This is a genomic window from Geodermatophilus sp. SYSU D01180, from assembly GCF_054050415.1.
In genome coordinates this window covers 57,672-114,385 of the sequence record NZ_JBJGZH010000015.1, presented here as the reverse complement: position 1 = coordinate 114,385, position 56,714 = coordinate 57,672, and the positions used below count along the sequence as shown (strand labels likewise).

At 74.9% G+C, this 56,714-nt stretch carries 54 protein-coding genes and 2 tRNA genes (2 of these 56 cut by a window edge); 28 read left to right on the top strand and 28 right to left on the bottom strand.

The window, feature by feature from the left end:
* On the bottom strand, positions 1-43 hold the 5' portion of the coding sequence (locus tag ACI8AA_RS15095; RefSeq protein ID WP_457045218.1) for a MerR family transcriptional regulator. Its footprint begins 698 nt before the window's first position; the window shows 43 of its 741 coding nt (coding positions 1-43); it begins with the start codon at positions 41-43; its stop codon lies beyond the left edge, outside the window.
* Positions 44-106: 63 nt separating this feature from the next.
* Here ACI8AA_RS15095 and ACI8AA_RS15090 point away from each other — a divergent pair, with 63 nt between their 5' ends.
* Complete coding sequence (locus tag ACI8AA_RS15090) at positions 107-574, top strand: DUF6194 family protein (protein ID WP_457045217.1); 468 nt, start codon at positions 107-109, stop codon at positions 572-574.
* A gap of 62 nt (positions 575-636) precedes the next feature.
* Here the strand turns inward: ACI8AA_RS15090 and ACI8AA_RS15085 are convergent.
* From ACI8AA_RS15085 to ACI8AA_RS15075, 3 genes are all read right to left on the bottom strand, one after another.
* A tRNA-Arg gene (locus ACI8AA_RS15085) sits at positions 637-709 on the bottom strand.
* A gap of 21 nt (positions 710-730) precedes the next feature.
* Positions 731-819, bottom strand: a tRNA-Ser gene (locus tag ACI8AA_RS15080).
* 95 nt (positions 820-914) lie between these two features.
* Complete coding sequence (locus tag ACI8AA_RS15075; RefSeq protein WP_457045216.1) at positions 915-2,117, bottom strand: MFS transporter; 1,203 nt, start codon at positions 2,115-2,117, stop codon at positions 915-917.
* A gap of 94 nt (positions 2,118-2,211) precedes the next feature.
* On the opposite strand from ACI8AA_RS15075, the gene ACI8AA_RS15070 reads away from it, so the two are divergent.
* Positions 2,212-2,745, top strand: a complete 534-nt coding sequence (locus tag ACI8AA_RS15070) for a CGNR zinc finger domain-containing protein (RefSeq protein ID WP_457045215.1) — start codon at positions 2,212-2,214, stop codon at positions 2,743-2,745.
* Between the two features lie 74 nt (positions 2,746-2,819).
* Complete coding sequence (locus ACI8AA_RS15065; RefSeq protein WP_457045214.1) at positions 2,820-4,262, top strand: phosphatase PAP2 family protein; 1,443 nt, start codon at positions 2,820-2,822, stop codon at positions 4,260-4,262.
* Positions 4,263-4,352: 90 nt separating this feature from the next.
* Here the strand turns inward: ACI8AA_RS15065 and ACI8AA_RS15060 are convergent, their stop codons facing one another.
* Positions 4,353-4,994, bottom strand: a complete 642-nt coding sequence (locus tag ACI8AA_RS15060) for a hypothetical protein (RefSeq protein ID WP_457045213.1) — start codon at positions 4,992-4,994, stop codon at positions 4,353-4,355.
* 142 nt (positions 4,995-5,136) lie between these two features.
* On the opposite strand from ACI8AA_RS15060, the gene ACI8AA_RS15055 reads away from it, so the two are divergent.
* From ACI8AA_RS15055 to ACI8AA_RS15035, 5 genes are all read left to right on the top strand, one after another.
* A complete protein-coding gene (locus ACI8AA_RS15055; RefSeq protein ID WP_457045212.1) occupies positions 5,137-5,682 on the top strand; it encodes a DoxX family protein in 546 nt (181 codons plus the stop codon).
* Positions 5,679-6,731 carry a PHP domain-containing protein gene (locus ACI8AA_RS15050; protein ID WP_457045222.1) on the top strand — a complete coding sequence of 351 codons (1,053 nt, stop codon included), beginning with the start codon at positions 5,679-5,681 and terminating at the stop codon, positions 6,729-6,731. The genes ACI8AA_RS15055 and ACI8AA_RS15050 overlap by 4 nt, the downstream gene beginning before the upstream one ends.
* 55 nt (positions 6,732-6,786) lie before the next feature.
* Positions 6,787-7,647 carry a glucose-1-phosphate thymidylyltransferase RfbA gene (gene rfbA / locus ACI8AA_RS15045; protein ID WP_457045211.1) on the top strand — a complete coding sequence of 287 codons (861 nt, stop codon included), beginning with the start codon at positions 6,787-6,789 and terminating at the stop codon, positions 7,645-7,647.
* 121 nt (positions 7,648-7,768) lie between these two features.
* Complete coding sequence (locus ACI8AA_RS15040; RefSeq protein WP_457045210.1) at positions 7,769-9,103, top strand: hypothetical protein; 1,335 nt, start codon at positions 7,769-7,771, stop codon at positions 9,101-9,103.
* 199 nt (positions 9,104-9,302) lie between these two features.
* Positions 9,303-9,845, top strand: a complete 543-nt coding sequence (locus tag ACI8AA_RS15035; RefSeq protein WP_457045209.1) for a sugar transferase — start codon at positions 9,303-9,305, stop codon at positions 9,843-9,845.
* 10 nt (positions 9,846-9,855) lie between these two features.
* Here ACI8AA_RS15035 and ACI8AA_RS15030 read toward each other — a convergent pair whose 3' ends face one another.
* A complete protein-coding gene (locus ACI8AA_RS15030; protein WP_457045208.1) occupies positions 9,856-10,128 on the bottom strand; it encodes a hypothetical protein in 273 nt (90 codons plus the stop codon).
* Positions 10,129-10,358: 230 nt separating this feature from the next.
* On the opposite strand from ACI8AA_RS15030, the gene ACI8AA_RS15025 reads away from it, so the two are divergent.
* Positions 10,359-11,117, top strand: coding sequence for a methyltransferase domain-containing protein (locus tag ACI8AA_RS15025; protein WP_457045207.1), 759 nt, complete (start codon positions 10,359-10,361; stop codon positions 11,115-11,117).
* 16 nt (positions 11,118-11,133) lie between these two features.
* Here the strand turns inward: ACI8AA_RS15025 and ACI8AA_RS15020 are convergent, their stop codons facing one another.
* From ACI8AA_RS15020 to ACI8AA_RS15000, 5 genes are all read right to left on the bottom strand, one after another.
* A complete protein-coding gene (locus ACI8AA_RS15020; protein ID WP_457045206.1) occupies positions 11,134-11,349 on the bottom strand; it encodes a hypothetical protein in 216 nt (71 codons plus the stop codon).
* Positions 11,350-11,492: 143 nt separating this feature from the next.
* On the bottom strand, positions 11,493-12,977 hold the full coding sequence (locus ACI8AA_RS15015; protein WP_457045205.1) for a glycosyl hydrolase family 28-related protein: 1,485 nt from the start codon (positions 12,975-12,977) through the stop codon (positions 11,493-11,495).
* 239 nt (positions 12,978-13,216) lie between these two features.
* On the bottom strand, positions 13,217-14,266 hold the full coding sequence (locus ACI8AA_RS15010) for a glycosyltransferase (protein ID WP_457045204.1): 1,050 nt from the start codon (positions 14,264-14,266) through the stop codon (positions 13,217-13,219).
* 88 nt (positions 14,267-14,354) lie between these two features.
* Positions 14,355-15,530 (bottom strand): OmpA family protein, encoded by a 1,176-nt coding sequence (locus ACI8AA_RS15005; protein WP_457045203.1) that lies wholly within the window; start codon positions 15,528-15,530, stop codon positions 14,355-14,357.
* A gap of 16 nt (positions 15,531-15,546) precedes the next feature.
* Positions 15,547-16,077: a YdcF family protein gene (locus ACI8AA_RS15000; protein WP_457045202.1), complete on the bottom strand. Its 531-nt coding sequence runs from the start codon at positions 16,075-16,077 to the stop codon at positions 15,547-15,549.
* A 323-nt stretch (positions 16,078-16,400) separates the two neighbouring features.
* On the opposite strand from ACI8AA_RS15000, the gene ACI8AA_RS14995 reads away from it, so the two are divergent.
* Genes ACI8AA_RS14995 through ACI8AA_RS14975 form a run of 5 tightly spaced genes read left to right on the top strand, consistent with a single transcriptional unit; the run spans position 16,401 to position 22,591 of the window.
* Positions 16,401-17,897 carry a Wzz/FepE/Etk N-terminal domain-containing protein gene (locus ACI8AA_RS14995; RefSeq protein ID WP_457045201.1) on the top strand — a complete coding sequence of 499 codons (1,497 nt, stop codon included), beginning with the start codon at positions 16,401-16,403 and terminating at the stop codon, positions 17,895-17,897.
* Entirely contained in the window at positions 17,894-19,246 is a 1,353-nt protein-coding gene (locus tag ACI8AA_RS14990; RefSeq protein ID WP_457045200.1) for a lipopolysaccharide biosynthesis protein, read from the top strand. The genes ACI8AA_RS14995 and ACI8AA_RS14990 overlap by 4 nt, the downstream gene beginning before the upstream one ends.
* The gene (locus ACI8AA_RS14985) at positions 19,243-20,124 is read left to right on the top strand and encodes a glycosyltransferase family 2 protein (protein WP_457045199.1); all 882 of its coding nucleotides are present in this window, start codon (positions 19,243-19,245) and stop codon (positions 20,122-20,124) included. The genes ACI8AA_RS14990 and ACI8AA_RS14985 overlap by 4 nt, the downstream gene beginning before the upstream one ends.
* Positions 20,121-21,473, top strand: coding sequence for an O-antigen polymerase (locus tag ACI8AA_RS14980; RefSeq protein ID WP_457045198.1), 1,353 nt, complete (start codon positions 20,121-20,123; stop codon positions 21,471-21,473). Before ACI8AA_RS14985 ends, ACI8AA_RS14980 begins: the two co-directional genes overlap by 4 nt.
* A gap of 50 nt (positions 21,474-21,523) precedes the next feature.
* Positions 21,524-22,591, top strand: coding sequence for a glycosyltransferase (locus ACI8AA_RS14975; protein WP_457045197.1), 1,068 nt, complete (start codon positions 21,524-21,526; stop codon positions 22,589-22,591).
* Positions 22,592-22,598: 7 nt separating this feature from the next.
* Here ACI8AA_RS14975 and ACI8AA_RS14970 read toward each other — a convergent pair whose 3' ends face one another.
* Positions 22,599-23,603, bottom strand: a complete 1,005-nt coding sequence (locus ACI8AA_RS14970; protein ID WP_457045196.1) for a GNAT family N-acetyltransferase — start codon at positions 23,601-23,603, stop codon at positions 22,599-22,601.
* Positions 23,604-24,041: 438 nt separating this feature from the next.
* Here ACI8AA_RS14970 and ACI8AA_RS14965 point away from each other — a divergent pair, with 438 nt between their 5' ends.
* The 4 genes from ACI8AA_RS14965 to ACI8AA_RS14950 all read left to right on the top strand — a co-directional run bounded on the left by ACI8AA_RS14965 (position 24,042) and on the right by ACI8AA_RS14950 (position 29,189).
* Complete coding sequence (locus ACI8AA_RS14965) at positions 24,042-25,463, top strand: polysaccharide biosynthesis tyrosine autokinase (RefSeq protein WP_457045195.1); 1,422 nt, start codon at positions 24,042-24,044, stop codon at positions 25,461-25,463.
* A 110-nt stretch (positions 25,464-25,573) separates the two neighbouring features.
* On the top strand, positions 25,574-27,415 hold the full coding sequence (locus ACI8AA_RS14960) for a polysaccharide biosynthesis protein (protein WP_457045194.1): 1,842 nt from the start codon (positions 25,574-25,576) through the stop codon (positions 27,413-27,415).
* The gene (locus ACI8AA_RS14955) at positions 27,412-28,569 is read left to right on the top strand and encodes a DegT/DnrJ/EryC1/StrS family aminotransferase (protein WP_457045193.1); all 1,158 of its coding nucleotides are present in this window, start codon (positions 27,412-27,414) and stop codon (positions 28,567-28,569) included. The genes ACI8AA_RS14960 and ACI8AA_RS14955 overlap by 4 nt, the downstream gene beginning before the upstream one ends.
* Entirely contained in the window at positions 28,566-29,189 is a 624-nt protein-coding gene (locus tag ACI8AA_RS14950) for a sugar transferase (protein ID WP_457045192.1), read from the top strand. Before ACI8AA_RS14955 ends, ACI8AA_RS14950 begins: the two co-directional genes overlap by 4 nt.
* A gap of 54 nt (positions 29,190-29,243) precedes the next feature.
* Here the strand turns inward: ACI8AA_RS14950 and ACI8AA_RS14945 are convergent, their stop codons facing one another.
* From ACI8AA_RS14945 to ACI8AA_RS14935, 3 genes are all read right to left on the bottom strand, one after another.
* Positions 29,244-30,851, bottom strand: coding sequence for an FAD/NAD(P)-binding protein (locus ACI8AA_RS14945; protein ID WP_457045191.1), 1,608 nt, complete (start codon positions 30,849-30,851; stop codon positions 29,244-29,246).
* Complete coding sequence (locus tag ACI8AA_RS14940; protein ID WP_457045190.1) at positions 30,848-31,555, bottom strand: acetyltransferase; 708 nt, start codon at positions 31,553-31,555, stop codon at positions 30,848-30,850. The genes ACI8AA_RS14945 and ACI8AA_RS14940 overlap by 4 nt, the downstream gene beginning before the upstream one ends.
* A 208-nt stretch (positions 31,556-31,763) precedes the next feature.
* A complete protein-coding gene (locus tag ACI8AA_RS14935) occupies positions 31,764-32,312 on the bottom strand; it encodes a phosphatase PAP2 family protein (protein WP_457045189.1) in 549 nt (182 codons plus the stop codon).
* 150 nt (positions 32,313-32,462) lie between these two features.
* On the opposite strand from ACI8AA_RS14935, the gene ACI8AA_RS14930 reads away from it, so the two are divergent.
* Positions 32,463-32,609: a hypothetical protein gene (locus tag ACI8AA_RS14930; protein ID WP_457045188.1), complete on the top strand. Its 147-nt coding sequence runs from the start codon at positions 32,463-32,465 to the stop codon at positions 32,607-32,609.
* 6 nt (positions 32,610-32,615) lie between these two features.
* On the opposite strand, the gene ACI8AA_RS14925 is transcribed toward ACI8AA_RS14930, so the two are convergent.
* The 3 genes from ACI8AA_RS14925 to ACI8AA_RS14915 form a co-directional block, all read right to left on the bottom strand.
* Positions 32,616-33,485 carry a hypothetical protein gene (locus tag ACI8AA_RS14925; RefSeq protein ID WP_457045187.1) on the bottom strand — a complete coding sequence of 290 codons (870 nt, stop codon included), beginning with the start codon at positions 33,483-33,485 and terminating at the stop codon, positions 32,616-32,618.
* Between the two features lie 43 nt (positions 33,486-33,528).
* A complete protein-coding gene (galE, locus tag ACI8AA_RS14920; RefSeq protein ID WP_457045186.1) occupies positions 33,529-34,551 on the bottom strand; it encodes a UDP-glucose 4-epimerase GalE in 1,023 nt (340 codons plus the stop codon).
* Between the two features lie 75 nt (positions 34,552-34,626).
* A complete protein-coding gene (locus tag ACI8AA_RS14915; protein ID WP_457045185.1) occupies positions 34,627-35,970 on the bottom strand; it encodes a UDP-glucose dehydrogenase family protein in 1,344 nt (447 codons plus the stop codon).
* Between the two features lie 107 nt (positions 35,971-36,077).
* On the opposite strand from ACI8AA_RS14915, the gene cysC reads away from it, so the two are divergent.
* Positions 36,078-37,115, top strand: coding sequence for an adenylyl-sulfate kinase (cysC, locus tag ACI8AA_RS14910; RefSeq protein ID WP_457045184.1), 1,038 nt, complete (start codon positions 36,078-36,080; stop codon positions 37,113-37,115).
* Here the strand turns inward: cysC and ACI8AA_RS14905 are convergent.
* The 3 genes from ACI8AA_RS14905 to ACI8AA_RS14895 all read right to left on the bottom strand — a co-directional run bounded on the left by ACI8AA_RS14905 (position 37,096) and on the right by ACI8AA_RS14895 (position 40,597).
* Entirely contained in the window at positions 37,096-37,941 is an 846-nt protein-coding gene (locus tag ACI8AA_RS14905; RefSeq protein ID WP_457045183.1) for an SDR family oxidoreductase, read from the bottom strand. The two genes, cysC and ACI8AA_RS14905, sit on opposite strands and share 20 nt — an antisense overlap.
* Positions 37,938-38,933, bottom strand: a complete 996-nt coding sequence (gene rfbB / locus ACI8AA_RS14900; protein ID WP_457045182.1) for a dTDP-glucose 4,6-dehydratase — start codon at positions 38,931-38,933, stop codon at positions 37,938-37,940. Before rfbB ends, ACI8AA_RS14905 begins: the two co-directional genes overlap by 4 nt.
* A gap of 125 nt (positions 38,934-39,058) precedes the next feature.
* Positions 39,059-40,597, bottom strand: a complete 1,539-nt coding sequence (locus ACI8AA_RS14895; protein WP_457045181.1) for a sugar transferase — start codon at positions 40,595-40,597, stop codon at positions 39,059-39,061.
* 304 nt (positions 40,598-40,901) lie between these two features.
* On the opposite strand from ACI8AA_RS14895, the gene ACI8AA_RS14890 reads away from it, so the two are divergent.
* On the top strand, positions 40,902-41,096 hold the full coding sequence (locus tag ACI8AA_RS14890; RefSeq protein WP_457045180.1) for a hypothetical protein: 195 nt from the start codon (positions 40,902-40,904) through the stop codon (positions 41,094-41,096).
* Between the two features lie 358 nt (positions 41,097-41,454).
* Positions 41,455-42,537, top strand: a complete 1,083-nt coding sequence (locus ACI8AA_RS14885; protein ID WP_457045179.1) for an LCP family protein — start codon at positions 41,455-41,457, stop codon at positions 42,535-42,537.
* A 67-nt stretch (positions 42,538-42,604) separates the two neighbouring features.
* Here ACI8AA_RS14885 and ACI8AA_RS14880 read toward each other — a convergent pair whose 3' ends face one another.
* From ACI8AA_RS14880 to ACI8AA_RS14870, 3 genes are all read right to left on the bottom strand, one after another.
* Complete coding sequence (locus tag ACI8AA_RS14880) at positions 42,605-42,988, bottom strand: hypothetical protein (RefSeq protein ID WP_457045178.1); 384 nt, start codon at positions 42,986-42,988, stop codon at positions 42,605-42,607.
* A 47-nt stretch (positions 42,989-43,035) separates the two neighbouring features.
* Entirely contained in the window at positions 43,036-44,361 is a 1,326-nt protein-coding gene (locus ACI8AA_RS14875) for a sugar transferase (RefSeq protein ID WP_457045177.1), read from the bottom strand.
* Positions 44,362-44,679: 318 nt separating this feature from the next.
* Entirely contained in the window at positions 44,680-46,185 is a 1,506-nt protein-coding gene (locus ACI8AA_RS14870; RefSeq protein ID WP_457045176.1) for a sugar transferase, read from the bottom strand.
* Between the two features lie 357 nt (positions 46,186-46,542).
* Here ACI8AA_RS14870 and ACI8AA_RS14865 point away from each other — a divergent pair, with 357 nt between their 5' ends.
* On the top strand, positions 46,543-47,592 hold the full coding sequence (locus ACI8AA_RS14865; RefSeq protein ID WP_457045175.1) for a glycosyltransferase: 1,050 nt from the start codon (positions 46,543-46,545) through the stop codon (positions 47,590-47,592).
* Between the two features lie 62 nt (positions 47,593-47,654).
* Positions 47,655-48,758 carry a glycosyltransferase family 4 protein gene (locus ACI8AA_RS14860; RefSeq protein ID WP_457045174.1) on the top strand — a complete coding sequence of 368 codons (1,104 nt, stop codon included), beginning with the start codon at positions 47,655-47,657 and terminating at the stop codon, positions 48,756-48,758.
* On the opposite strand, the gene ACI8AA_RS14855 is transcribed toward ACI8AA_RS14860, so the two are convergent.
* Positions 48,745-49,836 (bottom strand): glycosyltransferase, encoded by a 1,092-nt coding sequence (locus ACI8AA_RS14855; protein ID WP_457045173.1) that lies wholly within the window; start codon positions 49,834-49,836, stop codon positions 48,745-48,747. The two genes, ACI8AA_RS14860 and ACI8AA_RS14855, sit on opposite strands and share 14 nt — an antisense overlap.
* 174 nt (positions 49,837-50,010) lie before the next feature.
* On the opposite strand from ACI8AA_RS14855, the gene ACI8AA_RS14850 reads away from it, so the two are divergent.
* The 3 genes from ACI8AA_RS14850 (at position 50,011) to ACI8AA_RS14840 (ending at position 52,918) form a co-directional block, all read left to right on the top strand.
* On the top strand, positions 50,011-50,862 hold the full coding sequence (locus tag ACI8AA_RS14850) for a glycosyltransferase family 2 protein (RefSeq protein WP_457045172.1): 852 nt from the start codon (positions 50,011-50,013) through the stop codon (positions 50,860-50,862).
* A 266-nt stretch (positions 50,863-51,128) separates the two neighbouring features.
* Entirely contained in the window at positions 51,129-51,971 is an 843-nt protein-coding gene (locus ACI8AA_RS14845) for a polysaccharide deacetylase family protein (RefSeq protein ID WP_457045171.1), read from the top strand.
* A complete protein-coding gene (locus ACI8AA_RS14840; RefSeq protein ID WP_457045170.1) occupies positions 51,968-52,918 on the top strand; it encodes a glycosyltransferase family 2 protein in 951 nt (316 codons plus the stop codon). The genes ACI8AA_RS14845 and ACI8AA_RS14840 overlap by 4 nt, the downstream gene beginning before the upstream one ends.
* Positions 52,919-52,940: 22 nt before the next feature.
* On the opposite strand, the gene ACI8AA_RS14835 is transcribed toward ACI8AA_RS14840, so the two are convergent.
* The 3 genes from ACI8AA_RS14835 to ACI8AA_RS14825 are packed head-to-tail and all read right to left on the bottom strand — an operon-like array spanning position 52,941 to position 56,314.
* Positions 52,941-53,642, bottom strand: a complete 702-nt coding sequence (locus tag ACI8AA_RS14835) for a methyltransferase domain-containing protein (protein WP_457045169.1) — start codon at positions 53,640-53,642, stop codon at positions 52,941-52,943.
* Between the two features lie 60 nt (positions 53,643-53,702).
* Entirely contained in the window at positions 53,703-55,040 is a 1,338-nt protein-coding gene (locus ACI8AA_RS14830) for a glycosyltransferase family 2 protein (protein ID WP_457045168.1), read from the bottom strand.
* 41 nt (positions 55,041-55,081) lie between these two features.
* The gene (locus ACI8AA_RS14825) at positions 55,082-56,314 is read right to left on the bottom strand and encodes a glycosyltransferase (protein ID WP_457045167.1); all 1,233 of its coding nucleotides are present in this window, start codon (positions 56,312-56,314) and stop codon (positions 55,082-55,084) included.
* A 17-nt stretch (positions 56,315-56,331) separates the two neighbouring features.
* On the opposite strand from ACI8AA_RS14825, the gene ACI8AA_RS14820 reads away from it, so the two are divergent.
* A protein-coding gene (locus tag ACI8AA_RS14820) for a glycosyltransferase (protein ID WP_457045166.1) crosses the window boundary here: on the top strand, positions 56,332-56,714 show its 5' end (the start). 1,789 nt of this gene lie beyond the right edge of the window; only the first 383 of its 2,172 coding nucleotides appear in the window; the start codon lies at positions 56,332-56,334; its stop codon lies beyond the right edge, outside the window.

Below are 56,714 nucleotides of genomic sequence, written 5' to 3'. Positions count from 1 at the left end.
GCGCGACGTCGACCGTGCGCAGGCCCGACTGGAGACCCCGCACCGGCACCTCCCCGCCTTCCCGGGCCTGACCCTCCACGAGCACGTGAATGCCACGCTCGAAGGCGTGGACGTCGACGAGATCATCGGGCACGTCACCGCACTGGGCGGCGTCCTGGTGCTGCGGCCGGGGCCCGGCGACGGCTCGCCGGAGGCGGCCTGGGGCGACGTCTTCCTCTACTGGGCGCCCGACGGCGTCGTGCCGCGGACCCAGCCGTTCGCGACCGTCGTGACGAGGGACCAGCCCGGCGACCGGTCCTCGCGGCTGGACCGGCCCGGGACGTTCCGCGTGAACGTCGGCGTGGGGCGGGAGGAGTTCACCGCGCTCGTCGGGCGGGCGCCGCGGGAGCCGGCCGGCGACGACGACCCCGCACCGGACGAGGCCGACACCGTGCTGGCGCACCCGGTCTACGGCGACCTGGGCTGGGTCTGCGTGGTCGACCCGGGGCCGCGGACGGCGGCGACGGTGCGCGACCTGCTGACCCGGGCGCACGCGCGGGCCCGGGCGCGGTCGGAGCGGCGCGCACGGGCGTGAGGAACACCACGGCCCCGCTCCTGCGTGAGGAGCGGGGCCGTGGCGGTGTCTCAACCAAGACGTGCACCCGAAGGGATTCGAACCCCTAACCTTCTGATCCGTAGTCAGATGCTCTATCCGTTGAGCTACGGGTGCGTGCTGTGCAGTTGTCGTGCGCGGAGGCTCCGGGATTTGAACCCGGGATGGGGATTAACCCAAACCGCATTAGCAGTGCGGCGCCATAGACCGGACTAGGCGAAGCCTCCCGGGGTCCGAGTCCCCCCGGAACCACCGGAGAAGAGACTACCAGCGGCCTCCGCGGCCCTCCCAGCCCGGGGGGTCCGGACCGGGAGGGCGGGGCTCAGACGGCCACCCGCTCCCGCGCGGACGACGCCGCGCGGCGGCCCGGCAGCAGGGTCACCAGCACCGCGACGGCGGCGCCGGCCACCGCCAGCACCAGGCTGCCGCTCACCCCGTGCGGGCCGTCGATCAGCGCCCCGCCGAGCGCCGCGCCGACCGCCGAGGCACCGGTGGCCATCGTGGACAGCCAGGTGAAGGCCTCCGTGGTGGCGTGCGCCGGGGCCAGCGCGCCGACCAGCGAGTTCTGCACGGTGAGCGTCGGCGCGATCGCCGTGCCGCCGAGGAACAGCAGCGCGCCGAGCACCCACGGGCTGGACGCGGCGGCCAGCGGCGCCAGGCCGATCGTGACGCCGAGCAGCAGCCACCGGTACTGGCGCGGCAGCGAGGCGCTCACCACCCGGGCGCCGAACCACAGGCCGCCGGCGACCGAGCCCAGCGACCACAGCGCCAGCAGCAGCCCGGACATCCCGGGCGAGCCGGCGGCGTCGGCGAACGCCGGGATGGCCACCTCGAGCGCGCCGAAGCCGAGCATCAGGGCCGAGCCGCTGACCAGCACCCGCGGCATGCCGGGGGCGAGCACGGTGGCGAAGGGGCTGGTGCGCTGGGTGGCCGGCACGGGCACCCAGCCGCGCAGCGCCCCCGACGCCGCGATGCCCAACGCGCCGGCCACCGCGAGCAGGCCGGCGACGCCGAGCGCCCACGCGGGGCCGGTGAGGACGGCGAGCGTCGCGACCAGCGTGGGGCCCGCGACGAAGACCAGCTCGGTGGCGGTGGCGTCGAGGGCGAAGGCGGTGCCGCGCACCCGCGGGTCGACCCGCGACCACAGCGCCCGCACGGTGCCCGACACCAGCGGCGTCGCGGCACCGGCCGCGCCCGACGCGGCGACGACGACCGCGATCGGCGCGCCGCCGAGGACGACGGCCACCAGCACGGCGAGCAGCAGGGGGTAGGCGCCGGCCTGGGCGAGCAGGACCGGGCGCGGGGTGCGCCGGTCGGCGAGCCGGCCGAGCACCGGCGCCATGGCGGCCATCGCGAGGCCGTAGGTCGCCGACGCGAGGCCGGCGGCGGCGTAGGACCCGGTCTGCTGCTGCACCATGAGCAGCAGCGCCAGCGGGACCATCGCCGAGGGCAGCCGGCCGGCGAAGCCGGCGAGCAGCAGCACGGGGGCGGACGGCAGGCGCCAGACGGACAGGTACGAACGCACGACGGAACTCACTTCGGAAGATCGCGAAAGCGGAACAGTAGGGGGTCAAGGCTCGTTGACCCCCTACGACGATAGCAGGGCGGTAGGGAGTCACATGGACTACGACACCTACGGGTCGAATGCCGTGGAACTGGCCATCGACCTGGCCAACACCGACCGCGCGGCGGACCCGGACTGGGCGGTGGCCTTCCTGCGCGCCCACGACGAGTGGTTCACCCCCGAGACGGCGCTGGAGCTCTCCCCCGCCGAGACCCGCCGCGCCGGCGCGACCGCCGAGCTGGTCCGCGCGGTCGCTGTCGCCGGGACGCAGGACGACGTCATCGCCCGGCTCAACGAGCTGCTCGCCCTGGCCCGGCCGCACCCCTATGCCACCGACCACGACGGCGAGCTGCACCTGCACTACGCGCGCCCCGACGCCTCCGCGCTCGAGCAGCTGACGACGACCGTGGCGATGGGGCTGTCCCAGGTGGTGGCCCAGCACGGGTGGCAGCGGCTCGGCGTCTGCTCGGCCGAGGGCTGCGACGACGTCTACGTGGACACCTCGCGCAACGCCAGCCGCCGGTACTGCTCGAACACCTGCGCCAGCCGCTCGACCGTCGCCGCCTACCGGGCCCGCCGGAAGGCCTGAGCCCCCGGTGCGGCGTCCCGCCGCGGGTCCGCGAGCGGTGGGGGCAGAGGGGTCCGTCAACTAGCGTCCCGCGGGTGACCCCGCTGCGGCTGCGCCACTGGGACGCCCGGCTGCACGCCGCCGTCGGCGCGCTGCCCGCGAGCCCGGCCGACCGCTGGCTGCGGCGGCTGTCCCGGGCGGCCGACCACGGCAAGCTCTGGCTCGCGATCGCCCTGGTCCTCGGGCTGCGCCGCGGGTCGCTGCGACGGGGCGCGGTGCGGGGCGCGGGCTCGCTGGCGGTGGCCAGCAGCGTGGTCAACGCCGTCCTCAAGCGGCTGTTCGGCCGGGTGCGGCCCGACCTCGCGAACCTGGCCTCCCACCGGAAGCTGCGCCGCGCCCCGGACACGTTCTCGTTCCCGAGCGGCCACTCGTCGTCGGCGGCCGCCTTCGCCACCGGGGTGGCCATGGAGAACCCGCTGGCCGGGGCTGCGCTGGCCCCGCTCGCGGTGGCGGTCGGCTACTCGCGGGTGCACGTGGGCGTGCACTACCCCGGCGACGTCGTCACCGGGCTGGCCATCGGGGCCGGCGTGGCGCTGGCCGGCCGGCGGTGGTGGCCCGTGCGCCCGACCGAGCCGGCGCGCGTGCGGCCCGGGAGCAGCGCCCCCGCCCTGCCCGACGGCGAGGGCCTCGTGGTCGCCGTCAACCCGCGGTCGGGGCCGGACGGCTACGACCCCGCCGAGGAGGTCCGGCGCCTGCTGCCCCGCGCCGAGGTGCTGACGGCGTCCGAGGAGTGCGGCGTGGGGGACCTGCTCGAGGAGGCCGCGCGGTCGGGACGGGCGACGGCCCTCGGCGTGGCCGGCGGGGACGGCAGCGTGGCGGCCGCCGCGGCGGTCGCGCTGGAGGCCGGGCTGCCGCTGGCCGTCCTCCCCGCGGGGACGCTCAACCACTTCGCCCGCGACCTCGGGGTCGAGACGCTCGAGCACGCCGCCGACGCGGTGACGGCCGGGCAGGCGGTGTACGTGGACGTCGCCGACGTCAACGGGGTGCCGTTCCTCAACACCGCGAGCATCGGCGTCTACCCGGAGCTCGTGCGGCGCCGCGACGCCCTCGAGGGCCGGCTCGGCCGGTGGACCGCGACGGCGGTGGCCGCGGCCCGGGTGCTGCGCGCCGGGACGCCGGTGTCGATGGTGCTCGACGGGCGCCCGGTCGAGGTCTGGATCCTGTTCGTGGGCAACTGCCGCTACACCCCGCGCGGCCTGGCCCCGGCGTGGCGGCCGCGGCTGGAGGACGGCCTGCTCGACGTGCAGTACCTGCGCGCCGACGTCCCGTTCAGCCGCACACGGGCGGTGCTCGGCGCCCTGCTCGGGATCAGCGACCGCAGCTCCGGATACGCCACCTCCGCGACGCCGGAGCTGCACGTGCACCTGTGGTCGGGCCCGCAGCGCGTCGCGTACGACGGCGAGACGGGCGAGGCGGCGTCGTCGTTCGTGTTCGGCAAGCGCGCGCCGCTCACGGTGTACTGCAGCCGCACGTCCTGACCCACGCCCACTGCGGGTGTTCCTCGTGCCCTGCCGGTCCTGCAGCACCCGCGACGCACGAGGAACGCCCTCACTGCGGCCGCGGCCGGCTCACCGGCGGGGGCGAGCGACCGCCGTCCCGGACCGGACCACCGCCATGACCGCGACCGCGGCCAGCGCCTCGCCCAGCTCCTCGACGAACATCGCCGGCGCGGCCGCGAGACCGCCCGCGAGCACCCCGGCCCGAGAGGTCAGCACGTCGAGGCCCAGCGCGGCGAGCGCGTAGCCCGCGAGCGCGGCCACCACCCGGGCGGTCGCGGCGACGCCCCACGCCCGTCCAGCCACCGCCAGCAGCCCCAGCGACGGGACGGCGACGGCGAGCCCGAGGAGCAGCGTCGTCAGCGGGGACGTCTCCGTCTTCGCCAGCGAGTGCGCGCTCGCCAGCTTCAGGACCGCCAGCGCCAGCGCGGCGGCCGCGACCGCCGCCCACCACAGCCGGGCCCGGCCGGTGGCCGGGCGGCACGCGCGCCCCGCGAGCACCACGACGGCGACGAAGACGCCGGTGGTGAACAGGCGCGGCAGGCCGCCGACCGCGTCGAGGTCGAGCAGCCGGCCCGCGGCCGACCCGGCGCAGTGCCCCGTCCCGCAGTGCACGCGCACCACGAGGGCCGCGCGGAAGAGGACGATCGCGGTCAGCCCGAGCAGGAGCACCCACCACGCGGGCCGCCACTGCGGACGGGCCGACGGGTGCACCGGCCGATCATCGCGCGCCGCGGCCGGCGGGCGCACTGACCGAGCGCGAGGAGGTGCTGATCACTAGGTTTCGACCAGGTGTCCCTCACCGCCGCCTGGGCATGGGACACGCCGAACGCCCCATCGACGGAAGAGGTTCTCCATGTTGGTCCGCCGGATCGCCCGGCCCCTGCTCGCAGCGTCGTTCCTCTACGGCGGCGTCGACACCCTGCGCAACCCGCAGACCCGCGTACCGGGCGCCCAGCCGGTGGTCGACACGATCACCAGGACGGCGGACCAGCAGCTGCCGGTCCAGGTGCCGCGCGACACCGAGCAGTGGGTCAAGATCGACGCCGGCATCAAGGTCGGCGCGGGCGCCCTGTTCGCGCTCGGCAAGCTGCCCCGCCTGAGCGCGCTCGCGCTGGCCGGGAGCATCGTCCCGACGACCTTCGCCGGCCACCGCTTCTGGGAGCACGAGGACCCGGAGGAGCGCTTCGGCCAGCTGTCGAACTTCCTCAAGAACGCCGGCCTCCTGGGCGGCCTGCTGATCGCCGCCGTCGACACCGAGGGCCGCCCGTCGGTCGGCTACCGGGCCCGCCGGGCCGCCAAGCGCGCCGCGGAGTCGACGGAGAAGAACTACGAGAAGGCCACCCGGCGCGCGGCCAAGGCCCAGAAGAAGGCCGCACGAAAGGCGAGGAAGGCCAGCTGAGCACCCCCCTCGGACCCGCGGCCGCGCTCCGGAGGATCGCCTTCCTCCTGGAGCGCGCCCGCGAGCCCACGCACCGGGTCGCCGCGTTCCGCACCGCGGCGGCCGTCGTCGACACGATCGGGCCCGAGGAGCTCGACCGGCGGATCCGCACGCGCACGCTCACCGACCTGCGCGGCATCGGCCCCAAGACCGGCGCCGCGATCGTGCAGGCGCACGCCGGCGAGGTGCCGGAGTACCTGGCCCGGCTGGAGGAGGCCCACTCCGAGCTCGTGCCGCTGGCCGACGACGTCGCCGAGTTCCGAGCCACCCTGCGCGGCGACCTGCACACGCACTCGGACTGGTCCGACGGCGGCAGCCCGATCCGCGAGATGGCCGAGGCGGCGATCGGGCTGGGCCACGAGTACATGGCCCTGACCGACCACTCCCCGCGGCTGACCGTGGCCAACGGGCTGACGGCGGAGCGGCTGGAGCGCCAGCTCCACGTCGTCGCCGAGTTGAACGCGGAGCTCGCGCCGTTCCGGATCCTCACCGGCATCGAGTGCGACATCAACGTCGACGGCAGCCTCGACCAGACCGACGAGCTGCTCGGCCGGCTCGACGTCGTGGTGGCCAGCGTCCACTCCGACCTGCGCGCCGAGTCCGCGGCCATGACCGAGCGGATGCTCGCCGCGGTCGCCAACCCGCACACCGACGTCCTCGGGCACTGCACGGGGCGGCTGCTGATCCCCCGCGAGCAGCGGGAGGGGCGGCGGCAGCGGCCGCGGCCGGAGAGCGCCTTCGACGCCGAGGCCGTGTTCACCGCCTGCGTGCGGCACGGCACCGCCGTCGAGATCAACTCCCGGCCCGAGCGGCTGGACCCGCCGCTGCGGCTGCTGTCCCTCGCCGTCGAGCTGGGCTGCCAGTTCGCCATCGACACCGACGCGCACGCCCCCGGCCAGCTGGACTGGCAGGGCAACGGCTGCGAGCGCGCCGTCGAGACCGGCGTCGACCCCGACCGGGTGGTCAACACCTGGACCGCGGACGAGCTGCTCGACTGGACCGCCGGCTGACCGGCGCACTCCGAGTCGCCCCGGTACCGATGGTCAGCCGCTACGGTCGCCCCCCGTGCGCGGAATCATCCTGGCCGGTGGCACCGGCAGCCGGTTGTGGCCCATCACCCAGGCGGTCAGCAAGCAGCTGATGCCGGTCTACGACAAGCCGATGATCTACTACCCGCTCAGCACGCTGATGATGGCGGGCATCCGCGAGGTGCTGGTCATCACCACCCCCGCGGACCGGCCGGCCTTCGAGCACCTGCTCGGCGACGGGAGCCGGTGGGGCATACAGCTGAGCTACGCGGAGCAGCCGCGCCCCGAGGGCCTGGCCCAGGCCTTCCTCATCGGCGCGGACTTCATCGGTGACCAGCCGGTGGCCCTCGTCCTCGGCGACAACATCTTCTACGGCAGCGGCCTCGGGACCGACCTGGCCCGCCGTCCCGCCCCCGAGGGCGGCCACGTCTTCGCCTACCACGTGGCCAACCCCGCCGAGTACGGCGTCGTCGACTTCGACGCCGACGGCCGCGTGGTGTCGATCGAGGAGAAGCCGGCCCAGCCGAAGAGCTCCTACGCCGTCCCGGGCCTGTACTTCTACGCCCCCGACGTCGTGGAGGTCGCGCGCGGCATCCGGCCCAGCGCCCGCGGGGAGCTGGAGATCACCGCGGTGAACGACCACTACCTGATGGAGGGCCGGCTCACCGTCACCGTCCTCGAGCGCGGGACGGCCTGGCTCGACACCGGGACGACGACCACGCTCATGCAGGCGGCCGAGTTCGTCCGGGTGATCGAGGACCGGCAGGGCCTGAAGATCGGCTGCCCCGAGGAGGTCGCCTGGCGGCAGGGCTGGCTGAGCGATGCTGAGCTCCGGACGCTGGCCGAGCCGCTGGTCAAGAGCGGGTACGGCCGCTACCTGCTGGGCCTGCTGGGCTGACCGCCGCCGGGCACGGAGCTGGCACGTCTGCTCACCTGCTGTGACCGGACACGCCAGGACGGCCGCCGGCGGGGCTTCGGGGACTTGACGGGCGCCCCCGCGAAGGCAGAGCGTCCGCCGGGTGACGAGCCGGGGGCCGGGAGGCGCCGACCCGGGCGGGGGGCACCGGATCGGGCTCCCCCTCGGGCGCGGGCCGCTGCCCACCGTCACCCGCTTCGTCCTCGCCTGCGCGCTCGCCGTCGCCGCCTGGGTGCTCCTGACGGCGCTCGCCCCCGACGCCCGGGCGGACGAGCCCCCGGCTCCCGGTGCCACCACGGCCGACGCGCCGGCCACCCCCGAGGAGCCGGCCCCCGAGCCGGAGGCGGCGCCTCCCGGCGACCCGGGTACCGGTTCCGACGAGCCCGCGGCCCCGGCACCTGAGGAGCCCGCGGACGAGCCGCCGGCGTCAGAGGTCCCGGAGTACGTCCCGCCGACGCCCGAGGAGCCGCACCACGTGCCCGCGGCGCCCGAGGAGCCGGAGTACGTGCCCCCGCTGCCCGCCGAGCCGGAGGACGTGCCGTCGGCCACCGAGGAGCCGGAGCACGTGCCCCCGGCCACCGGCACGACGGTGCCCGACGCCTCCGCGCCGCCGGTCACCTCCGTCCCGGTGCCTCCCGCGACGAGCCCACCACCGCCCGCCCCGGCCCTGGCACCGACCACGACCACCACCACGACGCCGGACGCATGCGCGGCCCCGGCACCCGCGGCGGCCCCCGTCCCGGACGCCACGGCGCCCGCGACGGCCACGCCCACCACCGCGACGACGTGCGGCACGGCCCAGCCCGCCACGACCCAGCCCGCCACGGCTCCGTCGAGCACCGCTGCGGAGACCGCGTCGACCACCGAGCCGGCCGACGCCACCACGCCGGACCCGGCCGAGGTCGCGGACACGACCGAGGCCGGGACCCAGGCCGCGGCGGAGACGCAGGCCGAGGCCACGGGAGCGGCGCTCGCGGCCGCGGACGCACCGCAGGACGACGTCGTCGAGACCTGCGGCACCGCCGCGTCCGGGTCGGCCACCGGCTCCGGCACGCACACGCCCTACGGGCTCCCGGGCATGCACTCGGTGCGCTCCCCGGCCCCGGCGGCGGACGCGCCCCCACCGCCCGCCTCGCTCCAGGCGACCCTGCCGGACACGGTCGTCCCGTCGTCCGGCGCGCCCGTGTCGCCGCTCCCGCCGCCGCCCCCCGTGCCGCCGGCGCCGCTCCCGCCGCCGTCCCCCACCAGCCTGGGGTCGGGCGGGTGCGGCACGTCGGCGTCCGGCTCGGACGAGCGCACCCGCGGCGGCGAATGCCCGTCCGCGGTCCTGCCCGGCGACTCGCCTGCCGATGAGCAGGTCGTCCGCGGTGCCGCCCCGAGCGGGGCGGCCGGCGACGTCGACACCGTCGCGGAGGGGCCGGGCGCCCGTCCCGACTGAGCGGCCCCGGCGGACGCCTGCCCGCCTGCCCGCCCCGTCCGGACCCCGTCTCCCGCGGCCGTCGTGCCGCGCCCCGAGGACTGATCCCCATGCGCACCACCCCGCGCGGCCGGACCCTGCCGGCCCACCCCCTCGGCGGGCCGTGCCCGGCGCCGCCCCCGCCCTGCGCCCCCCACCTCCCCGGGAGGCCGTGATGTCCATGGCCCTCCCCGGACGGCCGGGCGGCCTGCGGTCCCCGGGACCGTCCCCGCTGGCCAAGGCCGTCCTCGACCGGCTGCTCGCCACGCTGCTGCTCGCCTGCACCGCGCCCTGGATCGCCCTGGTCGCGCTGCTGGTCTGGAGCACCGAGGACGGCCCGGTGCTCGTGCGCGACCGTCGCGTCGGCCAGGGCGGGCGCCCGTTCACCCTGCTGCGCCTGCGCACCCCGGCCTGGACCCACGCCGGCGGGAGCCGCGTCGGCGCCGTCCTGCGATGGACCAACCTCGCCGACCTGCTGCAGCTGGTCAACGTGCTCCGCGGGGAGATGTCCCTGGTCGGCCCGCGCCCCGCCAACGGTCCGCGTCCGGACGCCGTCGTCCGCGGCCGGCTCAAGCCCGGCCTGGTGGGCCTGCGGGCCCTCGGCCGCGCCGACGAGGACGAGACCGTCCTCAGCGAGCGCTACGCCCGCGAGTGGACGCCGTGGCTGGACCTGCGGATCCTCTGGCGGTCACTGGTCGGCGCCGGGACCCGGCCGGTCGCCTGACGGCGCGCGGTCAGCGCACGTCGTCGTCGGGCCGGTCGGCGTCCCAGGACGGGAGCCGGTCGTCGGAGCCGTACGGCGGGGCGACCCCGCCGGGGTCGAAGGGGGCGAGCGGCCCCGGGACGGTCCGGCCGTCGCGGTGCCCGCGGGCGGGCGTGGCGGCCCGGGCCTCGAGCGTGCGCCGCTCCTCGCGCCGGTCGGCCGCACGGATGGCCCGGGCGACGAGGACCGCGAGGAGCGCGGTCCCGGCGAGCCAGAGGACCCCGATCACGAGTGACGTGGTCATGAGCCCCCTTGGGGGTGTCGGGGACGGCGGGCGAGCCCCGAGGTGGACGTCGCTGACATGATCCCCTGTCCAGGTGCCCCGGACAACCACCTGGCCGCCGCCCGCCGCGACGCGCGGGCGCCACGCCGGAGGAGGCGACCGGCGCGCGGCAGGAGGTTGACGACGGCCACCGTCCCGGGTTCGCTCCTCGCGGTTCCCCTGCCGATGACACCGACCCCGAGGACGGGCCGATGCTCTCCACTGCCCTCTGGAAGGCCGCGCAGGCCGGACGCCGCCTCACCGCCGCCCGGAGGAGGGCCGGGGCCGCCGGGCTCGCCGCCGAGCTCCGGCGTCTGGGCGGGGAGCTGGCCGGCATCCCGATGGCCCTGGCCCGGGAGCTGGCCTTCGACCTCAGGCGGGGTGTCCGCACCCGGGGCTTCACCCGTAACGAGGAGCACGTGGCGGCCCGGTCCGTGGGCGGCGACCCGGTCTTCTACCAGCCGACCGGGCTGCGCCCGCTGCGCGAGGCGCTGGCCGCGGTGCCGGTCGACCGGCGGCGGGCCACCGTGGTCGACCTGGGCGCCGGGCGGGGCCGGGCGGTGCTGCTGGCGGCGGAGGCCGGCTTCGGCCGCGTGGTCGGCGTCGAGCTGGACGAGCGCCTGGTCACCGAGGCGGCGGACAACCTGCGCCGGTGGCGGCGACGCGCCCCGCGGGGGGCGGCCCGCGAGGTGAGCGTCGTCCGGGGCGACGCCGCGACCGCACCGCTGCCGGCCGGCCCGCTGGTGGTCACGATGTTCAACCCGTTCGGCGCCACCACGCTGGACCTGGTGCTGCGGTCGCTGTGCGCGGCGCGGGAGGACGACCCCGAGCCGGCGTGGGTCGTCTACGTCCACCCGGTACACGAGGCGACGCTCACCCGGTTCCCCGAGCTGTCGGCGCACGCCCGCGGCCGGGGCTGGGTGGTCTACCGGCTGACCTCGGAGTCCGAGGTGCTCGCCGAGGCGGGCTGAGCCACCCGGGCCGGTCTCAGGAGGCCAGCGACGCCTCGTCGCGGGGCGCGGGGACGGCGACCACCGGCCGGCGCCGCAGCGCCGACACGACGCCCTGGGCCTTCTCGCGCCGGGCGGCCACAGCGCGGGCGCCCTCGGAGGCGTCGGCACGGCGCAGGAGACGACCGAGGCCCAGGCCGAGCAGGAGCAGGACCGCCGGCCACACGATCGCGGCCACCATCAGCACCGTCACGCGTCCTCCTTCGTCGAGGGGCGACCGGCCCGCGTCGCCCGGAGTGAGGACACGGTCACGTTCTGAAGGCAGACCTTACACCCGGCACAGGGGTGGTCACACTCTGTCGGTCTCCGGGGCGTCACAGGGAGCGGAGTCCGTAATCAGGGACCGACGGTCAGTTCCCCGGCCCGAGGGCCGCACACCGTCTCCTCGACCCCGTCGAGGTCGTTGCCGCGCACCGTGACGTCGGAGACCCGTGCGGCGTCGGGCCACTCCGCGTGCACGGCGCACGAGCCGTCCTCGTCCGCGGTCACCGCGACGCGGTTGCCCGCCACGGTGATCCCGCGGGCGTTGAAGGCCGTCCGCGGCGGGGACGTGGAGCTGCCGTCGAAGGACAGGGCCATGAGCGGCGCCCCGCGGCTGGGCTGCCAGGTGATGGCGTTGTCGGAGAACTCGACGTCGGTGGTGTCCCACGGGGAGCTGTAGAGGACCAGCGCGGAGCCGACGACGCCGTCCAGCCGGTTGCCGGTGACCTGCGCGCTGTGCACCTGCGACAGCCGCACCACCGCGTCGGTCCACGCGCCGTTCCCGTCGACGGTGTTGCCGCGGACGGTCAGCCCGGTGATGAGGTGGTGGTAGGTCCAGTTGCCGTCCGGCGGCATGTCCTGGTCGATCGCGCGCACGGGCTCACCGCCGAACGCCTCGAAGGGGGTCATCCGGAACTCGTTGTCGACGATCTCGACGTCGTGGATCTCCCCGGTCCCCAGGGCGTTGAACACCACGCCGCGGCCGGAGTCGAGGAACCGGTTGCCGGAGACGGTGATCGCGTCCTGCAGCTGCAGGTCCGAGGCCTCGTCGGGGCCGATGTACACCGCCGGCCAGCTGTCGTTGATGACGCTGTCCGTCACCGACTCCCGCGGGCCGTGCAGCTCCACGCCACCGCTGAAGTCGAACGGCTGCTGGTCGTGGTCGACGAGGATCCGCTCGACGGTGACGTCGGACGAGGTGAAGTACAGCGCCGAGAAGTCGATCTGGTTCCGGTTGCCGGGGATCGACGTCCCGCCGTTGAGGAACGACGAGTCACGCACCGTGATCCCGCTGCCCCCGTTCTGGGTGACCACGTAGTTCTGCCCTGGCGTGTCCCGCATGGTGACGCCGTCGAGCGTGACGTCCTGCGCCGCGTAGAGGTAGAGGCCGTAGCCGGTGATCGTGCGCCTGGGCGGCACCAGGTTGCGGGGGCCGTTGAGGTCGAGGGTCAGCCCGGAGATCGTCACGCCGCTGACCGAGTCCCCGAAGAAGACGTTGCCACCCCACGCCGTGTCGGAGGCTGCGACGACGCCGTCGGCCATCACGAACACGGCGCCGGGGTCGGCCGTGATGGTCTGCCCGTCGCGCAGGTGGAACACGAAGTCCGCGCTGATGACGTCGTTGCGCGGGGTGGCGTAGGACCCCAGCAGGTACGTGCCGGCGGGCACGTGCACCGCCGTCGCCTCGGCCAGCGCGCGCCGCAGCGCGGGGGCGTCGTCGGTGACCCCGTCCCCGGTCGCGCCGAAGGTCCGGACGTCGACGGCTCCCGGCGCGGGAGGAGCCCCGGTACCCGGCGCCCCGACGGGAGGACCGGACGACGACGGAGCCGCTGACGGCACCGGAGGCCGATCCCCGCCGGTACCGCCGGCGACGAGCACCCCGACGCCCACCAGGACCACGGCGACCACTGCCAGGCCGGCGGCCACGAGGACGCGGCGGGAGGGACGCCGTCTGCGCCCGTGCGGCACCGCCGCGTCCGACATCGCCCCGTCCCGTCGTCCGTCGTCCGTTCCAGCCGGGAACCCGTCCCGGACCGTCGGTACAGCCGAACGACCTCGTGCTCCCCCGGGTTCCGCGCTCAGGATCCCCCGTCCGTCCCCGCCGGGGTCCCGGCGGCCGTCGCAGGCACCGCCGGACCGGTTCCGTCGGGGAGCCGCAGGGCCTCGACGAAGGCGCCGCGCCACGCGGCGTAGCTGTAGTGCTCCTCGACCGCCCGCCGGGCGGCCGCGCCCCGCTCCCGACGCGCGGCCTCCGGCTCCTGCAGCACGGTCAGCAGCGCATCCACCCACTCGTCGGTGCCGGTCGCGGCCGGGGCGCCGAACTGCTCGAGCACCCGCGCGTTGACGCCGACCGGCGTGGCCACCGATGGCAGTCCCGCGGCGCCGTACTGCAGCAGCTTGTAGGCGCACTTGCCGCGGGTGAACGGGGTGTCGGGCAGCGGCATGATCCCGGCGTCGGCGGGGGCGAGCAGGGCGTCGGTCTCCCGGCCGGCCCAGGCGACGCGGTCGGCCATGACCTCCAGGTCCCCCAGCGGCCGCGCGCCTGCGCTGACGACCGTCAGCCGCGCCCCGGTGCGCCGGTGCACCTCGAGGAGCGCCGGCGCGACGTCGGCCAGGTAGGGCTCGGTCGACGGCGACCCCAGCCACACCAGCCGCGGCACCTCGCCGACGGCGTAGTCCGTCTTGCGCGGGTAGTCGTCGGGGTGCACGCAGCTGGGCACGACCCGCACCTCGGGGTTCAGCCGTGCGGCCGCGTCGGCGAGCAGCTCGTTGCCGGCGATCACCAGGTCCGCCCCCTGCACTGCCGTCGACCAGCCGGCGGCCTCGCCGAAGAAGCGGTGCACCCCGCCCCGGTCGTCGGCGAAGAGCGCGTCGTCGAAGTCGAAGACGCCCCACTCCGAGCGACGGAGCAGGTCCGCCTCCACCCGGCCGCGGGTGAACGGCCCCAGTGACCGGGAGACCAGCAGCCGCTCCCACCCGGGCCCGCGGCTGACCCGGCGCAGCCGTTGCTCGGCGCGCAGGACCTCCAGGGGTCGGCGCAGCAACGTGCCGGGCCGGACGTTCGGCGTCCCCATGTAGTCGAGCACGGCGTCGGCCTCCAGCCCGAGGAAGCGCAGCCACTCGAGCACGCGGACGCGGGTGCTGGCGCCCGCCGACCCGTACGACGAGCCGACGGCGATCCGGGGGACGTGCGTCGGGACGGGAGGAGTCGTTCCGTCAGACACACCGCACCGGCTCGGTGAAGTCGATGCGGATGGTCCGGTTCAGCGCCGCGGCCGCCGGGACGAGGTGACCTGTGGAGTCGCGGTCGGACACGTAGCCCGGGAAGTCGCTGCCCAGGCCGAGGACGTGCAGCTGGGGGATCGGCACCCCTAGGTCGATCAGGACGTAGGCGACCTCCTGCGCCCGGTCCTCGCTGAACTGTCGCAGCACGGCGGGGTCCCCCACGGCGGGGTGGGTGCCGAAGACCTCGGCGATCAGCTCGGGCCGGGCGATGAGCTGCTCCGCGTACGGCCGGAGGAGCTCCGCTGCGGCGCGCTCGTCGAGCAGGGTCGGCTCGCCGGGGTGGAAGCCCAGGGGCCCGCCGGTGAGGGTCAGGGTGTCGCCCGTGCACCGGATCCCCGGGTCGATCTCCACCGGCCGCACGCCCGGCAGGCCCTGTTCCGGGTCCCCCGACAGGCGGACGTCGCCCTGCTGGACGACGACCGCCCCGGCACGCTCGGCGACGGCGGTCCAGATCGAGGCCAGCTGCGTGCGGCGGGCATCGTCGAGGGGCTGCTGCGGCGCCGCGGTGTCGCCGAGGCCCTGGAAGACGACCGACCAGCCGCGCAGGTCGGGCAGCCGGCCGAAGTCCGCGAGGGTGTCCGCGACCTCGCGCGGGTCGGCGTCGAGCATCCCCGGCTCGGTGAAGTCCAGCGCCCCGGCGGTGGACAGGCCCGAGTCCACGACGACGAGGGTGCGCAGCCCCGAACTGACGTCCACCGTCTGGACGCCGAGGTCGATCGCCGACAGCAGGTCGGTCTCCGGTGTCCGGGCCCGTGCCGCGGCGACGGCGTCGTCGATCCGCGCCCGGTTCTCCGCGTACTGGCCGTCGCGCTCCCCGGCGTCCGGGGCGTCGGCGACCAGAGGCGCCGCCTGACCGTCCTGGAACGGTGCGCCGTCGGCGACCACCAGGGAGAACCACGACTGCTGCGCGACCGCGACGTCGCGGGCCGACGCGGCGACACCGGTCAGTTCGGCCGGCGCCGCGTTGGCCCGCCCGCCGACCACGACCACCAGGGCACCGCTCGGCTCGGCCGCCGTCCCGGGGTCCGCACACGCGGCCGCGGTCCCCACGACGGCGAGCGAGACCAGGGCGGCCGCCCACCGGGACGCGCCGGGGCTGTTCCTCATTCGTTCTCCATGACGGTCAGCAGTCCTCGTCGGTCAGGGCGGCCACCAGACCGCCCACCTCGTGCACGATCGCGACACCCCAGCGTGCCAGCGAGATCGTCGGCCGGGCCGCGACCATCGCGACCTCGGCCTCGGTGCACCTCTGGACCAGCAGGCCGGCGCGCTCCACGTGATAGGTGCTCGTCACCACGGTGATGCGGGTCCACCCGTGCCGCTCCACGAGGTCGCCGATGGCCCGCGCCTCCGCGCGCGTGCCGTCGCCGTCCTGCGCCGGCGAGAAGCAGTGGACCACGAGGTCCCCGCGTCCCCCGCACAGGTCCCGCGCGGGCGCGTTCACCTCTCCGCCGGCAGCGGAGACCACCAGGACCCCGGAGCCGGCCTCGGCCAGCTCGATCGCGAGGGGGATGCGGGTCTCGGGGTCGCCGGCCAGCAGCACGACGGCGTCCGTGGGCGCTGCCTCCGCGGTGGAGGGCCAGACGAACGTGTGGATCGCGAGCGCGAGGGCCAGCACGAGCACGCCGGCCACCACGAGGATCCACTTCCGCACGGCTGCGAGCTTCGCCGAGCGACCGCTCCTCCGGTTGCGAGTCGGGCTCGCCACGGAACCCGGCGGCTCCACAGGATACGGCTCATGGGCGAGCCGTCACGACGCGTGATCGGTCGAGAACACAGACCACCGTGAGCGGGGTCGCCCGTGCGGGTGACTCTAGTCCCCCTCGTCGGGATGAGCTGCACGAACCAGGGTCGGAAGGGCTTATCGGGGCTGCACTCGGCGGTTACCGTGTGGCCGGGTCGGAGGCGACGGAGCGTCGCACCGACCGCTGTCGGGCCCCTGAACCGGAGGGGTCGCACTTCTGGCCGAGCGGGGGAATGGTGGAGCTGGCGGACGCGCGACGGGCGCTGCGTGCTCGGTGGTGGTTCCCCGTCCTCGGGGTCCTCCTCGGGCTGGCCGCGGCAGCGGTGGTCCTCTGGCGGGCCACGCCCGTCTACACGTCGACCACGCAGGTGTTCGTCAGCGCCACCGAGGTCACCGACCTCCCGCAGGCGCACGCCGCGGAGCTGTTCGCGATGCAGCGGTTGCAGTCCTACGCGGAGCTGCTCGAGAGCGAGCGCCTCGCGCGCGGCGTCGTCGAGGACCTCGGGCTCGACGAGACGCCGGCCGAGGTGGCCTCGAGGATCCGGGTGGAGCCGATCGCCGAGACCGTGGTCCTCACGGTGACCGTCACCGACAGCACGGCCGACCGCGCCCAGGCCCTGGCCGCCGCCGTGGCCGACGAGTTCACCGAGCAGGTCGCCACGCTGGAGCGGCCGCCAGGGGTCGTCGAGGCCGCGGTGCAGGTGGCGGTCATCGAGCCGGCCACCCACGACCCCGACCCCATCAGCCCCGACCCGGCCCGCGACCTCTCCCTCGGCGGCGGCCTGGGTCTGCTCCTCGGACTCCTGGCCGTGCTGCTGCCCCGGCGCGTCGGGCGCACCGTCGACAGCGCCGACGACGTCCGTGACGCCACCGGGTCCCGTCCCCTGACCGCCCTGGTGGAGGACCCTGCCCCCACCTGGGGAGCGGTGCAGAAGACCCTGGACCCTGCGTCCCCCGACGCCGGGGCCCTGCGCACGCTGCGCGCCCACCTGCAGTTCGGCCACGGGGACAGCCCGCCCAGGGTCGTCGTCCTCACCGGGGTGCTCGCCGGCGAGGGCCGCTCGGCGCTCGCCGCCCGACTGGCCCTCACGCTGGCCCAGAGCGGCACCCGCGTCGCCCTGGTGCAGACAGACCCGGAGACGTCGGACCTCGGCCGCACCCTCGCGCTGCCCGGCACCGCCGGCCTGACCGACGTCCTCGCCGGCACCGCCGACCTCGACTCCGCGCTGCAGCAGTGGGACGGCGCCCCGCTGGCAGTCCTCACCGCAGGCTCGAGCACGCTGGACATCAGCACGTCGACCGCCACCGACGGCATCACCGCACTGGTGGGTCGGCTGCGCGACCGGGCCGCCCTCGTGCTCGTCGACGCGCCGCCGCTGTCGCCGGTGCCCGAGGCCCTGGCCCTCGGCGAGGTCGCCGACGGGTTCCTGCTGGTCAGCCGGTTCGGCGTGACGCTGCGGGACCGGCTGGCCGAAGCCGCCGAGACGCTGGCCCGCACTCCCGCCGGGCTGCTCGGCGTGGTGCTGACCGGCGTGCCCCGCCGCGCCGCCCGATTCCAGCGGCTGCAGATCCCGTATGCAGCGGACCGGCCGGTGGGCACCTCCGCGGCGCCGGCAGTCCCGCCTGCGGTCCCCTCACGGGACGCAGCACGCCCCGGCGGGCCGCCGCGGCCGGCGGAGACGGTCCGCCGGGTCGGCCCCCTGCCGGCGGTCTCCCCGGAACCCTCGTGAGCGCAGAACTGCCGTCGTCGACGGCGGTGGCGGACGGCTCCTCACCTGCCGGCCCCGGACCCGCGGGGACCCGCCCCGTCGACATGGTGCGCGGCGCGCTCGGCACCCTGAAGGCCGGCGGGTTCCTCGACCTGTTCGTCGCGCAGGTCGTCCCGCTCGCGGCCACCTTCGCCATCACCCTGGTCTCGGCGGCGTTGCTGGGCCCCGAACGCCGCGGCGTCCTGACCTACCTCATGACCGGCGCCACGCTGTCCGGCGCGCTGGCCTTCGGCAGCCTCCACGTCCCGGTGGTCGCGGCACTGCGCGACGGCGAGCGCAGCACCCTGCGCCACGGCATCCGACTCGTCGCCGGGTTCTGCGCCGGGCTGGCCGCGACCGGGCTGGCGCTGGTCCTGGTGGGCGAGGCCCAGCGCACGGGGACGGCGCACTCCGACGTCGTCGCCACCGGCTGGGCCCTCATGGGCGGCGCGCTGGTGGTCACCCAGCTGTTCGCCAACCGGGTCCTGCAGGGTCTGGGCCGTAACCGCGGCTACCAGGTGACGATCGTGGTGCAGTGCCTGCTCTACGTCACCGGCGCCGCGCTGGTGCTGGCTACGACCCGCTCGCCGCTGCTGGTGTTCGCCGCCTGGGCCCTGTCGGTCCTGGTGAGCCTCGTGGTCGCCGTTGCACAGCTCGCCCGCCACCTGGCCGGGCACCCCGAGCAGCTCCCTGCTGAGGGCAGCGCCTGGACCTGGCGGCGGTTCCTACGCTCGGCCACCGCCAACAACGTCGGCAGCATCGGCCAGATGGTCATGCTCCGGGCCGACGTGCTGGTGGTCGGCGTGGTCCTCGGTCCCACCGCGGCCGGCATCTACGGCATCGCCCTGTCGCTGACCGAGCTCGCGCTGGTCGTGCCGGAGGCCTTCGCGCTGTCGGTCTTCTCCAGCCGGGCGCGCATGGACGCCGCCCGCTGGGAGGGGCAGCTGCACCGGACGGTCCGGCTGAACGCAGCGGTGGCCGGTCTCGGCGTCGTCGGCATCGCCGGGGCCGCCGTCGTGCTCTCCCTCGGCCCGCTCTCGGCCTACGAGGGCCTGGTGCCGCTGGTGCTCATCGTGCTCCCCGGCGCCGTCGTCGCCGGCTACTCCCGGATCGCGCTGAGCGCCCTGCAGGCCCTCGGCCGGCAGTCGGCGGTGGCCACCTTCGGCGTGCTGGCGCTGGTCCTCGCCGCGGGCTACGTGCCCGGGACCTGGCTCGGCGGCACCACCGGCACCGCCGTCGTCTCGACCGTCGCGTACCTCGTGACGGCGCTGTACCTGCGCACCAGCCTGCGGTCGGCCCTGCGGCCGGTCGCTGGGGAGGAGGACCGGTGACCCGGACGTCGGTCGTGGTGGTGGCCTACCGCTCGGCGGGCTACCTCGAGCGCGGGCTGCCCGCCCTGCTGCGCGACCCCGCCGTGGGGGACGTGGTGGTCGTGGACAACAGCAGCGACGAGGCGACCGCGCGGGTCGTCGGCCGCGCCGACGGGCGGGTCCGCTACCTCGACCCCGGCGCCAACGTCGGCTTCGCGCGGGCCTGCAACCTGGGCATGCACGCGACCGCCGACCCCGTGGTCACCTTCCTCAACCCCGACGTGCTGCTGGAGCGCGGCCTCGCCGAGCTGGTCGAGGCCTGCGCGTCCGACGACCGGCTCGTCCTGGGCGGCGGGATGACCGGGGAGGCCGGTGACGCCATCGGCAACGCCCGCCGTGCCGAGACGCTCGGGACCGAGCTGCGGCGCGCGGTGCTCGGCGCCGGCTCCTCCCTGATGACGCTCGAGCCGGACTCGGGCACCGTGCCGGTCCCCCAGGTCGACGGCGCCTTCCTCATGGCCGCCCGCTCCTTCCTCGACCTGCTGGGCGGCTTCGACGAGCGCTTCGAGCTCTACTTCGAGGACGTCGACATCTGCGACCGTGCCCGCGAGCACGGGCGGGTGCTGCTGGACACCCGCCCCTTCGGCCGGCACGCCGGCGGCGGCAGCTCGCGCACCGTGGCGGCCGTCTCCTACTGCGCCTTCCGGGTCTCCCGCATCCGGTACTTCGCCAAGCGCGGTGGCCGCCCGGCTGCCCTCGCCGCGCTGCTGGTGGCGCTCGCCGAGGGGGCCGCCCGCACGCTCACCCGGCAGCCGGAGGGGTGGCGGGTCCGCTGGCGCGGCCTGCGGCTCTCGGCGCGGGAGGCCCTGCGGCCAGGCACCGTCGAGGTGCTGACGTGAGCGCTGCGCTGGTCCTCATCGCCTCGACGCTGCTGTTCCTGCTGTGCTGGCGCCGGTGGGGTGTGCTCCACCCGCTCACGGTGACCCTCGCGCTCTGGCTGGTCATCGGCCTGCTGCTGGTGATCCGACCGGTCAATCTGGTCCAGCCGAGCCCGCGGGTCGCGGTGGCCGTCGTCCTCGGCCTGACCGCGATGTGCGCCGTGCCGCTGTTGCTCGACCGCACCCCGCGGGTCCGCGAGGGCGCGGCCGCCCCAGCGATTCCTCCGCCCGCCCGCGTGACCGTGCGGGTCGGCCGGCTCGCCGTGGCGGCGGTCGTCGTCCTGGCGCTGGTGCTCTGGGGCACCTGGCAGTACCGCCAGGCCATCTCGGGCGTCCTCGGCGTCCCCTTCAGCGAGCTCGACACCAAGCTGGTCCGCTGGGCCGAGCTGTACGGCGACCTGACGATCAGTGCCCCGGTCGGTGTCGCGCAGGCGCTGGCCCCGCTGCTCGGCGCGCTGGGGATCATCGGCGGGATCTGCCACCGCGGGTGGTGGTTCCTGCTCGTCCCGGTGGCGATCGCCGCCACGATGCAGTCCCCGTCCCGCACCGCCACGCTCACCGTGGCCGTCACCAGTCTGTTCTTCCTCATCCTGCTGCCCCGGGCGGCCGGCCTGGTGCGCCGCCGCCGCCGGCGCCGGCGCCTGCCCGCGGGGGTGCGGATCGGCGCACTGGTGACGCTCGTCGGGAGCGGGGGGCTGGCCTACTTCGGCTTCGTCGGCCAGCAGCTGGACAAGTCCACCCTCCCGGCCGGACTCACGGTGTCCAGCTGGGTGCCCGACTCGCTGGTACAGCCGCTGCTCTACCAGCTCGGCGGGGTCAGTGCGTTCACCGTGGCGGTCGACCAGTCCACCGGCGACGCCGGCCCGTACGGCGAGTGGGGCCGGTCGGTGTACGCCCTCGTGAAGCTCGTCCAGCTGGTCGGCATCCACGTCCCCACTCCCCAGCCGTTCGCCGACTACGTGGACATGCCGATCCCCTTCAACACGTACACGGCGATCGGTGACGCCTACTTCGACTTCGGCCTGGCCGGTGTGGTCCTGGTGTTCCTCCTCACCGGCGTGGTCGTGCACCTGCTGGGCAGGTGGCCGCACCGCGGCCACCCCGCCTCGATCTGGGCGCTGAGCGTGATGGCCGCGGTCCTGACGGCGACGCCCATCCACATGCGACTGCTCGACATCGACGTCCTCGTCCCCGCCGTCGCCGGCTGGCTGCTGGTCGCCTGGGTCCTCCGCCCGGAGGCGGCCCCACCGGCGCCGACGCCCCAGGTGCCGGAGACCGCGGTCGCCGGCGGGGTCCGGGCGGCGCGGTGAGCAGCGACCGGACCGAGGACGCACAGGACGTGGACACACGGGAGGTCGGAGTGGGCGAGCCCATCCGGGTCGGGCTGCTGACGAGCGTGGGCCGCACGCTGGACGCGTTCTTCCCCCCGATCGTCGATCGGCTCACCGCGCTCGGCTTCGCGGTGACCTCGGCGAGCGGGACGACGTCGTCGCTCCCCGGCTGGACACCGCTGGACGGCTTCACCCAGCGCCCCTCCCGCGGGGTCCGCACCGCGCTGCGCGCGGTCCGGGAGTGGTCCGCCGCCGAGCGCCACGACGTCGTCGTCACCAACACCGCGACGGCGTCGGCGCTGGTGCGGGTCGCCGGGCTGCGGGCGCCGGTCGTCTACTTCTGCCACGGCCTGCACTGGGGGCGCGACGACGCCCGGGCGCTGCCGTGGAAGGCGATCGAGCGGGCGCTGCTGCCGCGCACCGCCGGCGTCGTCACGATCAACCGTGACGACCAGGCGTGGTTCGAGCGGCACGGCGCGCGCAAGGTGCACCGGCTGGCGACGGGCGTCGGCGTCCCCCTCGAGCGGTGGCCGGCCTCGCCGGTCCCGGCGTCGGACACCCTCGACCTGGTGTGGGCCGGGGACATGACGCCGCGCAAGCGCCCGCAGCTCGCGGTCGCCGTCGTGGCGCGGCTGGTCGAGCTCGGCGTGCCGGTGCGGCTGCGCATGCTCGGTGACGGCCCGCTGCACGATGCGGTGCGCGCCGAGGTCACCGCCCGGGGCCTGGGCGACGTCGTCACCGCCGAGGGCCGCGGCCCGGTGGCCGAGGCACTGGCGGGGACCGCCGCGCTGCTGCACACCGCCACGTGGGAGGGGCTGCCCCGGGTCGCCCTGGAGGCGGCCGCGGTCGGGCGCTGGTGCTACGGCTTCGACGTCAAGGGCCTGCGCGACGCGCCGCTGGTCCGGCTCGCCCCCGACGGCGACGTCGAGGCGCTGGCCCGGCTGCTGGCCGGGGACGCGGGGACCGGCGCGGTGCGGGAGGTCCCGGACGTGCGCGGCACGCTCGACGCGGCCACCGCCGCCGACGGCTTGGCCGACGCGCTGCTCGACGTGCTGGGCCGGCCCGCCCGGACGACCGCGGTGCCGCCGCTGCCCTGATCCGCCGTCAGGCGGCGGGGCGGCGCCAGGGCGGGAAGAACCCGGCCGTGTCGTCGGTGCCGGCGAGCTCGCGGTAGCGCACGGGGTCGTGCACGAGCTTGGCGACGTGGAAGGGCAGCGGCTCGCTCTCCGGGTCGTAGCGGTGCTTGAACACGAACAGCGGCGAGGACGCCGACCCCCCCAGGCCGCCGCCGAGGTGCAGCCGCGACATGCCCTGCGCCTGCGCCCACTCGGCCGCGGCCAGGAACAGCCGGTTCGAGGCGCCGATGCCGCGGGCGACGTCGGCGGAGGCGCCGAGGTGGTAGTGCAGCCACGAGCCGTGCGGGAAGCACAGCAGCGCGGCCACCAGTCGGCCCTCCAGCCGGCCCTCGACCAGCAGCGGGCGCAGCGCCGCGGCCTCGTCCACCAGCGCCGTCCAGTAGGCGTCCGGGAAGAAGAAGAACGCGTCGGCCTGCTGCCGCTCCATCGTCGTGTAGTAGAGGTCGCGGAAGGCGCCGAGGTCGGCGGGGGCCGGGTCGACGGTGACGTCGAGGCCCTCGCGGTCGGCCCGGCGCGCCGCCCGCCGGTGGTGGGCGTGCATGCCGGCGAGCAGGTCCCGGCCGGGCGAGACGTCCCAGGCCACGGTGGAGCCGGCCGGCACGAGCTCGGCCGAGGCCGGCACCAGGGCGGCGTTGCCGAGCAGCGGGTGCAGGCGCAGGAACGTCGTCACGACGCCGTTTGCCCGCGCCCACGCGTCCAGGGTGGGGCCGAGAGAGGCCGCCGCGGCGGCCGAGCGGGCCACCGGCCCGCCGTAGCCGTAGGCGCTGATGGCGTCCCAGCCCCGGCCGCCGGGCAGCGGGCGCAGCAGCAGCGGGAGGGCGACGTCGCCGGTGGCGGAGCGCACGTGCAGGAGCACCGGGCGGGTCCCGGGGACCTCGAGCAGGGCCGACGCCCGCGAGTAGGCCGCGCTCGTGTAGGTGTCCAGCCCGCCGAGGCCGGCGACCACGAAGTCCCATTGGGCCTCGGGGACCACACGCACGGCCCCCTCGGAGGTCGGGGCAGGTGCGTGCCGATCGACGTCCGCCACGGTCACGCGCGCTCCCCCGACTCGGTGTCCACGACCGGAGGCTAGACGCCGAGAGGCCCTCTCTGCCGGTGACGCTGCGTCATCACCCCTTCGTGCCCCCACCTTCAGTGCTGGACGGAGAGAGCCACGTTGCTTACCGAAACCGGACCGCTCGGTCACACCCCCCGAATGGGGGAGCACGCTCCGTACACGACTGGTCCACCCGCGATGACGACGAGCCGCACGCCACCCTCCTGAACGGGCCCGGGGCGTATCTCACGTGCGCGACCACGCTGCGCAGTCCCCCACGGCGATTACTTTTCGTACCTCCGGCGTCCTCTGGGGTGGCGGGTACGAGAGGGGAGCCCCGCCCAAGAGGGGACCCCACGGGTGACTGGTGGACGAGTGCGACGGAACGACCTGCTCCAGATCCTCCGGCGTCATCTCCGCATCATCGTCGCAGGGCTGCTGCTCGGGCTGGCCGTGGCCGCCGTGCTCAGCTGGACGGCGGTGCGGACGTACACGTCCTCGACGCAGCTGTTCGTCGGCACGGCGGGATCGACCGCCTCCGCGGACGCGTACGAGGGCAACCTCTTCTCCCAGCAGCGGGTGACCTCGTACGCACAGGTGCTCACCTCCCGCGAGCTGGGGCAGCGCGTGGTCGACGAGCTCGGCCTGCCGCTGACCGCCCGCGAGGTCGCCTCCAAGGTCAGCGTCACCCCGCTGCCCGAGACCGTCGTGCTCGACGTCCGCGTCACCGACACCTCCGCCGAGCGCGCACAGCAGATCGCCGCCTCGCTGGGCCGGCAGTTCACCGAGCGGGTCACCGAGCTGGAGACGCCCGCGGGCACGACGTCGCCGACTGTCACCATCACCACCATCCAGGCCGCCGACCTGAACCCGACCCCGGTGAGCCCCGACGTCGTCGGAAACCTCTGGCGAGGCGCCGCGGTGGGCCTGGTCCTCGGCCTCGGCCTCGCCCTGCTGCGCGGGTACCTCGACCGCTCCGTCCGCGAGGTCGACGACGTCGAGCAGTCCACCGGCTCGCCCGTGGTCGGCCGCGTCTTCGACGACCGCAGGCTCGCCAAGGGGCCGCTGCCGGCCGACACGGGCGCCCAGTCGCCCAGCGCCGAGGCCTTCCGTGCCCTGCGGCTCAACCTGCGCCACCTCGCGGGCGAGCCCGGCCCGCGAGTGGTCGTGGTGGCCGGGGCGGTCCCCGGTGAGGGGGCCACGACGGTCGCGACCGACCTGGCCGTCTCCCTGGCCCGCGCCGGCAGCCGGGTGACGCTGGTCGACGCCGACCTCCGCCGACCGCGGGTCCGGGAGCGGCTGTCGCTGCCCGACGGCCCCGGCCTCACCGAGGTCCTGACGGGCGCGGTCCAGCTGCGCGACGTCGTCCAGCCGTGGGGCGAGGGGCTCGGCGTCCTGGGCGCCGGTTCGCTGCCGGCCGACCCCGAGGCCCTGCTGGGTTCGCCCGCCATGGCCGCCCTGCTGCAGGGCCTGCGGGACAGTCAGGACGTCGTCGTCGTGGACGCCCCGCCGCTGCTGCCCGTGGTGGACGGCGCGGTGCTCAGCGCCCGGGCCGACGTGTGCCTGCTCGTCGCGCGGTACGGCCACACCAAGCGTGGGCACCTGGCGGAGGCCGCTGCCGCGGTGGCCCGCGTGCGGGTCCCCGCGCAGGGGGTCGTGCTCAACCGGGTCCCGCGCGGTGCCCACGTCGTGACGGCCGGTTCGACGACCTACTCCGCGGACCGGCAGCGGAGGCGGATCCAGCCCGGTGCTGCTCCGACCGCTCCCACGTCGCCGCTCCCCCCGCGCCAGCCGTGACGCGCCACCGACGACGAGACGGCCGGCCGACCCCGACCGGCTCCCCTGCGAACCACGACGACCCGACGACCCAGGGGCCGGAGACCGGCCGTCCCGAGAGTGAGGCTGACATGACCGGGAAGGACCCCGGCCTGCGGTGGCGCCTGATCCGCTTGGCGATGCTCGGCGGTGACGTGGTCTCGCTGCTGGCGGGCCTCGTGCTGGCCGTCACCGCCCGCTACGAGGGCGCGCTGCACGAGATCGACACCAAGGGCCTGGTCGTGTCCATGGCGCTGGCGATCCTGGTGTTCCCGGTGGCCTCGACCGCGCTGCGGCTGCACCAGGGCCGCTACGCGGTGGGCAGCGTCGACGAGCTCAAGAGCCTGGCGACCGCGGTGGGGCTGACCGCGCTCACCGTGCTCGCCGTCGTCGCCGCCGTCGGCACCCCGCGGCTGCTGCCGCTGAGCGTCCCGCCGATCGCGGCCGTCCTGTCCTTCGTGATCATGGCCGCCTTCCGCCTGGCGATCCGCAGCCAGCGCGAGGGCGCCGTCCGCCCCCGGACCGGCCAGCGGACGCTGGTGTTCGGCGCCGGGATCGCCGGCGAGCAGCTCGTGCGCTCGATGCTCGGCGACCCCGACAGCCCCTACCTGCCGGTCGGCCTGCTCGACGACGACCCGGCCAAGCGGCACCTGCGCATCCGCGGCGTGCGGATGATGGGCAACCGGGAGCGCCTGGCCGACGCCGCGGCGTCCACCGGCGCCGAGGTCGTCGTCCTCGCCCTGCCCTCGGCCGGGTCGGCCCTGATCCGCGACCTCTCACAGCGGGCCACCGACGCCGGGCTCGCCGTCAAGGTGCTGCCGCGGATGTCGGAGTACTTCAACCGCCGGGTTGGCATCCGCGACGTCCGCGACATCGACGTCGCCGACCTCCTCGGCCGCCGGCAGATCGACACCGACGTCGCCGAGATCGCCGACTACCTGCGCGGCAAGCGGGTGCTGGTGACCGGCGCCGGAGGGTCGATCGGCTCGGAGCTGTGCCGGCAGATCCAGCGGTTCGGTCCCGGCGAGCTGATGATGCTCGACCGCGACGAGTCCGCCCTGCACGCGCTCCAGCTGACGATGTTCGGCGAGGCGAAGCTGCACGAGCCGCAGGCGGTGCTCGCCGACATCCGCGACGGCGAGGCGCTGCGCCGGCTGTTCGCCGAGCGGCGCCCGGAGGTGGTCTTCCACGCCGCCGCGCTCAAGCACGTCAACATGCTCGAGCAGTACGCGGACGAGGGCTGGAAGACCAACGTGCTGGGCACGCGCAACGTGCTGGCCGCCGCCACCGAGGTCGGCGTCACCCACTTCATCAACGTCTCCACCGACAAGGCCGCCAACCCGGTCAACGTCCTCGGGCACACCAAGCGGATGGCCGAGCAGCTCACCGCGGCCTACGCCCGGGGCAACCCCGGCCGCTACCTGTCGGTCCGGTTCGGCAACGTGCTCGGCAGCCGCGGCTCGGTGCTGGAGACCTTCGCCGCGCAGATCGCCCGCGGCGGTCCGGTCACCATCACCGATCCCGAGGTGACCCGCTACTTCATGACCATCCCCGAGGCGGTCCAGCTGGTCATCCAGGCCGGCGCGATCGGCCGGGGCGGGGAGGCCCTGGTGCTCGACATGGGCACGCCGGTGCGCATCGGCGACGTCGCGGCGCACCTGATCAGCCTGGAGGGACGGCCGATCGAGATCCGGGTGACCGGGCTTCGGCCGGGCGAGAAGCTGCACGAGGAGCTGTTCGGTTCCGGCGAGCAGGACAGCCGGCCGTTCCACCCGATGATCAGCCACGTGCCGGTGCCGCCCCTGCAGGCCGACGAGCTCGAGCGGCTGGGGACCAGCTACCCGGCCGCCACCGCCCGGAGCACGGCGATCCGGAACCGTGTGGCCGAGCTCCCCGCCCGCGACGGCGGCCACACCAGCGTGGTGCCGCTGTGACGGCCACGCCCGTCCGGCAGCGCGGCCGGATCCTGCTCTCCTCGCCCGACGTGGGCGGCCGCGAGCAGGAACTGGTCGCCGAGGCCATCGCGTCCGGCTGGATCGCGCCGCTTGGCCCCATGGTCGACGCCTTCGAGCAGCGCATCGCCGAGCGGTGCGGCCGGGAGCACGCCGTGGCCCTGTCCTCGGGCACGGCCGCGCTGCACCTGGCGCTGCTGGAGCTCGGCGCCCGCCCGGGCCGCGCCGTCGTCGTCCCGACGATGACCTTCGCGGCCACCGCGAACGCCGTCGCCTACACCGGCGCCGAGCCGGTGTTCGTCGACTGCGACCCGGAGTCCGGCGCCCTCTCCCCCGCGCTGCTTGACCGGGCGCTGGCGGCGCTGCAGGCGGAGGGGACGACGGTCGCCGCCGTCGTCCCGGTCGACCTGCTGGGCCGCTGCGCCGACTACCCGGCGCTGGAGGAGGTCTGCGCGCGGTATGGCGTCCCGGTCGTGTCCGACGCGGCCGAGGCGCTGGGGTCGAGCTGGCGCGGCCGACCGGCGGGCTCGTTCGGCGTCGTCGCCGCGCTGTCGTTCAACGGCAACAAGATCATGACGACGAGCGGCGGCGGCATGCTGCTCACCGACGACGCCGAGACCGCGCGGCGGGTCCGCTACCTGAGCACCCAGGCCCGCCAGCCCGCGGTGCACTACGAGCACACCGAGGTCGGCTACAACTACCGGCTGAGCAACGTGCTGGCGGCACTGGGCCTGGCTCAGCTCGAGCGGCTGGACGAGATGATCGGCCGGCGCCGCGCCCTGCGGGAGCACTACGCCGCCCTGGTCGAGGACGCCCCCGGTGTGCGGGTCTTCCAGCGGGCGGGCGACGAGGTCGACAACTGCTGGCTCACCGCCCTGCTGGTCGACCCCGCCGAGGCCGGCTGGTCGGTCGACGACCTGCGGGAGGCCCTGGACCTGGCGGACATCGAGTCCCGGCCGCTGTGGAAGCCGATGCACCGCCAGCCGGTGTTCGCCGGCGCCCGCAGCCACCTCGACGGCTCCGCCGACCGGTTGTTCGCCACCGGGCTCACCCTGCCCAGCGGCTCGGCGCTGACCCCCGACCAGGTCGACGCCGTCCTCGAGGTGGTCAGCGGGTTCCTGGAGGCGCGGCGGTGAGGCGGCGGCTCTACCTGCCGGTCAAGCGGGCGGTCGACGTCATCGTCTCCGGGGTCGGGCTCGTGGTCAGTGCACCGGTGATGGCCGCGGTGGCCGTCGCGGTGCGGCGGGACCTCGGCTCCCCGGTGCTGTTCCGCCAGCAGCGCCCCGGCCGCGACGGCCGGCCGTTCGAGCTGGTCAAGTTCCGGACGATGCGGACGTTAGGCCCCGACGACTCGGTGGCCACCGACGGAGACCGGCTCACGCCCTTCGGCACGTGGCTGCGCAGCACCAGCCTCGACGAGCTGCCCACGCTGTGGAACGTGTTCCGCGGCGACATGAGCCTCGTGGGCCCGCGCCCGCTGCTCATGGAGTACCTGGACCGCTACACGCCCGAGCAGGCGCGGCGGCACGAGGTCCGGCCCGGCGTCACCGGGCTCGCCCAGGTACGCGGGCGCAACCTGCTGAGCTGGGAGGACAAGTTCGCCGCCGACGTCGAGTACGTCGACGGCCTCGGTCCCCGCATGGACGCCCGGGTGCTGCTCGCGACGCTGCGGACGGTGCTGCGCCGGCAGGGCATCTCCGCGACCGACGCCCCGACCATGCACCTGTTCACCGGCGAGCGGGCCGACGCGGCCTGACCTCCCCGCTACCGGCACCGGGCCGGGCCCCCACCGGGGGCCCGGCCCGTTCCGTCACTGCGCGGAGGACGCGGGGGCCGCGGTGAGCGCGGCGGCGAGGCTGCGGCCCAGCGTGGTGCCGAAGGAGCTGATCCGGCCGCAGTGCTCCATGTGCCACACCGGGGAGCCGTTCACCACGTTGCCCGCCAGCAGCGGCCCCATGACGTAGAGGCCCGGGGCCGCCTCGAGCGTCGGGCCGACCGCGATCCCCCCGCCGTAGCGGGTGGGCTCGACCACGCCGCTGCTGATCAGGTCGGCGACGAGCGAGGGGCTCGTGTCCTGGAGGCGGCGGACCGGCCCGGCGCAGTTGACGACCACGTCGGCCGGCCGGTCGAGCTCCGCCGGGACGCCGTCGCGGAGGAGGTGCACCCGCACGCCGCGACCGTCGGCGGCGGTGACGCCCGTGAAGCTGCCGGCCACCGTCTCCAGCCGGCCGTCCGCCGTCAACTCGTCGAGGACCTCGTAGTACTCCCAGCCGGCCCGGCGCTGGTGCCGGCCGAGCTCGACCCCCCAGTGCCCGGCGAACTCGAGCGTCTCCTCGGCCGACAGCCGCTTGAGGACCGCCATGACCCCGTCGGAGATCGGCTTGAGCGTCTCCCCCACCGAGAAGCCGGCGTCCTTGCCGCGCACGAGATCCCCGATGGCGGCCTCGTAGACGTCGACCGCCCGGATGAGGTCCTCGTCGCGCAGGGCGTGCAGGAGCTCGGGCCGGTAGTCCACCTCGGGCCGGGGCGGGCTGATCCGGTCCGGCAGCCTGCCGCCCGGCGTCAGCACCGTGAAGCGCACGCTCCTCTCGGCAGCGACGGCGAGGTCGTTGACCTGGTACAGCATGTCCATCGTGCTCGCGTTGCCGCCGAGCACGACGACGTGCGGCGGGTCGCCGGCCCCGTCCAGCCGGCGGAGTGCGGCCGCGATGCGGTCCCGGGCCTCGGTCATCCCGTCGAAGGGGTCGTCGACCAGCACCGCCGCGGGCTCGTCGCCTTCCACCGCCAGCCGGGGCGCGACCGGGGACGACCCGGTCGCCAGCACGACGTGCGTGGCCTCGAGGGTGCGCTCCCGGCAGTCGATCGAGTAGCCGGTGCCGTCCGTGCGCAGGGAGACGACGGCGTCCTGGAGCTCCGTCGTCGTCGCCGCCCCCGCGGCACTGGCCGCGGCGATCGCCGCGCGGACCCGCTGGGACAGGTGGAGGCCGAAGACGTAGCGCGGCAGGAACAGGTCGTCGAAGTCGTCGCGCGCCACCGCGTCCCGGTGCCGCGCCCACCACCGGGACGAGACCGGCCCCTCGGCCGCCAGGAAATCGTCGAAGGCCCAGTCCTTGTTCACGGCGAGCCAGTCGGAGAACAGCCGCCGCTCGGCGTCGGGCAGGAAGTCCCGCAGCGACGTGATGAGCAGCGAGGTGCGGGCGGCGCGGCTGCCGTAGGGGACGCCGGGGAAGGGGTCCGGCGCGCGCTCCACCACGGCGATGCGGAGCGGTCGCACCGGCGGGTCCTCGGCCAGCGAGGTCAGCAGCGCGATGAGGACGTAGGAGGTCGAGGCGCCGGCGCCCACGAACGCCAGGTCGTAGGCCGCCTCCGGCCCGTCGTCCTGCGGTCGTCCCGGACGCTCGAGGGTGCTCTGTGTCATCGGACCGGGAGTCCCGCCTGCTGCCGGCCACCGGAGCTGACGAAGACCGGGTCCGGCGGCACCTCCCCGCTCCGGTCCGGGAGGATGCGCGCCGGGTTGCCCACGGCGGTGGTGTGGTCGGGGATGTCGTGGAGCACCACCGTGCCGGCGCCGATCTTGCACCAGCGGCCGATGGTGACCTTGGGGATGACGACGGCGCCGACGCCGATGTGCGTGCCCTCGCCGACGGTGACGTGCCCGCTCAGCGCCGCCTGCGGGCTGATGTGCGCGTAGTCGCCGATGACGCAGTCGTGGTCGACGCTGGCGCCGGTGTTGATCAGCACGTGCCGGCCGATCCGGGCGTTGGGCTGCACCATCGAACCGGCGAGGACCACGGTGCCCTCGCCGATCCGCGCCGAGGGCGCCACGATCGCCGTGGGGTGGATCGCCTGGCCGAACCGGGCGTCGAGGACCTGCGCGAGTTCGGCGCGCTCACCGTTGATGCCGACGGCCAGGACGAGCGGCACGTCGAGCGGGGGGAAGTCGTCCGGCCCCACGATGCGGATGCCGGGAAGGACGTTGCGGCTGGCCGGGTGCTGGTTGGCCGGTGAGTCGTTGAACATCTGCCGGACGCGGATCCCCCTCGCCCGGAGTACGTCGATGACCACCTGGGCGTGACCGCCGGCCCCGTAGACGTCGTAGACCGGCCTGTCGCCGAAGGTCACACGGCCTCCCCGCATCGCTGACTGTCCTCTCGCCGCTGGCCCCCACGGCGGTGTGGACGGGGTCGGCTCGCGGAGCCTATTCGCTGCACGGGGCCGCCAGGAGGGGTCTCGTGCGCTCATGCGAGCGAGATCGGGGACTGGACAGTCCGTTTGTCCTGTACAACGGCTTGCCGTGACACACTGCGCCCCCTCGGTCACTCGCAGAACATCACCCGATCGGGGCCCTGCGGCGGCGCAGGAGCCGGTCGAACACCCTCCACACCAGCACGCCGATGCCACCGCCGAGCGCCCAGCCGGCAACCACGTCGGTCGTCCAGTGCGCTCCCAGGTAGACCATGCTCGCACCGACGAACAGCGTCCCGACCGTCAGCACGGCAGCGACGAGGCGGCCGAGCACGTCACCGCGGCGCAGGCCCCACAGGACGATCGGGACGGCGGCGCCGGCGGTCAGAGCGGCGATCGACGAGGGGAACGCCGCTCCGTCGGCGGGCACCAGGGCCAGCTCGGCGGGCGGACGCGCGCGGCCGATGACCTCCTTGAGCCACTCGGCCAGGGCGGTGGCCGCCACCGAGGACACCATCGCCGCCGTCACGGCCCGCCATGCGCGGAAGACGGCCGCGAAGAGCAGTGCCGCGAGGGCGGCGAGGACGTAGGTGGCGGCCGGCTGTCCGGCGTCCATGAGTCCGCGGGTGGCCGCGTCCGCCCAGCCGGTGCGGTGCCGGTCGATGGCCTCGAGCACCGCCTGGTCGAACGACATGCGTGGAGTATCCGTCAGCACCGGCCGGGGACGGCGGCGCGAACGGGCGGGACCGGCTCTGTGGACACCGTGGTTGGCCAGGTCATAGACGGGGTACGGTCCGTTCCGGGTCAGAGCGGCCCTGGGGGACCGAGCGGTCGAGGAGTGGCCGTGCTCATCGTCGTCATCTGCTGTGCGGTGTGGCTGACCGTGGGACTGCCCGTCGGCCTCCTCCTCGGACGCGCGCTGCGCCGCGCCGACTCGGTTGACCGCAGGCCCCTCGCCTCCTCGGCCCTCGGGACGTACGGGTCCCGCTGACCGCCCTCAGTCCTGCGGGGCGGGCACGCGCTGCGCGGGCGCCTCGAGCGAGAGCGCGTCGTCGCGGCGGCGCAGCCAGGCCGCCGGCAGCACGAGGCGCGGTGCGACACCGACGAGGACCGCGACCAGCACGGCGACGCCGGCCAGGGCCTCACCGGACTCCTCGAGGAAGGTGGCCATCGCATACCACTGCGGGCTGACCCAGCCGGAGACGGCGGACAGCCCGACCGAGGCGACGGCGTAGAGGCCCAGGGTGCTCAGCACCCGGCGCCGGTCACGGCGCTCGGCGCGGCTGATGAAGGCGAGGACGGCGAGGACCGCCCCGGCGAGGAGCACGCTGACGGCGACGGCGCCCGCGGGCGAGACCACCGCGGACAGCGCCTGCATGCCGCTGACGTGCACGGTGCTGCCGGCCTTGACCACCGCGATCCCGCCGGCCACCGCGCCGACGGCCAGCCACCAGGTGCGCCGGCCGGGGTTGCGGGCCGCACCGGCGACGGCGGCGAGGGAGGCGACGGCGAACAGGGCGGCCACGTACATGCGCGGCAGCGAGTACGGGGCGTCCATGGACAGGACCTGGGCGAGCTGGCCGGTCGTGCCGCGCAGGCGCAGCGCGTAGCCGACCGCCTCGAGCGCCACGGCGAGGGCGGCCAGGCCGACGCCGACCGGCGGCAGCGGCACGCGCCGGCGGGCCGGGCGGACGGCGGGCCGCGCGGCGGCCGGGGAGCCGCCGAGCAGCGCGGGGGTCAGCGGCTCCTCGACGCCGGTGCCCGGCGACCGGCGGTCGGCCAGCCGGATGCCCCGCCCCAGGACGACGCCGAGCGCGACGGCGACGACCACCCACGCGGCGAGCCCGCCGACGATCCACGTCCACACGTGCGCAGCATCGGCAGGTCCGGGCGCGGACGTGACAGTCCGGTCACACCACAGGGGTGGGTGGGACGGGTGCGCTCCCCCGGACGGATGAGGCGCCGCGCGTGCTCGTCCAGCCCTCCCAGGCCGAGGAGACCATGTCCCGGACGTCGTGCCGCGCGGTCCAACCCAGTTCGGCGCGGATCCGCTCCGCGGAGGCGACTACCCGGGCCGGGTCGCCGGCGCGGGCGGCGACGACGACCGGCTCGGCCCACGCCTCCCCCGCCGTCCCGCTCACCTCGCGGACCACCTGCACCATCTCCCGGACCGAGACGCCCTCGCCGCGGCCGACGTTCGCCGTCAGTGCGGTCACCCGGCCCTCGGCGAGCGCGCGGGCGGCCGCGACGTGGGCGGTGGCGATGTCGGCGACGTGCACGAAGTCGCGGATGCAGGTGCCGTCGGGGGTGTCGTAGGTGTCGCCGAAGACCAGCGGGGGTTGCCCGTCCTGGAGCCGCTGGAAGACCATCGGGACTAGGTTGGAGACGCCGCGGTCGGTGAGGGCGGGCGCCGCGGTCCCGGCGACGTTGAAGTAGCGCAGGCCGGCGTACCGGAGGCCGGTGGCGGCCGCGACGGCGGCGACCATCCGCTCCCCGATCAGCTTGGTCTCCCCGTAGGGGTTCACCGGGCGGCAGTCGGTGTCCTCGCCGACGAGGTCGACGTCAGGCATGCCGTAGACGGCGGCGCTCGAGGAGAAGAGGAACCGGCCGACGCCAGCGCCGGTCGCCTCCTCGAGCAGCACCCGCAGGCCCTCGACGTTCTCGCGGTAGTAGTGCAGCGGACGGCGGACGGACTCCTCGACCTGCTTCTTCGCCGCCACGTGGACGACGCCGGTGACGCCGTGCTCCCGCAGCGTGCGCCCGACGAGCGGCCCGTCGAGGACGCTGCCGACGACGAGGGGGACGCCCGGGATGCGTTGGGCATCGCCGGTGGAGAGGTCGTCGAGGACGACTACCGGCTCCCCCGCCGCACGCATGGCGAGGACGACGTGCGCGCCGATGTAGCCGGCCCCGCCGGTCACGAGCCAGGTCACGGCCGCAGGCTATGTCGACGGCCCGTCTCGGGACACCGGCTTCCAGCGGCCTCTAGCCCGCGCGAGCGAGCCTCCTCAACCGGCCCGGCGGCCCAGCGCACGGTAGGTCCAGCCGGCAGCGGTCCAGGCCTCGCGGTCGAGGGCGTTGCGGCCGTCGAGGACCCGCTTGCTCGCCACGACCCTGCCGAACTCCACGGGGTCGAGCTCGCGGTACTGGCGCCACTCGGTGAGGACCAGGACGGCGTCCGCGCCGGCGGCGGCCTCCTCCGGGGTGCTCGTGTAGTCCAGGTGCGGCCACTCGCGGCGGCTGTTCTCGATCGCCGCCGGGTCGGTCACCCGCACCACCGCACCCTGCAGCTGCAGCTGCTGGGCCACGTTGAGGGCCGGCGAGTCGCGGATGTCGTCGCTGTCGGGCTTGAACGCCGCACCCAGCACCGCCACCTTCTTGCCCAGCAGGGAGCCGTCGAGGACCTCGCGCGCCAGCTCGACCATGCGGATGCGGCGGCGCATGTTGATGTTGTCGACCTCGCGCAGGAACGTCAGCGCCTGGTCGGCCCCCAGCTCCCCGGCGCGGGCCATGAAGGCGCGGATGTCCTTGGGCAGGCAGCCGCCGCCGAAGCCCAGACCCGCGTTGAGGAACTTGCGCCCGATCCGGTCGTCGTAGCCGATCGCGTCGGCCAGCAGCTTCACGTCGGCGCCGGTCGCCTCGCACAGCTCGGCCATCGCGTTGATGAAGCTGATCTTCGTCGCCAGGAACGAGTTGGCGGCCGTCTTCACCATCTCGGCGGTGGCGTAGTCGGTGGTCACCTTCGGCGTCCCGCGGGCGACGATCGGCGCGTAGACCTCGTCGAGCAGCCGCTCGGCGGTCTCGCCGTCGCCGTCGGCCGGCAGGCCGTAGACCAGCCGGTCGGGGTGCAGGGTGTCCTCCACCGCGAACCCCTCGCGGAGGAACTCCGGGTTCCAAGCGACGAGAGCGCTGGGCACCTTCCCGTCGACCAGCTCGGCCAGGCGCGCGGCGGTCCCCACCGGGACGGTCGACTTGCCCGCCAGCAGCTCACCGGGCTGCATGACCTGCACCAGGGACTCGACGGCGGCGTCGACGTAGCGCAGGTCGGCGGCGTACTCGCCGTGCTTCTGCGGGGTCCCGACACAGAGGAAGTGCACCTGGGCGCCGGCGGCGTCGGCGACGTCGGTCGAGAACGACAGGCGACCGGTCGCGAGCGTGCGCTGCAGCAGGTCCTCGAAGCCGGGCTCGTAGAACGGAGCCCGGGCCTCACGCAGGGCCGTCACCTTGCGCTCGTCGACGTCGATCCCGACCACCTCGTGGCCGAGCTCGGCCATCGAGGCCGCATGCACTGCACCCAGGTAGCCGCAGCCGATGACCGAGATGCGCACCGCCACCCACTCTCGTCCGGACACTCAGCTCCCGAAGTCCATCACGGAGGCGCTGGTTTGTGCCCATCGAGAGGCACGACTCCCCTTCCTCCGAGCGACGACGCACCTGGCGGACCCGGCAGGATGACGCCATGCCCGACGCCCGTGCCCGGCTCGACGACGCCCAGGTCGCCGCGGTGGCCCGCTACCGCGCGGGCCTCGCCCCCCGCCCCGACCTGCCGCCCGCCGAGGAGTACGAGGACGCGCAGGGCGTGCTCGTCGCGACGGCGGCCGAGGGCGACCTGGCCGTCGTCGAGGTGCCCCGCTGGGAGCCGCCGTCGGCGGTGGCCGAGCGGCTGCACGACGAGGGCTGGACCGACACCGTGGCCTGGGTGGGCCTGCCGCCCGACGACGTCGCCGAGCTGCCGCAGCGGCTGCTCGCGCTGGTGCCGGCGGCCGGCCTGCCCCCGGACTCCGCAGCGCTGTCGTCCGCCGCCGCCGCCTGGGCGGCCATCTGCGAGGGCGGCCGGGACGTGATCGTGGTGCCGGTGCCGGTCACCCCGGACGCGCCGGAGGCCGGGCCGGAGGAGCTCGCCGCCGCCCACGGCGCCTCGCTCCTCGGCAGCCGCCCGTGGTCGGGGACGGCGCGCACCGGCGGCACGGTGGTGTTCTGCACCGGCCTGTCCGGCGCAGGGAAGTCGACGATCGCCGCGCGGCTGGTGGAGCTGCTCATCGAGGCCGGCCGCACCGTGACGCTGCTCGACGGCGACGAGGTCCGCCACCACCTCTCCGCCGGGCTCGGGTTCTCCAAGGCGGACCGGGACACCAACGTGCGGCGGATCGGCTGGGTCGCCGCGCAGATCGCCAAGCACGGCGGCATCGCGGTCTGCGCGCCGATCGCGCCCTACGCGGAGGTGCGGGCGGACGTGCGGCGCGAGGTCGAGGCGCAGGCCGGGCCGGGCAGCTTCGTCCTCGTGCACGTGGCGACGTCGCTGGCCGACTGCGAGGCACGCGACCGCAAGGGCCTGTACGCCCGGGCGCGGCGCGGCGAGATCCCCGCCTTCACCGGCATCAGCGACCCCTACGAGACGCCCACCGACGCCGAGGTCACCGTGGAGACGGCCGGGCGCGACGTCGACGAGTGCGCCCACCAGGTGCTCGCGGCGGTGCTCAGCCGTCCAGCGTCCTGAGGTACGCCTCGACGGCGCCGCGCCAGTCGCGCGGCGCGAAGCCGGTCGCCTCCAGCCGGGCCAGGTCCAGCACGCTGTTGAGCGGCCGCGGCGCGAGGCCCTCTTTGTCGGCGGTGTACTCGGCGGTGCTCACCCGCCGGACGTCGTGCGGGTCGCGGCCGCGGGAGGCGAACACGACCTCCGCGACGTCGGCCCACGACGCCGGCTCACCCTCGCAGGTGACGTTGTAGGTGCCCGTCGCCCCGCGCTCGACGAGGTGCGCGACGGCGTCGGCGAGGTCCTCGGCGAGGGTGGGCCGGCCGACCTGGTCGGCGACGACGGACGGGCTGATACCGCGGTCGGCGAGGCCGGCCATCGTCCGCACGAAGTTGCGCCCCTCGCCCACCACCCAGGTGGTGCGCAGCAGCAGGTGCCGGTCGAGCGCGGTGACGAACGCGTCGCCGTCGGCCTTGCTCCGCCCGTAGACGCTCAGCGGGTGGACCGGCGTGTCCTCCGGGATCGGCCCGCGGTGGTGACCGTCGAAGACGTACTCGGTGGAGAAGTGCACGAGCAGGAACCCGTGCGTGCGGGCCGCCTCCGCCAGGGCGCCGACGCCGTCGGCGTTGACCGCCCGCACCGCGGCGAGGTTGGCCGGGTCCTCCGCGGCGTCGACGGCGGTCCAGGCGGCGGCGTTGACGACCACGCCGACGCCGGACCAGTCGTGCGCGGCGACAGCTGCGGGGTCGCCGACGTCGAGGTCCGCCCGGGTCAGCGCGACCGCCCCGGGGAACCGGCGGGTCAGCGCGCGGCCGACCTGGCCGCCCGCGCCGAGGACGACCGTCGTCACTGGCCGCGCGCGGCGTACGCCGCCTCGACCTGGTCCTTCAGCGGCCGCCACCAGTCCTCGTTGTCCCGGTACCACTGGATCGTCGCGGCCAGGCCGTCGCGGAAGTCGGTGTAGCGCGGCCGCCAGCCGAGCTCCTCGCGCAGCTTGGTGGCGTCGATGGCGTAGCGCAGGTCGTGACCGGCCCGGTCGGTGACCGAGTCGAAGGCGTCGGCCGGCTGGCCCATCAGCTCGAGGATCGTGGCGAGGACGGTGCGGTTGTCCACCTCGCCGTCGGCACCGATGAGGTAGGTGTGGCCCATCCGGCCGCGCTCGAGGATCTCGTGGACGGCGGCGTTGTGGTCGTCGACGTGGATCCAGTCGCGCACGTTGTGGCCGGCGCCGTAGAGCCGTGGCCGGCGGCCGGCGAGCACGTTGGTGATCTGCCGCGGGATGAACTTCTCGACGTGCTGGTAGGGCCCGTAGTTGTTCGAGCAGTTGGAGATGGTCGCCCGCACGCCGTAGGACCGCACCCACGCGCGCACCAGCAGGTCGGAGGCCGCCTTGGTCGACGAGTAGGGGCTCGAGGGGTTGTACGGCGTCTCGGGGGTGAACTTCGCCGGGTCGTCGAGCTCCAGGTCGCCGTAGACCTCGTCGGTGGAGACGTGGTGGAACCGGACGCCGTGCCGGCGCACCGCCTCGAGCAGCGTGTACGTGCCGATGACGTTGGTCTGCAGGAACGGCGCCGGGTCGGCCAGCGAGTTGTCGTTGTGGCTCTCGGCGGCGAAGTGGACGACGGCGTCGCTGTCGCGGACCAGGTCGTCGACGAGCGCGGCGTCGGTGATCGAGCCGTGGACGAAGCCGATCGCGTCCTTGACGCCGGCCAGCGAGGCCTCGTTGCCCGCGTAGGTCAGCGCGTCGAGGACGGTGACGTCGTACTGCGGGAAGCGCTCGACGGTCTGGTGGACGAAGTTGGCGCCGATGAAGCCGGCACCACCGGTCACGAGCAGACGCACGGGTGGTTCCTCCTGCAGTAGGTGGTCTCGCGGCCGCTCCGGGGCGGCAGGGGCCATCCTGCCCTGAGATCCGGCCCGTGCGGTCGCCCGGACGTGCCGTGCCCCCCGCACGGAGGAACGGGACGTCAGTAGGCGCCGGAGCGGCGCAGCACCGCGCGGACGGTGCGCCAGAGGATGGCCAGGTCCAGGCCGAACGACCAGTTCTCCACGTACCGGACGTCGAGCTCCACCGACTCGTCCCAGGTCAGGTCCGAGCGGCCGCTGACCTGCCACAGGCCGGTGATGCCGGGCTTCACCAGCAGCCGGCGGTGCATGTCGGCGCCGTACTGCTCGACCTCGCGGGTCACGTGCGGGCGCGGGCCGACCAGGGACATGTCGCCCTTGAGCACGTTGACCAGCTGCGGCAGCTCGTCCAGCGAGAACGTCCGCAGGAAGGCGCCGACGCGGGTGACCCGCGGGTCGCGGCGCATCTTGAACTGCACGTCGTTGCCCTCGTTGAGCACGAGCAGGGCCTCGATGCGCGAGTCCGCATCGACGACCATGCTGCGGAACTTGAGCAGGTCGAACTCCCGGCCGCGCTTGCCGATGCGCCGGTGCCGGTACAGGGCCGGGCCGCGGCTGGTGGTGCGGACGGCGACCGCGATCGCGACGAGGAACGGCGCGAACACGACCAGCAGCAGCCCCGCGACGGCCCGGTCGAGCAGGGACTTCGCCAGCCGGCGGCCGCCGCGGAACTCCGGCTCCTGCACCTGGATGAGCGGGATGGTCGACGTCGGCCGCACCTGCAGCCGGTTGGAGGCGACCTCCACCACCCCCGGGCCGACGAGGACCTCGATGTTGGTCCCCTCGAGGCGCCAGGTCAGGTCCCGCAGGTACTCCCCCGCGGTCTCGCTGGCCGAGGCCACCACGACGGCGTCCGCGCGGGCGTCGTCGATGGCGCGCACGGCGCCGGCCAGGGTGCCGATCACCGGGACCCCCTCGGCGCGGACGGCGAGGGCCTCCTCCGGCCGCGGCACGCAGGCGCCGACGACCCGCAGGCCCGCGGTCGCGTCCCGCCGCAGCCGGCGGACCAGGTCGGCCACGGCCACGTCACGGCCGAGGGCGACGACCCGCTTGGTCATGAGGCCGCGGCGGCGGGCCGCGTGCAGCCGCCGCCGGTTGAGCAGCCGGCCCAGCAGCGTGGTGAGCACGCTGGCGGGCGCCGCCACGAGCAGGAGCAGGTCGAGCGTGGCCGACGGCAGCAGCGCGGCGGCGACGCCGAGCGCGGTCGCCGCGAGCAGGCCGGCGGTGAGCACGCGGCGGTACTCGTCGTCGCCGGTGCCGAGGCGGCGCTCGGCGTAGGTGCCGGTGGCTGTGAGCAGGCCGAGCCACGCCAGGCCGAGCAGGACGGGGCCGGTCGCCGAGACGAGGTGGGTGCCGGACGGGAGCAGGACCGCGAGCACCAGGCCTGCGGCGACCGCGAGCAGGTCCCCGAGCACCAGCGCGACCGTGTACGAGACCAGCCACTCGGGCGTCCGCCGGCGCCGCGCGGAGAACGGGTCGTAGACGGGCCGGTCGAGCAGCGGTGCCGGGACGCGCTCCTCGACGCCGGTCAGCGACAGGGCCCGCACCGGCCGCGGCGCGTCCTCGCCGGGCGCCGGCGGCACGGTGGTGCTGGCGGTCACGCTGTCCCCCTGGTCCGTCGCGGTCTGCATGCGCAGCGTCGGCACCGCCGCGCCGGGGCAGAAGCCCGGAAGGCGGTGGATCCGACCCCCGCGGGCCTTTTCCACCCCGGAGAGGGAGACCGGCGGGTGCTGGCGACCGTCCGTCGCGACCTGCGAGGGACTGATCGCTTCGACGGTGCGTGAGGTGGCCATGGTGTCGACGGGGCGGCGAGCACACCGCGCGACACCGCCACCCGGACCCTTCGGCAGCATCTGCCCGCGCGGCCGTGCCGGTCGGGCTGCTGAGTGCTCCTAGGAAGGAAGGGTGACCGTCGTGCTCCTCGTTGCGCTGTGCTGGCCTGTCATGGCGCTCGCCGTCGCCCTCGGCCTGGGGCAGGTCATCCGGCTGGCGGACCGCAGGGAGATGCTCGGGTGCGGTGACCTGAGCCGGGAACTCGACTCGGTCCTCGCCGGCCGGGAGGACGACCTCCGCGCCGCCGCGGGGCCCCAGACGGCCTGAGCGACACGACCGCGCTGCCGGCCGCAGAACACTGACCGAACCCCTCTGGACCGTCAGAGGCCCGGGCGGACCGCACCGCAGCGGCAGGCGTAGAGACCGACGCCGCTGGAGGCGTCCTCCCCGACCCAGCGGAAGCGGTGCCACAGGCGGTGGCGCCGGGTCTCCACCGAGGCACCGAGACGCCACTCCCCCGGACGGACGGGACCCTGCGGCGCGGACACGCGCCCCTAGTGCCGCACTCCGACGCCTTCCGGAGCGTCACCGAGCGTGGCGCTGACCCACCCTCGTGGGTGGGACGGGCAGCCGGATGTGCTGCTCCACCCCTAGCCTCGTGGCAACGACAGCCACGGGGGTCACTGTGAGCAACGACGAGGCACGTCCGGGGTCCACGCTCGTCGCCGACGAGCCCACCACCGAGGAGCACCCTCCCCGCCGACGGCGTGGGCTGCGGCGCTTCGTCGTCGCGCTCGGCGTGCTCGTCACCGTTCTCGTCGTGCTGGTCGGCGGTGGCCTCTGGTACCTCACCGACCGCTACGCCGGGAACATCGACCGGGTCGGCGACGTCTTCGCCGACCTCGACGAGGACGTCCGGCCCGCGCCCGCGACGCCGGCCGGGCAGGCCTCCGCAGAACCGGTCACGTTCCTCCTGGTCGGGAGCGACACCCGGGCCACGGCGGATGCGGGCATCGCCGGGGGCGGCCGGTCGGACGCGATCATGATCGCCCGGTTCTCCGGGGACCGGCAGCACGCGCAGCTGGTCTCCATCCCCCGCGACTCGTGGGTGGACGTCCCCGGCCATGGGATGGACAAGATCAACGCCGCGTACGCGTACGGCGGGCCGCCCCTCCTCATCCAGACCGTCGAGCAGTTGACCGAGGTGCGCATCGACCACTACGTGGCCATCGACTTCGAGGGGATCGTCGAGGTCACCGACGCCCTGGGCGGGGTCGACGTCATCGTCGCCGAGACCACCAGCCACGGGCCGTACACCTTCCCCGCCGGGGTCAACCACCTCGACGGTGAACAGGCCCGCTGGTACCTGGGCCAGCGCTACGGCCTCGAGGGCGGCGACTTCGACCGGGTGCGCCGTCAGCAGCAGTACCTCGAGGCGATGTTCTCCCAGCTGTTCACGTCCGACACCTTCACCGACCCGGGCCGGCTCGACGCCGCTCTGCTCGCGGTGGCGAACGCCGTCAGCGTCGACGACTCCCTCGGCAACGGGGACCTGCTGTCGTTGGCCTACTCCCTGCGCGACCTGCGGCCGGAGAACGTCGTCTCCTTCACCGCCCCGGTGCTCGGCACAGGGATGGAGGGTCCGGCGAGCGTCGTCTATCTCGACGAGGTCACCGGCGAGCGCATGTGGGCCTACCTGCGCAACGACTCGCTGTCGCAGAACGCGGACAAGTTCCAGACCGAGGCCCTACCGGACGTCCCCCGCTGACGCATGTGACACGAGGGGCCTGCGGTCCCGTTCGAGAGCGCTCGCATCACACGTCCGGACCCGTTCGTCACGCCTGCCACGGACACCTCGCGCGTTCATGATCTCGGCGCTGCCCACGGCCCAGGATCGAGCCGTGGCTTTCCTCCTCGGGTCGACCTGGCTGGCGCTCAACGTGTTCGTCGCCGAGCACGGGCACGTCTTCCTGGCGGCCGCGCTGTGCGGCGTGACGCCGGCTCGCACCCTGCTGCGTCGAACCGCCGCCTGAGGTCGGGGGCGCCTCTCGCCGCCGGTAGGCCAGCAACCCGACCAGGGACAGCATCCCGGCCGCCCAGCCGGTGACGACGAAGACGTCGCCGCGGTGCAGTCCGTGCTCGGCCGTGACCCGGACCAGCACCGGCCCCTCGTTGTAGTAGCGGCCGGTCACCAGCAGCGCGGCGAACGCCGTGAGCATCCCCGCGGTCACCAGCGCGAACAGCCAGCGGAAGAGGGCCTCGGCGATCAGCCGCCCTGGCGCCGCAGCACCTGCCCCACGGTCTTCAGGACGATCTTCATGTCGAGCCACGGCGACCAGTTCTCGATGTAGTAGTTGTCGAACCGGGCGCGGTCCTCGATCGAAGTGTCCCCGCGCAGGCCGTGCGCCTGCGCCCACCCGGTCAGCCCCGCCGGCACCCGGTGACGGGCGGTGTACCGCGGGATGTGCGCGGAGAACTGGTTCACGAAGTGCGGCCGCTCGGGGCGCGGGCCGACCAGGCTCATGTCCCCGCGGACGATGTTCCACAGCTGCGGCAGCTCGTCCAGCGACGTCGCACGGAGGAACCTGCCGACGGGCCCCAGCCGGTCGTCGTGCTTGATGTTCCAGTTCGTCTGCGACTCGGTCTCGTCCACCGGCTTGAGCGAGCGGAACTTCAGGACCTGGAACGGACGGCCGTCCAGCCCGACCCGCTCCTGCCGGAAGATGATCCCCGGCCCACCCTCGACCCGGACGGCGACCGCGCAGGCGGCCAGCACCGGGGTGAGCAGCAGCAGCGTCAGCAGGGAGACGACGACGTCCACCACCCGCTTCACCCGCCACCAGGGGCTGCGGTAGACGGCGCGGCGGCGCCGAACGAGCGGGATGCCCCAGATCTCGTCGGTGTAGCGGTTGACGTCGTGCAGCTCGAACAACCGGGGGACGACGAAGACGTCGACGTCGAGCCGGTCGCAGGTGCGCAGGATGTCGACGAGCTCGTCCTCGTTCACCCCGCCGTAGGCGACGATGACGTCGCGCACCCCGAGCTCCTGGACCGCCTGTCCGAGCCGGTGGTAGCGGCCCAGCAGCGGGACCGGGAGCAGGGGTGCCGACCCGTCCGGCCACTCGGTGTCGAGGAAGCCGATCGGGTCGAGGCCGTAGTCCCGCCGCTCGAGCAGGGTGGCGGCGACGCGGACGCCGACCGGGCCGGCACCCACGATCAGTGTCCGGTGGCGGACCACGCCGCGGCAGCGGGCGGTGTGGACGACCCGGTAGGCGAGCGCCCGGGCCACGAGGACCCCCGCGAGCAGCGCCGCGACGTGCACCACTTGGCGCCCCGGCGTGTCGACGCGAGGGAGTACCTCCGCCATGGCGACCTTGAGCGCCCACGCGACCCCGACCGCCGCCAGGACGTAGGGGAGGTCGTCGAGCAGCGACAGGGTGAGCCGGGAGCGGTAGAGGCCGGCGCGCCAGAAGACGAGCAGGAGGAAGACCAGCGCGAGCCCCTGCGCCACCAGGGAGCCCGGCCGCGTGAGGACGGTGGCCACCGCGAACGCGACGACGTCGGCGAGGACGAGATAGGGCGCGACTCCCATCCGCAGCCACCAGGTCCCCCGACCGGCGGTCACGGTCGTCCGGGCACGGGCGACCTTCGTGGCTCTCCCCACCCGGACGGCCCCCGCGCGGCCGCGTCCCGGCAGTCGCGTCCTCGTCCCGGACGCAGCGTCGCCCCCCGTGGTGTCGACCATGACCCTCCCCGTTACCGCGCCCACTGCCTGGCGCGGTCAGCGGAGCGTGTCATCCCCCGCGACCATTCGCCATTCCGGACCCATTCCGGTGATTCGCCCCGAATGGTGATCTCGGAACACCTCACCCGACGGACCGGAATGGTCACGCGCTGTCGTCGGCAGTGCTCAGTACGCGCCGGAACCACGGAGGACGGCGCCCACCGTCTTCCACAGGATCATGAGGTCGAACGCCAGCGACCAGTTCTCCACGTACCGGACGTCGAGCCGGACGGCGTCATCCCAGGAGAGATCGGAGCGGCCGCTGACCTGCCACAGGCCGGTGATGCCGGGCTTCACGAGCAGCCGGCGCCGCATGTCGAAGCCGTACTGCTCGACCTCGCGGGTCACGTGCGGGCGCGGGCCGACCAGGCTCATGCTCCCGCCGAGGACGTTGAGCAGCTGGGGCAACTCGTCGAGCGAGTAGCGCCGCATGACGGAACCCACCCGGGTGACGCGCGGGTCGCGGCGCATCTTGAACTGGACCGCGTTGCCCTCATTCTGCTCGTGCAGGCCCAGCTCCACCTTGTCCGCGTCGACGACCATGCTGCGGAACTTGAGGACCTGGAACGGCTGGCCGTCGCGGCCGATCCTCTCGTGCTTGAAGAAGACCGGGCCCCGGCTGGTGGCCTTGACCAGGACCGCGAGGGTGAGCAGGAGCGGCAGCAGCAGGAGGACGCCGACGCCGGCCGCCGTGCGGTCGACGACGTCCTTGGCGATGCGGCGGACGCCGGTGAACTCCGGGCGCTCGACGTGCATGAGCGGGAGGCCGGCGACCGGGCGCACGTGCACGCGCGGACCGGCGACCTCGGTGACCGCGGGAGCGAGCAGGAGCTCGGCCTCGGTGTCCTCGAGGTCCCAGCCGAGCTTGCGCAGCTGCGCGCCGTCGAGCTCGGGCGAGGGCAGCACGGCCACGGTGTCCACTTCGTAGCGGCGGACGACGTCGGCGACCTCGTCGAGGCTGCCGAGCACCGGCAGGCCGTCGAAGACGTCGCGATCGCCGGCCGACAGCGGCAGGCAGCAGCCGATGACGCGGTAGCCGTGTCGCGCCTCGCGCTCCATCTGGGCGTTCAGCGCGGCGACGCCGTTGCGATGGCCGACCAGGACAGTCGTCTGTACGTGCCGGCCCTGCGCCCGCCGGGCGTGCAGCCGGAGGCGGAGGGCCACGCGGACGGCGAGGGTCATCAGGGTCGCCAGCGGCAGCGCGACGACGACGAAGCTGCGCGCGACCTCGAGCTTGAACGCCCAGGAGACGGTGCCGACCGTGGCCAGCAGGAGCGCGGCGGCGGAGAAGACCCGTCGGAACTCCTCAGGGCCGACCCAGAGGAACCGCTGCTCGTAGGTGCGGGCCACGAGCATGGCGCCGACCCACACCAGCGGCAGGGCGACGACGAGCGAGGTGCTGGCCCCCGGCCCCATGAGCGGGCCGTCCTCGGGAACCAGTGACCCGACGACGCCGGCCAGCAGGGCGGCGACGGCGTCGAGGAGGACGAGGCGACGGACGTAGGACTGGCGCCACGCGCGCCGCGCGGCGGTCCCCTCGCCACGCAGCCGGGGAGCCAGCCACAGCCACCGGCGACCAACCGGCTGCAGATCGTGACGAAGCGGTCCGTCACTGACGCCGAGCAGAGTCAAGGCACCAACCCCCGTGTCGCACCGGCGCAGCAGCGCTCGGCGCGCTGGATCCCCGTGGATGCCAGGAACGTCGTCGTTCAACCGGCAGGGAAACCGTAACCGCGTCGTTCTCCAAGCGGAAGCCGTCAGCATCAATTGTGTGACACGCAACTGGTTGAACACATGACCACTGTGATGGCCGCGCATGGCCGGCCGGTCCGCGGGACGGTGCGAGGGAGACGTCACCCGGTGGGGTCGGTGGGCGCCGAGCCGGAACGGCCTCGTCGACTAACCTCCACCTACGGCCGCGGGGCACGACACCCGGTGCAGCCGCCGACCGCGACCGGCGTCGCGCCGAGCAGCGGGAGGTGGTCCGACATGGGCGGGGGCTTCGAACGCATCAGCGTCGTGATCGCCAACCACGACTACGGCCGGTTCGTCGGCCAGGCGATCGAGAGCGCGCTGGCCCTCGACTGGGACGACGTCGAGGTGATCGTCGTCGACGACGGTTCCACCGACGACTCCCGCGAGGTGATCGCCCGCTACGAGGACCGGGTCACCGCGATCTACCAGGAGAACGCGACGCAGCGCGTGGCCCGCAACCGCGGCTACGAGCACGTCACCGGCGACGTCGTCATCCACCTCGACTCCGACGACGTGCTCTTCCCCGGCATCGGCCGGGCACTGGCCCGGGTCTGGCGTCCCGGCATCAGCAAGGTGCAGTTCTCGATGCTGCGCATCGACGAGGACGGCGCCTCCCTCGGCACGGTGTTCCCCCGCTTCCCCGCCGAGCCCTCCCCGGGCGAGATCCGCCGGTGGGCCGAGCAGACCACCGCGTACCCCACACCGCCCGGATCTGGAAACGCCTACGCGCGCGCCTATCTCGACCGGCTGTTCCCCCTGGACGACAGCTGCGGCCCGGCCACGGACTCGGCACTGCTCGCCGCCGCCCCGTTCCTGGGCGACGTCGTCACCGTCGCCGAGCCGCTCGTGGGGTACCGGGTCCACGGCGAGAACACCAGCGACCTGCTGCGGGACCCCGGGAAGTTCCCCCGTGCGGTCGAGCGGGCCCGCCAGCGGTACGAGTACTCGTGCCGGGTCCGCGGCGTGCCCGCCGACCCCGCGTGCGCCCCGCTGCGCCGCAGCCGCCAGCTGCTCGAGCTGCGGGTCGCCTCAGCGCGGCTCCGCCCGCAGGACCGCCCGCTGCCCGGGGAGACGCGACGCCGCCTCCTCTGGGACGCCGTGCGCTCCCCCGTCCACCCGGGCCCCGAACCGCCCCTCCAGCGCGTGCAGGTGCTGCTCTGGTGCCTCGCCACGCTCGTCACCCCCGTCGGGATGGCGCACGGCCTCGTCCGCATGCGCTACCGCCGTGACCAGGGGCGCGCACGGGCCATCGCGCAGCGCCTCACCGGCCGCGCTCAGGCGTAGACCGGCAGTAGGCAGGTCGCCGCCGCGGTGTGTGAGGCTGGGGCCGTGAGTGAGCGCGGCCGATGACCGGCCCCACCCGGTGGCTGCTGATGGCCGGCCACGTCCCGCCGACCCTGCGCGGCGGCGGGATCGTCCGCTACACGGTCGAGCTGGCGCACGCCCTCGCCCGCCACGATGACGTCGAGCTCCACCTGCTCGGTTCATCCGCCGCGGCCGGACCGCTGGCCGAGCTCGCGGGTGGGCGCGACCGCGTCCTCACCCACCCGGCGGTGCCCGACCCCCTGTTGCCGGTGTGGGAGCGCTACGCGCTGGGCCGGCGGCTGGGGTCCCGCTTCGACGTCGTCCAGGGCGCCAAGCACCTGCTCCCCCGCGGCACGCGGGCGCGGACGGCGCTCACCGTCCACGACCTGCTGCTGTTCGACCGTCCCGACGACTTCCCGCTGCCCAAGCGGACGCTGCTCGGCCGCCCCTACGCGGCGTCGTTGCGACAGGCCGACACGCTGGTCTGCGTCAGCGCAGCCACCCGGGACCGGCTGCTGCGGTGGGATCCCCGGCTCGCGCCCCGTGCGGCGGTCGCTCCGCTGACGACCAGCCCCCAACTGCTGGCCAGCACGCCGGCCCCCGTCGAGGCGCTGGCGGGGCGGCCGTTCGCGCTGGTCGTCGGTGACGCCTCCAAGCGCAAGAACGTCGCCGTCGTCGTCTCGGCCTGGGCCGAGGTGGTGCGCAAGCGCCCCGACGCCGTGCTCGCGCTGGTCGGCCCGCCGGCCTGGGGCACCGAGGCCTACGGGCCCGACCACGCGCGGCTGGTGGCGGAGGGCTCGGTCGTCCAGCTGACCGGCGTGGACGACGGCACCCTGCGCTGGTGCTACCAGCACTGTGCGGTGGTGCTGGCCCCGAGCCTGGCCGAGGGTTTCGGCCTGCCCGCCGTCGAGGCGCTGGACCTGGGTGCGCCGCTGGTGACCTCGCTCGACCCCGCCCTGGTCGAGGTGAGCGGGGACGTCGCCGAGCACCTGCCCGCCGAGGACGTGCACGGGTGGGCCGGGGCGGCGCTGCGCCACCTGGACCGCCCGCGGCCGCAGGCGCCGGCGCGCCTGCGGCGCACCTGGGACGACGTGGCGGAAGAGACCGTGGCCGCAGTGCTGGGCGGCCGGGTCAGCGGGAGCTGAGGACCTTCTCCACGACGTCGGCCATGGCCCGGCGGAAGTGCGCCCGGGAGAACGACTCGGCGTGCCGGCGGATGCCGACGGGGTCGTAGGCGGCGCCGTCGAAGGACGCCAGGGCACGCGCCCAGACGTCGACTTCGTCCTCGACGGAGGCGACCGGCACCAGCTCGCCGGTGCGCCCCGGGACGACGGAGTCCCGCGCTCCCCCGGCGTCGATGGCCAGCACGGGCGCGCCGCAGGCCTGCGCCTCGACCGGGACGATCCCGAAGTCCTCGACGCCGGGCATCAGCAGGGCGCGGCAGCGGCGGAACAGGTCGCGCAGCCCGTCGTCGTCGACGCGGCCGACGAAGGTCGTGTCCGGGCCGGCCAGTGCCTCGACCTCGGCCCGCGCACGGCCGTCGCCGGCGACGACCAGCCGGACACCGGCCTCACGAGCCGCACGGACGGCGAGGTCGGGCCGCTTGTACGGGACCAGCCGCCCGGCGAGGAGGAAGAAGTCCTCGCGCGGGACGTCCGGGTCGGGGCGGTAGTACTCGGTGTCCACCGGCGGGTGCACGACGACCGAGTCGCGGCCCCACCAGTCGCGGATCCGGTCGGAGACCGCACGCGAGTTGGCGACCAGCGTGTGCACGCGGGCGGCCGCGCGCAGGTCGACCGGGCGGTAGGCGGCGGAGAAGGCGGCCAGGCCTGCGGCGCCCACCCGGCCACCGGCCTCGTTGGCCCGCATGGCCGGGTCCCACACCCACCGGGCGGGGCTGTGCACGTAGGCGACCACCGGCGCCGTCGTAGCCCGGACGACCTGGGTGGCGAAGGCGTGGTGGGAGGCGATGACGACGTCGGACGGCGGGACCGGGAGCCGGCCCATCGCGACGGGGAGCGCAGGCAGCAGGTGGGCGTAGGTGGTGCCGCGGAGCAGCCGGCTGAGGCGGGTGCTGCGGACCCGCGGCGCGATGTCCGCCGGCAGGACCCCGGGACGGGCGATCGGGGCGAGGATCGGCGCGGCCGGCCACTCGTGGGCCAGCTGCTCGACGACCATCTCCGAGCCGGCGTACTCGGTGAACCGCTCGTGCACGAGGGTCACGCGCGGGCGGCTGTCTCCTGGGGTGTCCGGCACCCGCACATGATGACGGTCGACGGCGGGGGTCGCTCACCTGCGGTTACCCTTCCGGGGCCCCAGTCAGGGGTTCCCTCGCCTGACCGACACGACGGAGGACGAGTGCCCGGGCCGACAAGCTCTGATCGCCGGGTCGCCGTGGTGCTGGCATCCGCCGGGCGCCCGGAGCTCCTGGGCGAGGTCGTCGCCGACCTGCAGCGCCAGACCGTGGAGGACTTCACCCTGGTCGTGTCCGTGCCCGACCAGGCCAGCCTCCCGCCGCAGCCGCTGCCCGCCGGCACCCTCGTCGTGCACGACCGGGGGCTCGCCGCCCAGCGCAACGCCGGCCTGGCGGCCGTCCCCGACGCCACGCACGTCTTCTGCTTCGACGACGACGCCGTGGTGCGCGAGGACTTCCTCGAGCAGGGCGTCGCCTTCTTCGACACCCACCCCGAGGTCGTCGCCCTGACCGGGCGGGTGCTGCTGGACGGCGCCACGGGGGACGCCATCACCCGTGAGGCCGCCGACGCGGCGCTGGAGGCGTCCCGGGACGAGCCGCTGACCGGCGAGTGGGAGCGGAGGCGGGAGCTCTACGGCTGCAACTTCGGCTTCCGGCCCGACGCCGTCGCTGGCGAGCAGTTCGACCCCCGGCTGCCGCTCTACTCCTGGCTCGAGGACCACGACTTCGCCCGGCGCTGCATGCGCCACGGCACCGTGGCCCGCGTGCACGACTGCGTGATCGTGCACCGCGGCGTGAAGTCCGGCGGCCGGACGTCGCACGGGCGGCTCGGCTACTCCCAGGTGATGAACCCCGCGTACCTGCACCACAAGGGCAGCTTCCCGCTGTGGCTGACCGTCTACGAGACGCTTCCCCGGGTCGGGAAGAACGCCGTCCGTGCCGTCCGCGGCCCCGAGACGGACTGGCGACGGGAACGGCTGCGGGGCAACCTGCTCGCCGTCCGCGACGTCCTCCGCCGCCGCTTCACCCCGGAGCGGATCCTGGACCTGGACTGATCGGCCAGCCCTGGCTCGGCCCGGTCGGACGTCCCTCGCTCCGGCGACACCGGGCGCCGCTCCCGACCGACCACCTAGGCTGCGGCACCGTGGCGCCCCTGCGTTGGCTCACCGACCCACCCTCCGCGGCGCGGGTGGCGTCCGGGGTCCGGCGGAGGTGGCAGCGACGACCGGCTTGGCCGCGCCGTTGGCGTCCTCGCGGACAGCACATCGTCCTCCTCTACCACCGCATCGCTGACGTCGATGCGGAGGACGACCCCGGCGGCATGGTGGTCCCCCCCGAGCTCTTCCGGGAGCACATGACGGCCGTGCGTGAGTGGTTCGACCTCGTGCCGGCACGGGAGATCGTGGCTGCTCACAGTCGCCCGACCGCTGCCGTGACGCTGGACGACGGCTACCTCGACAACCTCGAGCAGGCCGCTCCCGTGCTGCGCGACCTGGGCGTCCCGGCCACCTTCTTCATCGTCGCGGGTGCCCTTGCCCCGGAGGCACCCGAGTACTGGTGGGACCGGCTCGAGCACCTGCTCCTGGAGCCGGGACCAGGGGTCGATCGGGTGCAGGTGACAGCAGGACGGCATGAACTGGAACTGGACCTCACGACACCGGCGACGTCCCGCCGAGCGTACGAGGAGCTCTCCGCCGTCCTGCAGCGGCAGGGGCACGCAGTCGCGGCGCAGGTGCTGACGTCGTTGGAGGCGGCACGGCCTCGGCCGCCGTCGTGCGTACGGCACCGCCGGCTCACGGCGAAACAGGTACGGGCACTGGCGGCGGAGGAGCTGTTCGACGTGGGGTCACACACGTGCACCCACTCGGCGCTCGCGGCATTGTCCCGGACAGCCGGTCGGGAGGAGTTGGCAGGCAGCCGGCACCGACTCGCCGACCTGCTCGGCACTGCCCCCGACCTCCTCGCCTATCCCTACGGCTCGGTGGGGGCGGTGATCCGCCGGAACGCACGAGAGGCGCGATCGGCCGGGTACCGGGCGGCCTTCGTCAACGTGGCGGGCCCCGTCGAGGGAGCCTCACCCTTCGCCGTCCCGCGGATCACGGTCGGCCGCTGGAGCGTGGACGAGTTGCACGCCGCGGTCACTGCCTTCAGGGCGCCTGCGTGATCGGCGAGTGGCCATACCTAGCCCCTCCGGGAGAGTCGCTCTCCCCGCCACAGCGGGTCTCGGTCGGCGTCCTCGTCACCGCCCACAACGTCGCAGCACACCTCCCGGCGGCGCTGGAGTCGGTCTTCGCGCAGACACGTCCGGCGGACCAGGTCGTCGTCTGCGACGACGCCTCGTCGGACGACGTCGAGCGCGCGCTCCGCCCCTTCGGCGACCGGGTCCGCCTGGTCCGCCACTCCGTCCAGCGTGGGGAGGGGGCGGCGAAGAACACCGCCGTCGCGGCTCTGGACACCGATCTCGTCGTCGTCCTCGACGGCGACGACGAGATGGACCCCCGACGACTGGAGGCGCTGGCCTGGCTGGCCGCGCGCCGTCCCGACCTCTCTCTGCTCACGACTACGTGGGAGGACTTCGGGCCGGGGATGGAGCCGACCGAGTGGTCCCTGGCCGACCACTTCCCCACGGCCGACCAGCGCGCGGAGATCCTCCGCTGGAACTTCCTGCCCGCCCCGGCCATGCGGCGTACGGCCCTGCTGGAGGCCGGCGGCTTCGACGAGACACTGCGCTACGGGCCCGACTGGGAGTGCTACGTACGGATGTTCCTCCGTGGCGCATCAGCCGGACTGGTGCCCCTTCCCCTCTACCGCTACCGGCGGTGGGCCGGGCAACAGACCGCCGACCGGGAGCGGGTGCTCGTCGGCCGGGTCCGGGTGGCGGAGCTGATCGCCGCCAACGGGTCCCTCCGACCCGCCGACCGGAGCATCGCGGACCGGTCGCTGTGGCAGCTGCGTTACGAGTACTGGACTTGGCGGCTCGACCAGGGCGTGGCCACCCGGCGGGAGAGCCTGGCCCTGCTGCGCTGCCGCCGCTCGTCCCGCCGCCGGACCGCCCTGCTCACGCTGGCCACGCTGGCCCCCCGGGTCGCCCGGCGCTGGCGAGCGCGCTGAGCGGGGCGGTGGACGCGCCAGGTCACGCCGCTCGCCGCTGCACCACAGCGGTGACGACGAGGGGGAAGTCGGGGTCGTCGACGTCGCGGATCGCCGGGGGGAGGTCGTCGATCGCCGCCCCGAGGAGGAAGGCGCGACACACGACCTGGTTGCCGTGGCTCGCCACCACACCCGTCCCTCCCGCCTGATCCAGCAGGTCCTGCAGACCGCGGGCAGTCCAGCGCCAGCGGTCCCAGTCGCCGGCGAGCCGGCTCATCGCGGGGACGGTCACCAGTGCGGCGGCCCCTGGGCGCAGTGCTCGTAGCACGTTCCGCAGCCCGGCCACCGGGTCCGGCACGAGCTGCAGCGTCTGCGTCACGATCGCGGCGTCGAAGGTCCCCTCCGGCAGAGTGGCCGGATCACACACGTCACCGACGATGGTGGCCTCGGGGTTGGTGGGGTCGATGTCCAGGACGTCGACCTGTGCCGCACCGAGACCGGTGGCGTAGAGGTCCTCCTTGACCTCCAGCGTCCGGCCGCGCACGAGGTCACGGTGCTCGCGCAGGAAGCGCTCGATGTAGTGCCGGTCGACGGCCGTCCCCCGGTCGAAGCCCCACTCCGAGAGAGGGTCGAGCCGCCGCACGCCGGCCCACCGCAGCCGGAACTTGGCTCTCCGCGCGAGCGGCGAGCGCTTCTCGACCGCGCGGAGGACACGGACCGGGAGCCTGGTCAGGGGGGAGTCCACGACCTGAGGCTAAGCACCACCCGGGAGCGCGCTGGTGGCGAGTGCCCGCTCGGGGTCGCGTCAGGAAGCCGGGACGAACGCCCGGAGGACCGGCGCATACGGTGCGCCCGGTGCGTCGTGGCTCACCGCATCCCATCCGAAGACGGCGCGCAGGTCCTCGGGGAGGGACTGGTCCTCGCGCCGGGGGACTACGAGCAGGACGCCGGCGGGGCGGAGGGCTCGCCGCAGGTGGCGCAGCCCGCGGTCCCCCGCCTCGACGGGTCCCGTGTCCTGCACCAGCACCACGCAGTCGTAGGCGTCGCTGTCCAGGTCCGCCAGCATGTGCGCAGGTCCCGCCGCGGCCTGCCGCCCGGGCAGCGGGAGCGCCCGCACCGACGTCGCCGCGGTCCAACCGTCGACCGGCGTCCCGTCCCCGAGCACCAGGACGTCTCCGCGGAGATCGGCGCCGTGCCGGTGGAGCGCCCACGCGACCTCCTCCAACCCGACCTCTCGCTCAGGGGCCCGGAGGCGGTGCAGCGCGCCGCGGAGGCGGCCGACCGCCCGGCGGACCACCGCCGGCACCACCGCTCGCAGCAGGTGACCGGGGCGCGACTGCTGGGACGGGCGCAGCGTCTCGGTCGTGCGCACCGTTGCCCGGTCGATCAGCTCGACGAGTTCCGCGTCGCCCTCCTCCTCGCCGAGCTGGTCCCGCACCCAGGCGAGGAAGCGCAGGTAGACCCTCGCCTCCTCCTCGCTGCCGAGGCGAGCGCTGATCGACCGGTCGTGCATGCGGTACCAGGCGCTCGTGGCGCCGCTCATGACCACCGTCCCCCGCAGTTGGAGCCACGCGTTCACCACCTGGTCCTCGAAGAGCCCGGCGAAGGCCTCGACGTGCGGGACGACGCCCAGGAGGACGTCCCGCCGCGCGAGCAGCGAGCACGTCGACGTCGCGACCGCTCCGTTGCGCAGGACGGCGGCGAGCAACCGCCGTCCGCCGACCACCACGCCGGGCGCGAAGGCCAGGTCCGACAGGACGTCGGGAGCAGCGGGGTCCCGCCAGCTGTGCCAGACCCACGCGCGGCCACACACGAGGTCCGCCTCCGGGTGCGCCTCGAGGAGGCCGATCTGGTCGGCGACGTGATACGGCTCCCAGACGTCGTCCGCGTCGAGGAAGGCCACCAGCTCTCCCTGGGCCTGGCCGATCGCGAGCGCGCGGCTCGGGCCGGTGCCCCGGTTCCGGCGGCCCTCGTGGCTCAGGACGCGGACCCGCGGGTCGGTCTCGGCGAGGCGCCGCGCGATCCGGTCACTGCCGTCGCTGCCGCCGTCGTCGACGAGGAGCAGCTCCAGGTTCGTCCAGCTCTGCCGGAGCACGCTCCCGGCGGCCTGCCGGATGTAGGGGGCGGCGTCCAGGAACGGCATGACGACCGAGACGAGGGGCCCGTCCTCGCCCGGGCGGTCGCTCAGCAGGACGAGCCCCCTCGCGCGACGGCGGCCTCGACGATCTCGCGGACCGTCGGCGTGATGGCCGCCCACCGGTACTGGCGCCGCCAGAGGTCCTCTGCCTCCGCGCGGAGCGCGGTCCGGCGCTCGGCGTCCTCGAGCAGGCCGAGACACGCCGCGGCCAGGGACGGCGGATCGTCCGCCAGGAGGACGTGGCGCCCGGCCTCGACGTCGAGGCCCTCGCAGCCGACCGTCGTGCTGACCACCGGGACGCCGTGGGCGAAGGCCTCGAGGACCTTGATGCGCGTCCCACCCCCGAACCGCAGGGGCACCACGACGACACTCGCCGCGGCGAGCTCCGCCGTCACGTCGGGCACCTCACCGGTCAGCTCCACACTGGCGACCCCTCGCAGCGCGTCCACGACGTCTGCCCCGTGGTCGCCCACGACGCGGAACCGCACATCCGGCCGGTGCGCACGGATGAGGGGCAGCACCTCCCGGGCGAAGAAGGCGACACCGTCCCTGTTGGGCTCGTACGTGAGCAGCCCGACGAAGAGGAGCACCGCACCGGGAGCGGCCGGGCACGCCGACGTCCCGGCCGCCGACCTGGACAGCTCGTACCCGTTGGGGAGGACCGCCACCCGGGACCGTCCGAGCCGGCTGCGGTCCAGACTGCTGCAGACCACGGTCACGGCCGCTCGGGCAGTGACCCGCTTCTCCACCCTCCGCCACAACCACTCGTCGAGCAGGTCGGCAGCGGCACTGGCCACGTGGCGGGCGACGCTCCGGCCCGACGAGAGCCGGTCCCGCCCCGTCCGCCGATGGCGGGCCATCGACGACTCGAGGTTGTCGAGGTCCACGACGTGTGGTGCGGGGAGCACGTCGCCCAGGGCGAGGTACGTCGGGCTGTGGGCGAACCACACCAGGTCGTAGCCGGTCGACGCCCACCGCTGTGCCACCTCTCGGGCGCACCGCCAGTCCTGACCGACGAGACGCCGTGGCCGCCCGGACGCCAGCCAGTGGGCCGCGCGCGACGTCGACGACCGGGCCGTGTAGGGGGCGATCACCACCTCCGACCTGCCGAGCCGGACCTCTGCCGGTGGGCCGTCCGGGGCGGGCAGCGGCCGGTCGCGCACGACGAGGAGGTCGACGGCGCCGAGCTCGGACAGCGTGCGCAGTGTCCAGTGCAGGCGCTGTCGATAGCCTGAACGCGCAGGCCACGGGTGGTCGTCGGCCGCCACCAGGAACTTCACGAGGGGACCGGTGATCGGTGAGCGAGCCGCACCGCATACGACTCCTGGTCTTCTGCGGCGCGGTCGGATGGGGTGGCGCCGAGATCGTGCTCGGACACCTCCTCGCCGGGCTCCCCGACCACTATGACGTGCAACTCCTGGGCGTCGACGACGCGGTCCTCGAGCAACTGGCGGCACGACGTCCTGGGACGCCGCACATGCTCCTCCCGCAGATACGGGGCTGGCGGGACCTCCCTGCCGTGTGGGCACACCGGCGGGCCATGGCGGCGGCCGGCGCCGATCTCGTGCACGTCAACCTCCCCGTGCCGTACGCGGACCCGTACACGGTCCTCGCGGCCACGACACTCTGGCACACGCCGGTCGTGGCCGTGGAGCACCTGCCGATGCCGAGCCCCGGCCC

What these genes read in the sequence shown, in the direction of transcription:
- ACI8AA_RS15070 (WP_457045215.1), top strand. Translation starts at nt 2,212, where the DNA reads ATGGACTACGACACCTACGGGTCGAATGCCGTGGAACTGGCCATCGAC.
- ACI8AA_RS15055 (WP_457045212.1), top strand. Translation starts at nt 5,137, where the DNA reads ATGTTGGTCCGCCGGATCGCCCGGCCCCTGCTCGCAGCGTCGTTCCTC.
- ACI8AA_RS15035 (WP_457045209.1), top strand. Translation starts at nt 9,303, where the DNA reads ATGGCCCTCCCCGGACGGCCGGGCGGCCTGCGGTCCCCGGGACCGTCC.
- ACI8AA_RS15030 (WP_457045208.1), bottom strand. Translation starts at nt 10,128, where the DNA reads ATGACCACGTCACTCGTGATCGGGGTCCTCTGGCTCGCCGGGACCGCG.
- ACI8AA_RS15025 (WP_457045207.1), top strand. Translation starts at nt 10,359, where the DNA reads ATGCTCTCCACTGCCCTCTGGAAGGCCGCGCAGGCCGGACGCCGCCTC.
- ACI8AA_RS15005 (WP_457045203.1), bottom strand. Translation starts at nt 15,530, where the DNA reads ATGAGGAACAGCCCCGGCGCGTCCCGGTGGGCGGCCGCCCTGGTCTCG.
- ACI8AA_RS14995 (WP_457045201.1), top strand. Translation starts at nt 16,401, where the DNA reads ATGGTGGAGCTGGCGGACGCGCGACGGGCGCTGCGTGCTCGGTGGTGG.
- ACI8AA_RS14960 (WP_457045194.1), top strand. Translation starts at nt 25,574, where the DNA reads ATGACCGGGAAGGACCCCGGCCTGCGGTGGCGCCTGATCCGCTTGGCG.
- ACI8AA_RS14945 (WP_457045191.1), bottom strand. Translation starts at nt 30,851, where the DNA reads ATGACACAGAGCACCCTCGAGCGTCCGGGACGACCGCAGGACGACGGG.
- ACI8AA_RS14935 (WP_457045189.1), bottom strand. Translation starts at nt 32,312, where the DNA reads ATGTCGTTCGACCAGGCGGTGCTCGAGGCCATCGACCGGCACCGCACC.
- cysC (WP_457045184.1), top strand. Translation starts at nt 36,078, where the DNA reads ATGCCCGACGCCCGTGCCCGGCTCGACGACGCCCAGGTCGCCGCGGTG.
- ACI8AA_RS14880 (WP_457045178.1), bottom strand. Translation starts at nt 42,988, where the DNA reads ATGCTCACGGCGTTCGCCGCGCTGCTGGTGACCGGCCGCTACTACAAC.
- ACI8AA_RS14875 (WP_457045177.1), bottom strand. Translation starts at nt 44,361, where the DNA reads ATGGGAGTCGCGCCCTATCTCGTCCTCGCCGACGTCGTCGCGTTCGCG.
- ACI8AA_RS14865 (WP_457045175.1), top strand. Translation starts at nt 46,543, where the DNA reads ATGGGCGGGGGCTTCGAACGCATCAGCGTCGTGATCGCCAACCACGAC.
- ACI8AA_RS14860 (WP_457045174.1), top strand. Translation starts at nt 47,655, where the DNA reads ATGACCGGCCCCACCCGGTGGCTGCTGATGGCCGGCCACGTCCCGCCG.
- ACI8AA_RS14845 (WP_457045171.1), top strand. Translation starts at nt 51,129, where the DNA reads ATGGTGGTCCCCCCCGAGCTCTTCCGGGAGCACATGACGGCCGTGCGT.
- ACI8AA_RS14830 (WP_457045168.1), bottom strand. Translation starts at nt 55,040, where the DNA reads ATGCCGTTCCTGGACGCCGCCCCCTACATCCGGCAGGCCGCCGGGAGC.